Annotated in this window: 67 protein-coding genes and 1 tRNA gene (2 of these 68 running past the window's edge); 54 read left to right on the top strand and 14 right to left on the bottom strand. The window is 43.8% G+C overall.

Annotated elements, in window-relative coordinates; all coding sequences use genetic code 11:
- From NF859_RS07135 to NF859_RS07090, 10 genes are all read left to right on the top strand, one after another.
- Nucleotides 1–509: the 3' portion of a RuvC family protein gene (locus NF859_RS07135; RefSeq protein ID WP_020953776.1), read on the top strand. 265 nt of this gene lie to the left of the window's left edge; only the last 509 of its 774 coding nucleotides appear in the window; its start codon lies off the left edge, out of view; the stop codon is at nt 507–509.
- Nucleotides 506–3016, top strand: coding sequence for a CDC48 family AAA ATPase (locus NF859_RS07130; protein WP_252743631.1), 2511 nt, complete (start codon nt 506–508; stop codon nt 3014–3016). The genes NF859_RS07135 and NF859_RS07130 overlap by 4 nt, the downstream gene beginning before the upstream one ends.
- 73 nt (nt 3017–3089) lie before the next feature.
- The gene (locus tag NF859_RS07125) at nt 3090–3395 is read left to right on the top strand and encodes a PRC-barrel domain-containing protein (protein ID WP_252743630.1); all 306 of its coding nucleotides are present in this window, start codon (nt 3090–3092) and stop codon (nt 3393–3395) included.
- 43 nt (nt 3396–3438) lie between these two features.
- Nucleotides 3439–3819: a hypothetical protein gene (locus tag NF859_RS07120; protein ID WP_252743629.1), complete on the top strand. Its 381-nt coding sequence runs from the start codon at nt 3439–3441 to the stop codon at nt 3817–3819.
- Between the two features lie 106 nt (nt 3820–3925).
- A complete protein-coding gene (locus tag NF859_RS07115; protein ID WP_252743628.1) occupies nt 3926–4306 on the top strand; it encodes a DUF2178 domain-containing protein in 381 nt (126 codons plus the stop codon).
- Nucleotides 4307–4597: a hypothetical protein gene (locus NF859_RS07110; protein WP_252743627.1), complete on the top strand. Its 291-nt coding sequence runs from the start codon at nt 4307–4309 to the stop codon at nt 4595–4597.
- A complete protein-coding gene (locus tag NF859_RS07105) occupies nt 4598–4897 on the top strand; it encodes a DUF2178 domain-containing protein (RefSeq protein ID WP_252743626.1) in 300 nt (99 codons plus the stop codon).
- 2 nt (nt 4898–4899) lie between these two features.
- Nucleotides 4900–5097, top strand: a complete 198-nt coding sequence (locus NF859_RS07100; RefSeq protein ID WP_087037506.1) for a helix-turn-helix transcriptional regulator — start codon at nt 4900–4902, stop codon at nt 5095–5097.
- A gap of 20 nt (nt 5098–5117) precedes the next feature.
- Nucleotides 5118–5858, top strand: a complete 741-nt coding sequence (locus tag NF859_RS07095; protein WP_252743625.1) for an ABC transporter ATP-binding protein — start codon at nt 5118–5120, stop codon at nt 5856–5858.
- Entirely contained in the window at nt 5859–7133 is a 1275-nt protein-coding gene (locus NF859_RS07090; protein WP_252743624.1) for an ABC transporter permease, read from the top strand. It begins immediately after the preceding gene.
- 10 nt (nt 7134–7143) lie between these two features.
- On the opposite strand, the gene NF859_RS07085 is transcribed toward NF859_RS07090, so the two are convergent.
- The gene (locus tag NF859_RS07085) at nt 7144–8106 is read right to left on the bottom strand and encodes an inorganic phosphate transporter (RefSeq protein WP_252743623.1); all 963 of its coding nucleotides are present in this window, start codon (nt 8104–8106) and stop codon (nt 7144–7146) included.
- A 254-nt stretch (nt 8107–8360) separates the two neighbouring features.
- Between NF859_RS07085 and NF859_RS07080 the strand changes: the two genes are divergently transcribed.
- From NF859_RS07080 to NF859_RS07040, 9 genes are all read left to right on the top strand, one after another.
- A complete protein-coding gene (locus NF859_RS07080) occupies nt 8361–8918 on the top strand; it encodes a pyruvate/ketoisovalerate ferredoxin oxidoreductase subunit gamma (protein ID WP_252743622.1) in 558 nt (185 codons plus the stop codon).
- 39 nt (nt 8919–8957) lie between these two features.
- On the top strand, nt 8958–9275 hold the full coding sequence (locus NF859_RS07075) for a 3-methyl-2-oxobutanoate dehydrogenase subunit delta (protein WP_004067085.1): 318 nt from the start codon (nt 8958–8960) through the stop codon (nt 9273–9275).
- Between the two features lie 9 nt (nt 9276–9284).
- Entirely contained in the window at nt 9285–10466 is a 1182-nt protein-coding gene (gene porA / locus NF859_RS07070) for a pyruvate ferredoxin oxidoreductase (RefSeq protein WP_252743621.1), read from the top strand.
- 5 nt (nt 10467–10471) lie between these two features.
- Nucleotides 10472–11407 carry a 3-methyl-2-oxobutanoate dehydrogenase subunit beta gene (locus NF859_RS07065; protein WP_252743620.1) on the top strand — a complete coding sequence of 312 codons (936 nt, stop codon included), beginning with the start codon at nt 10472–10474 and terminating at the stop codon, nt 11405–11407.
- A gap of 62 nt (nt 11408–11469) precedes the next feature.
- Nucleotides 11470–11787: a pyruvate synthase subunit PorD gene (gene porD / locus NF859_RS07060; RefSeq protein ID WP_252743619.1), complete on the top strand. Its 318-nt coding sequence runs from the start codon at nt 11470–11472 to the stop codon at nt 11785–11787.
- 10 nt (nt 11788–11797) lie between these two features.
- A complete protein-coding gene (gene porA, locus NF859_RS07055; protein WP_252743618.1) occupies nt 11798–12982 on the top strand; it encodes a pyruvate synthase subunit PorA in 1185 nt (394 codons plus the stop codon).
- A 10-nt stretch (nt 12983–12992) separates the two neighbouring features.
- Nucleotides 12993–13940 carry a pyruvate synthase subunit PorB gene (gene porB, locus NF859_RS07050; protein WP_252743617.1) on the top strand — a complete coding sequence of 316 codons (948 nt, stop codon included), beginning with the start codon at nt 12993–12995 and terminating at the stop codon, nt 13938–13940.
- A gap of 101 nt (nt 13941–14041) precedes the next feature.
- Complete coding sequence (locus NF859_RS07045) at nt 14042–14923, top strand: Mrp/NBP35 family ATP-binding protein (RefSeq protein ID WP_252743616.1); 882 nt, start codon at nt 14042–14044, stop codon at nt 14921–14923.
- A 111-nt stretch (nt 14924–15034) separates the two neighbouring features.
- Nucleotides 15035–16372, top strand: a complete 1338-nt coding sequence (locus NF859_RS07040) for a hypothetical protein (RefSeq protein WP_252743615.1) — start codon at nt 15035–15037, stop codon at nt 16370–16372.
- Here the strand turns inward: NF859_RS07040 and NF859_RS07035 are convergent.
- The 3 genes from NF859_RS07035 to NF859_RS07025 all read right to left on the bottom strand — a co-directional run bounded on the left by NF859_RS07035 (nt 16356) and on the right by NF859_RS07025 (nt 18063).
- Nucleotides 16356–17087 (bottom strand): DUF2110 family protein, encoded by a 732-nt coding sequence (locus NF859_RS07035; protein ID WP_252743614.1) that lies wholly within the window; start codon nt 17085–17087, stop codon nt 16356–16358. The two genes, NF859_RS07040 and NF859_RS07035, sit on opposite strands and share 17 nt — an antisense overlap.
- Before the next feature lie 33 nt (nt 17088–17120).
- Nucleotides 17121–17651: a transcription factor E gene (gene tfe, locus NF859_RS07030; RefSeq protein ID WP_289846445.1), complete on the bottom strand. Its 531-nt coding sequence runs from the start codon at nt 17649–17651 to the stop codon at nt 17121–17123.
- Between the two features lie 130 nt (nt 17652–17781).
- Nucleotides 17782–18063 carry a hypothetical protein gene (locus NF859_RS07025; RefSeq protein ID WP_004067064.1) on the bottom strand — a complete coding sequence of 94 codons (282 nt, stop codon included), beginning with the start codon at nt 18061–18063 and terminating at the stop codon, nt 17782–17784.
- Between the two features lie 147 nt (nt 18064–18210).
- On the opposite strand from NF859_RS07025, the gene NF859_RS07020 reads away from it, so the two are divergent.
- The 3 genes from NF859_RS07020 to NF859_RS07010 are packed head-to-tail and all read left to right on the top strand — an operon-like array spanning nt 18211 to nt 20787.
- Entirely contained in the window at nt 18211–19179 is a 969-nt protein-coding gene (locus NF859_RS07020) for an ABC transporter ATP-binding protein (protein ID WP_252743612.1), read from the top strand.
- On the top strand, nt 19176–19979 hold the full coding sequence (locus NF859_RS07015; protein WP_289846444.1) for an ABC transporter permease: 804 nt from the start codon (nt 19176–19178) through the stop codon (nt 19977–19979). The genes NF859_RS07020 and NF859_RS07015 overlap by 4 nt, the downstream gene beginning before the upstream one ends.
- Nucleotides 19966–20787 (top strand): ABC transporter permease, encoded by an 822-nt coding sequence (locus NF859_RS07010; protein ID WP_252743611.1) that lies wholly within the window; start codon nt 19966–19968, stop codon nt 20785–20787. The genes NF859_RS07015 and NF859_RS07010 overlap by 14 nt, the downstream gene beginning before the upstream one ends.
- Here the strand turns inward: NF859_RS07010 and NF859_RS07005 are convergent.
- A complete protein-coding gene (locus tag NF859_RS07005) occupies nt 20784–21662 on the bottom strand; it encodes an ADP-dependent ribose-1-phosphate kinase (protein WP_252743610.1) in 879 nt (292 codons plus the stop codon). The genes NF859_RS07010 and NF859_RS07005 overlap by 4 nt on opposite strands.
- A 152-nt stretch (nt 21663–21814) precedes the next feature.
- Between NF859_RS07005 and NF859_RS07000 the strand changes: the two genes are divergently transcribed.
- Genes NF859_RS07000 through NF859_RS06990 form a run of 3 tightly spaced genes read left to right on the top strand, consistent with a single transcriptional unit; the run spans nt 21815 to nt 25626 of the window.
- Nucleotides 21815–23185 carry a TldD/PmbA family protein gene (locus tag NF859_RS07000; RefSeq protein WP_252743609.1) on the top strand — a complete coding sequence of 457 codons (1371 nt, stop codon included), beginning with the start codon at nt 21815–21817 and terminating at the stop codon, nt 23183–23185.
- A 5-nt stretch (nt 23186–23190) separates the two neighbouring features.
- Nucleotides 23191–24510: a TldD/PmbA family protein gene (locus tag NF859_RS06995; protein ID WP_252743608.1), complete on the top strand. Its 1320-nt coding sequence runs from the start codon at nt 23191–23193 to the stop codon at nt 24508–24510.
- Between the two features lie 51 nt (nt 24511–24561).
- The gene (locus NF859_RS06990) at nt 24562–25626 is read left to right on the top strand and encodes a DUF512 domain-containing protein (protein WP_252743607.1); all 1065 of its coding nucleotides are present in this window, start codon (nt 24562–24564) and stop codon (nt 25624–25626) included.
- Here NF859_RS06990 and NF859_RS06985 read toward each other — a convergent pair.
- A complete protein-coding gene (locus tag NF859_RS06985) occupies nt 25621–26598 on the bottom strand; it encodes a ferritin family protein (RefSeq protein WP_252743606.1) in 978 nt (325 codons plus the stop codon). The two genes, NF859_RS06990 and NF859_RS06985, sit on opposite strands and share 6 nt — an antisense overlap.
- 59 nt (nt 26599–26657) lie before the next feature.
- Between NF859_RS06985 and NF859_RS06980 the strand changes: the two genes are divergently transcribed.
- Nucleotides 26658–27713 (top strand): NOG1 family protein, encoded by a 1056-nt coding sequence (locus tag NF859_RS06980; protein WP_252743605.1) that lies wholly within the window; start codon nt 26658–26660, stop codon nt 27711–27713.
- On the opposite strand, the gene NF859_RS06975 is transcribed toward NF859_RS06980, so the two are convergent.
- Both NF859_RS06975 and NF859_RS06970 read right to left on the bottom strand, forming a co-directional pair.
- Entirely contained in the window at nt 27676–28569 is an 894-nt protein-coding gene (locus NF859_RS06975; RefSeq protein WP_252743604.1) for a zinc ribbon domain-containing protein, read from the bottom strand. The genes NF859_RS06980 and NF859_RS06975 overlap by 38 nt on opposite strands.
- A gap of 63 nt (nt 28570–28632) precedes the next feature.
- Entirely contained in the window at nt 28633–29025 is a 393-nt protein-coding gene (locus NF859_RS06970) for a 30S ribosomal protein S8e (RefSeq protein ID WP_004067041.1), read from the bottom strand.
- A 107-nt stretch (nt 29026–29132) separates the two neighbouring features.
- Between NF859_RS06970 and NF859_RS06965 the strand changes: the two genes are divergently transcribed.
- Nucleotides 29133–30017 (top strand): hypothetical protein, encoded by an 885-nt coding sequence (locus NF859_RS06965; RefSeq protein WP_252743603.1) that lies wholly within the window; start codon nt 29133–29135, stop codon nt 30015–30017.
- Here NF859_RS06965 and pyrG read toward each other — a convergent pair.
- From pyrG to NF859_RS06950, 3 genes are all read right to left on the bottom strand, one after another.
- Nucleotides 30014–31609: a glutamine hydrolyzing CTP synthase gene (gene pyrG / locus NF859_RS06960; protein ID WP_252743602.1), complete on the bottom strand. Its 1596-nt coding sequence runs from the start codon at nt 31607–31609 to the stop codon at nt 30014–30016. The two genes, NF859_RS06965 and pyrG, sit on opposite strands and share 4 nt — an antisense overlap.
- A gap of 128 nt (nt 31610–31737) precedes the next feature.
- Nucleotides 31738–32130: a DUF555 domain-containing protein gene (locus tag NF859_RS06955; RefSeq protein WP_252743601.1), complete on the bottom strand. Its 393-nt coding sequence runs from the start codon at nt 32128–32130 to the stop codon at nt 31738–31740.
- 5 nt (nt 32131–32135) lie between these two features.
- Nucleotides 32136–32423: a DUF357 domain-containing protein gene (locus tag NF859_RS06950; RefSeq protein ID WP_004066878.1), complete on the bottom strand. Its 288-nt coding sequence runs from the start codon at nt 32421–32423 to the stop codon at nt 32136–32138.
- A gap of 70 nt (nt 32424–32493) precedes the next feature.
- Here NF859_RS06950 and NF859_RS06945 point away from each other — a divergent pair, with 70 nt between their 5' ends.
- Together NF859_RS06945 and NF859_RS06940 are read left to right on the top strand one after the other, a co-directional pair.
- The gene (locus NF859_RS06945; RefSeq protein WP_252743600.1) at nt 32494–33438 is read left to right on the top strand and encodes a DNA cytosine methyltransferase; all 945 of its coding nucleotides are present in this window, start codon (nt 32494–32496) and stop codon (nt 33436–33438) included.
- A 42-nt stretch (nt 33439–33480) separates the two neighbouring features.
- Nucleotides 33481–33558 (top strand) — tRNA-Val (locus tag NF859_RS06940).
- Nucleotides 33559–34352: 794 nt separating this feature from the next.
- On the opposite strand, the gene NF859_RS06935 is transcribed toward NF859_RS06940, so the two are convergent.
- Entirely contained in the window at nt 34353–35507 is a 1155-nt protein-coding gene (locus tag NF859_RS06935; protein WP_252743599.1) for a DUF763 domain-containing protein, read from the bottom strand.
- 70 nt (nt 35508–35577) lie between these two features.
- On the opposite strand from NF859_RS06935, the gene NF859_RS06930 reads away from it, so the two are divergent.
- From NF859_RS06930 to NF859_RS06810, 25 genes are all read left to right on the top strand, one after another.
- Complete coding sequence (locus NF859_RS06930; protein ID WP_252743598.1) at nt 35578–35940, top strand: ribonuclease P protein component 2; 363 nt, start codon at nt 35578–35580, stop codon at nt 35938–35940.
- Nucleotides 35941–36050: 110 nt separating this feature from the next.
- Complete coding sequence (psmA, locus tag NF859_RS06925) at nt 36051–36833, top strand: archaeal proteasome endopeptidase complex subunit alpha (RefSeq protein ID WP_252743597.1); 783 nt, start codon at nt 36051–36053, stop codon at nt 36831–36833.
- 10 nt (nt 36834–36843) lie between these two features.
- Complete coding sequence (locus NF859_RS06920; RefSeq protein WP_252743596.1) at nt 36844–37554, top strand: ribosome assembly factor SBDS; 711 nt, start codon at nt 36844–36846, stop codon at nt 37552–37554.
- Nucleotides 37551–38306 carry an exosome complex RNA-binding protein Rrp4 gene (gene rrp4, locus NF859_RS06915; RefSeq protein WP_252743595.1) on the top strand — a complete coding sequence of 252 codons (756 nt, stop codon included), beginning with the start codon at nt 37551–37553 and terminating at the stop codon, nt 38304–38306. Before NF859_RS06920 ends, rrp4 begins: the two co-directional genes overlap by 4 nt.
- On the top strand, nt 38303–39046 hold the full coding sequence (gene rrp41 / locus NF859_RS06910; protein ID WP_004066574.1) for an exosome complex exonuclease Rrp41: 744 nt from the start codon (nt 38303–38305) through the stop codon (nt 39044–39046). The genes rrp4 and rrp41 overlap by 4 nt, the downstream gene beginning before the upstream one ends.
- A gap of 1 nt (nt 39047) precedes the next feature.
- Complete coding sequence (gene rrp42, locus NF859_RS06905) at nt 39048–39857, top strand: exosome complex protein Rrp42 (RefSeq protein WP_252743594.1); 810 nt, start codon at nt 39048–39050, stop codon at nt 39855–39857.
- Nucleotides 39858–40002: 145 nt separating this feature from the next.
- Nucleotides 40003–40260 carry a 50S ribosomal protein L37ae gene (locus NF859_RS06900; protein WP_004066570.1) on the top strand — a complete coding sequence of 86 codons (258 nt, stop codon included), beginning with the start codon at nt 40003–40005 and terminating at the stop codon, nt 40258–40260.
- Between the two features lie 29 nt (nt 40261–40289).
- The gene (locus NF859_RS06895; protein ID WP_004066568.1) at nt 40290–40439 is read left to right on the top strand and encodes a DNA-directed RNA polymerase subunit P; all 150 of its coding nucleotides are present in this window, start codon (nt 40290–40292) and stop codon (nt 40437–40439) included.
- Between the two features lie 65 nt (nt 40440–40504).
- On the top strand, nt 40505–41134 hold the full coding sequence (locus NF859_RS06890; RefSeq protein ID WP_004066565.1) for a ribosomal biogenesis protein: 630 nt from the start codon (nt 40505–40507) through the stop codon (nt 41132–41134).
- Nucleotides 41131–41367: a KEOPS complex subunit Pcc1 gene (pcc1, locus tag NF859_RS06885; protein ID WP_252743593.1), complete on the top strand. Its 237-nt coding sequence runs from the start codon at nt 41131–41133 to the stop codon at nt 41365–41367. Before NF859_RS06890 ends, pcc1 begins: the two co-directional genes overlap by 4 nt.
- A 56-nt stretch (nt 41368–41423) precedes the next feature.
- Complete coding sequence (locus NF859_RS06880) at nt 41424–41774, top strand: prefoldin subunit beta (RefSeq protein ID WP_087037569.1); 351 nt, start codon at nt 41424–41426, stop codon at nt 41772–41774.
- Nucleotides 41775–41806: 32 nt separating this feature from the next.
- A complete protein-coding gene (locus NF859_RS06875) occupies nt 41807–42130 on the top strand; it encodes a DUF3194 domain-containing protein (RefSeq protein WP_175059632.1) in 324 nt (107 codons plus the stop codon).
- Nucleotides 42093–43073 (top strand): DHH family phosphoesterase, encoded by a 981-nt coding sequence (locus NF859_RS06870; protein ID WP_252743592.1) that lies wholly within the window; start codon nt 42093–42095, stop codon nt 43071–43073. Before NF859_RS06875 ends, NF859_RS06870 begins: the two co-directional genes overlap by 38 nt.
- Before the next feature lie 4 nt (nt 43074–43077).
- Complete coding sequence (locus tag NF859_RS06865; protein ID WP_004066549.1) at nt 43078–43410, top strand: hypothetical protein; 333 nt, start codon at nt 43078–43080, stop codon at nt 43408–43410.
- A 5-nt stretch (nt 43411–43415) separates the two neighbouring features.
- Complete coding sequence (locus NF859_RS06860; RefSeq protein ID WP_252743591.1) at nt 43416–44486, top strand: hypothetical protein; 1071 nt, start codon at nt 43416–43418, stop codon at nt 44484–44486.
- Complete coding sequence (locus NF859_RS06855; protein WP_252743590.1) at nt 44470–45195, top strand: tRNA-binding protein; 726 nt, start codon at nt 44470–44472, stop codon at nt 45193–45195. Before NF859_RS06860 ends, NF859_RS06855 begins: the two co-directional genes overlap by 17 nt.
- Nucleotides 45196–45448: 253 nt before the next feature.
- Entirely contained in the window at nt 45449–47293 is a 1845-nt protein-coding gene (locus NF859_RS06850; protein ID WP_252743589.1) for a hypothetical protein, read from the top strand.
- The gene (locus NF859_RS06845) at nt 47290–48627 is read left to right on the top strand and encodes a hypothetical protein (RefSeq protein WP_252743588.1); all 1338 of its coding nucleotides are present in this window, start codon (nt 47290–47292) and stop codon (nt 48625–48627) included. Before NF859_RS06850 ends, NF859_RS06845 begins: the two co-directional genes overlap by 4 nt.
- 146 nt (nt 48628–48773) lie before the next feature.
- Nucleotides 48774–49223 carry a hypothetical protein gene (locus NF859_RS06840; protein ID WP_252743587.1) on the top strand — a complete coding sequence of 150 codons (450 nt, stop codon included), beginning with the start codon at nt 48774–48776 and terminating at the stop codon, nt 49221–49223.
- A 20-nt stretch (nt 49224–49243) separates the two neighbouring features.
- Nucleotides 49244–49633, top strand: a complete 390-nt coding sequence (locus tag NF859_RS06835) for a hypothetical protein (protein ID WP_252743586.1) — start codon at nt 49244–49246, stop codon at nt 49631–49633.
- Between the two features lie 9 nt (nt 49634–49642).
- A complete protein-coding gene (locus NF859_RS06830; protein WP_252743585.1) occupies nt 49643–50353 on the top strand; it encodes a hypothetical protein in 711 nt (236 codons plus the stop codon).
- A gap of 123 nt (nt 50354–50476) precedes the next feature.
- Nucleotides 50477–51619, top strand: coding sequence for an RNA ligase (locus NF859_RS06825; RefSeq protein WP_252743753.1), 1143 nt, complete (start codon nt 50477–50479; stop codon nt 51617–51619).
- Between the two features lie 48 nt (nt 51620–51667).
- On the top strand, nt 51668–52267 hold the full coding sequence (locus tag NF859_RS06820; protein ID WP_252743584.1) for a DUF4443 domain-containing protein: 600 nt from the start codon (nt 51668–51670) through the stop codon (nt 52265–52267).
- 11 nt (nt 52268–52278) lie between these two features.
- Nucleotides 52279–52791 carry an RNA-binding protein gene (locus tag NF859_RS06815; protein ID WP_087037583.1) on the top strand — a complete coding sequence of 171 codons (513 nt, stop codon included), beginning with the start codon at nt 52279–52281 and terminating at the stop codon, nt 52789–52791.
- The gene (locus NF859_RS06810; protein WP_087037585.1) at nt 52788–53234 is read left to right on the top strand and encodes an FAD synthase family protein; all 447 of its coding nucleotides are present in this window, start codon (nt 52788–52790) and stop codon (nt 53232–53234) included. Before NF859_RS06815 ends, NF859_RS06810 begins: the two co-directional genes overlap by 4 nt.
- A 51-nt stretch (nt 53235–53285) precedes the next feature.
- On the opposite strand, the gene ftsZ is transcribed toward NF859_RS06810, so the two are convergent.
- The gene (ftsZ, locus tag NF859_RS06805) at nt 53286–54533 is read right to left on the bottom strand and encodes a cell division protein FtsZ (protein WP_252743583.1); all 1248 of its coding nucleotides are present in this window, start codon (nt 54531–54533) and stop codon (nt 53286–53288) included.
- Nucleotides 54534–54553: 20 nt separating this feature from the next.
- Nucleotides 54554–54608: the 3' portion of a ribbon-helix-helix domain-containing protein gene (locus NF859_RS06800; RefSeq protein WP_058946861.1), read on the bottom strand. 137 nt of this gene lie beyond the right edge of the window; the window shows 55 of its 192 coding nt (coding positions 138–192); its start codon lies off the right edge, out of view; its stop codon occupies nt 54554–54556.

Genomic DNA, 54608 nt, shown 5'->3' with positions numbered 1-54608 from the left:
CCGGAGAGAGGCCGGGAGTGGCCGTTGTTGCAGACAACCGGGTAATTGAGGTCTATCATCTCAAAAATCCTAAGGACGTTGGCACGATCTTAGAGCTTTTGGAGAAGTATCCCAAGGCAAAGATTAAGATAGGACATGGGGCAAAAAGACATCGAATATTAATGCTTAAAAGCCTTGCTTCAGTGCTTGGTGAGGATTTTCCCATTATCCTCGTGAATGAGAGGGGCACAACCCCAAAGGTTGGTGGGATAGAAATCTCTCAGGTGCAGGATATAGTTGCCTCGATAAACATAGCTTTAAGAGATGGAAGAGAGGTTAAATTGGGAGAGCTTATCCATGCTGGTGAACCTACAAAGGGTGAAATCGAGTACATAAAAACTCGGAGCCGAGAATTGAGTAATGGTAAAATAACAATCTCGTCGAAGCTTGCGAGAGAAGTGGCTAAGGGAAATTTGACCCTGGAAGAAGCGATTGAAATTCATAAAAAGAAAAAGGGTGATAAAAAATGATTTTTGGGAAGGAGGAAACCAAAGAAGAAATAAAATTGAGGGTTGCTGAAGCGTTAAAGCGAGATGTTGGTAGGGGGATAGTTAGGTTTGATAGAAAGTATCAAAAGCAGCTTGGCGTTGAACCTGGAGATATAGTGGAGCTGGAAGGAGAGAGGAAAACCGCAGCAATAGTTGAAAATGCTCATCCCGACGATAGAGGCCTTGACATAATAAGAATGGACGGCTATATTAGGAGAAATGCAGGAGTTAGCATAGGGGATTACGTCACGGTAAGAAAAGCGGAGGTTCAAGAAGCAAAGAGGGTCGTTTTGGCACCGGCACAAAAGGGGGTCTATCTCCAGATTCCAGGTGAGCTCGTTAAAAGAAACCTCCTCGGAAGACCGGTGGTCAAAGGAGACCTAATCGTGGCAAGTGGAAGGGAGACAGAATTCTATACCGGCTCCCCATTTGATGAGCTGTTTAGGGGCTTCTTTGAGAGCCTTCCTTTGGGATTTGGCGAGCTTAAGTTCATCGTTGTGAACACTAATCCAAAAGGGATCGTTCAGATAACCTACAACACCGAAATAGAGGTTCTTCCACAGGCGGTAGAGGTTAAAGAAGAAAAGGTTCCTGAAGTTACCTATGAGGACATTGGAGGCCTTAAAGAAGCCATCCAAAAGATTAGAGAGATGGTAGAGCTTCCTCTTAAGCATCCGGAGCTGTTTGAGAGACTTGGCATTGAGCCGCCTAAGGGTGTTTTGCTTTATGGTCCTCCTGGTACTGGTAAGACTTTGTTGGCTAAGGCTGTTGCCAATGAGGCTAATGCTCACTTCATAGCAATTAACGGTCCAGAAATCATGAGCAAATACTACGGAGAAAGCGAAGAGAGGCTAAGGGAGATCTTTAAGGAGGCGGAAGAAAATGCTCCGAGCATAATCTTCATTGACGAGATTGACGCAATAGCTCCAAAGAGAGAAGAAGTTACAGGTGAAGTTGAGAAGAGAGTTGTTTCTCAGCTTTTAACCTTGATGGACGGCTTGAAGAGCAGAGGCAAGGTAATAGTAATAGCTGCCACTAACAGACCCGATGCTCTAGATCCTGCCCTTAGAAGGCCTGGTAGGTTTGATAGGGAGATTGAGGTTGGCGTTCCAGACAAGCAGGGAAGAAAGGAAATACTCCAAATCCACACAAGAGGAATGCCCCTTGAGCCAGATTATGATAAGAAGAGCGTCTTGAGGGTGTTAAATGAGCTGAAAAGGAAATCCTCCTTCGAGAAGGCAAAGCTCGATGAAATTATTAAGAAAGTTGAGGGAGCAAAGGACGAAAACGAGATTAAGGAGATTTTAAAAGAGGACGGCGAGATATACAAAGAAGTTAGGCATCGTTTGATTGACCTTCTCCTTGAGGAGCTTGCTGAGAAGACTCACGGGTTCGTTGGTGCTGACTTGGCAGCATTAGCGAGAGAAGCCGCAATGGTTGTCCTGAGGAGGCTAATAACAGAAGGGAAGATAAACCCCGAGGAAGAAAGGATCCCACCAGAGGTGCTTCAGGAGCTTAAGGTCACAAAGAATGATTTCTATGAGGCATTGAAGATGATTGAACCTTCGGCTTTAAGGGAAGTCCTCATAGAGGTCCCCAACGTTAGGTGGGAAGATATTGGAGGCCTTGAGAACGTTAAGCAAGAACTGAGGGAAGCAGTGGAGTGGCCTCTCAAGTATCCTAAGGCTTTCCAGAGGCTTGGAATTACTCCACCGAAGGGAATCCTCCTCTATGGTCCTCCGGGAACTGGTAAGACTTTATTAGCTAAAGCCGTCGCTAACGAAAGTGAGGCCAACTTCATTGGCATCAGAGGGCCAGAAGTGCTTAGCAAATGGGTTGGAGAGAGCGAAAAAAGGGTTAGAGAAATTTTTAGAAAGGCAAGACAGGCTGCTCCTACGGTGGTGTTCATTGACGAGATTGACGCAATAGCCCCAATGAGGGGAAGCGACATCAACAGGGTTACTGATAGGCTTATTAACCAGCTGCTCACAGAAATGGACGGGATTGAAGAGAACAGTGGTGTTGTGGTCATTGCTGCTACAAACAGGCCTGATATCCTCGATCCGGCGTTACTTAGGCCGGGAAGATTCGATAGGCTCATCTTAGTTCCAGCTCCGGATGAGAAGGCAAGACTTGAGATTCTCAAGGTTCACACGAGGAGGGTTCCTCTTGCAAGTGATGTTAGCTTGGAGGAGCTAGCAAAGAAAACCGAAGGCTACAGCGGTGCAGATTTAGCTGCATTGGTTAGAGAAGCAGCCTTGATTGCCCTTAGAAGAGCTGTTTCCAGAACTCCTAAGGAGCTAATAGAAGAACAAGCTGAAGAGTTCCTTGAAAAGCTTCGCGTTTCAAAGAGGGACTTTGAAGAGGCGATGAAAAAAGTCAGGCCAAGTATAACAAGGTATATGCTCGATTATTACAAACAATTTGAGGAGAGCAGGAAAGCTACTGGGGGAGGGGAACGTAAGGAGGTTGATTACTTCACCCTTTGATCTTTCATTTTCAGAAAAGATTTTATAGAAAAAAGGCGATTTTTTATGTAGGCAAAAATTGGAGGGGACTAAGATGGTGAAAATTAAGGCATCAAAGCTTAGGGATATGGAGCTTATAACTGACACTGGAATAAGACTCGGATGGCTTTACGATCTGAGTTTTGATGAGGAAACCGGAGAAATTTTGGTGATTGTTGCTGAGCCCGACGAAGACCTAGACACTAGTGAGTTTGTTACCGATCATGAAGGCCTTCTCCTCATACCGATGAAGGCCGTTAAGAGCATCGGAGAGTTTATTGTTATTGATCACAGCAAACTCGCTGTAAAGTCCAAGCTAAGAAGGATTTCAACGATAAAGGAGAAACTTCAAAGACCTTGACCTTTTCTACTTCCTCTAATTTTAGGAATCACCCGGTGATTGCATGGAGATTAAGCGCTGGGGTGTTTGGATATCTGCTTTTGTCTTCATGATTTTATTTGTAATTCTCACAAACCACTTTATAAAATCTAAAAATCCTGATAAAGCTGCGATATCTGTAATTCTGGCTTTTTGTTCCATATATTTGGGAATGAAACTTGCAGGAATTGAAAAGAGCAAAGAGGAGAAAATTAGGGAAATGAGAGTTTTAACTTTGACTTTTGAGATTTCTGCTCCGATAATAGCGGCATTCTCCGTATGGAAGTTAGCGAGCAGTTATGGGACAAAGGAGTTTGAAATCCTCAGTAGATACTTTTTTGTTGTAGTACAGCTCCTTGTGTATTCTTCTTTGGTCGCAATGCTTTACTATTGGCTCAAAAAGTAGAAAGGATTTTTGGAGTGTTTAATTGAGGGTAGTGAGGGTTTTAGCATAAAGGTTATAAGGATGTAAAGGAAACTTTACGTAAAGGAAACTTTACATGGTGAGAAGGATGAGCAAGCTTGTCCATCTTCCACCACTAGTTGGTGTTATGACAGTGGGATGGATAATGGGTTGGGCACTCCCAGAGGGAAAAGTTGAAGTATCCGTGGCGGTTTTTGTCTTAGGAGCGTTTTTCATTCACACCTATTACTTAATCTTTGAAAATAGGGGTCATGTCTTCGAGGACGAGCGTACAAAAAGGATAAGTGAAATTGCCGCAGTAAGAACCATTCAAATTGTAGAAGTAGCTTTGGCTATCGCTATGATAGCTCTCACAGGAAAGCTGAGTGATCCAAAGTTTGCGGGGGCTTTTGCTGCCATAGGACTCACACTTGCTGGAATGCTTTTCCTACATTTCATTCTAAGGCATTATTACGCGAGGGTGATGTGAATGAACCCATTGGCGGTTTACTATCTAATTGTCCTCTCAATCGCTCTCATTTCGGCTTGTTTAAATTATATGAGACGCAAAGCTTTGGGGGAAAAGCTAGACGAGAGGGGAGAGAATATCAGCAGACTAGCAGCGAAGAAGACCCTTCAAGCGTTGCAAGTGTTCGTTGGTTTAATGTTGTTTTATGAGGCCTTCTGGGGGAGGGAGCGCTGTATTGTATTAGTGATCGTTGCTCTTATCAGCTTTTTCCTTCCAACGATTCTTGAAATTCACTATTCCAGGGTGATGTGAATGAACGAATTGCTCATCGTTGCAGTTATCTCCCTTATTGGTGGAGCTCTTCTTGGAACTTTGATGACGAGAATTATGCTTCGAGAAATAGGGCTTCCCGCCGATGAGAGAGCGAGGGAAATAGATAAAAGGACTGCACTTAAAACTTTGGAGCTCGTTATGATTGTCGACATCATTTTATTATTTTATCATTGGTTTGTTACAAAAAACAGCGATGCTAGGGACACAGCTTTGATAATCTTCATGGCGATATTCTTTAGCATCTGGATCTTTAGAGCATACTACGCTAGGAGGATGTGAGCATGAAGAACCGTCTCCGCGAGCTCAGAGAAGAGAGAGGACTAACGCAAGAGGAGCTTGCCAAAGCCCTTGGCGTCACGAGGCAGACGATAATAGCGATAGAGAAAGGCAAATACGACCCATCTCTAAGGTTAGCCTTTAAGATAGCAAGGTTTTTTAACACGAAAATTGAGGATATATTCATATACGAAGAAGAGTAATCCTGTAGGAGGGTGAGAAGTTGCCCGCTGTAAAAGTTGAAAACCTTGAGAAGGACTACGGAAAAGTCAAGGCTCTCAAAGGAATAAGTTTTGAGATTAAGGAGGGAGAAATCTTCGGCTTAATTGGTCCTAACGGCGCTGGAAAGAGCACAACGCTCAAGATTCTAGCAACTTTGTTAACTCCAACGGGGGGAAAGGCTGAAGTTTTTGGCCACGATATAGTTAAAGAGGGAGATGAAGTAAGGAAGCTCATAAGCTACCTTCCGGAGGAAGCTGGGGCTTATAAGAACCTCAAGGGAATTGAGTACCTCCAGTTCATGGCAAAGCTTTATGCTAAAACGGGAAAGAGCTATGAAGAGATGCTTAAGCTTGGTATAAAGCTTAGTGGCCTTGGGGATAGGCTGAACGACAAAATTTCCACGTACTCAAAGGGTATGACGAGAAAGCTTTTGCTTGCGAGGGCTTTGATGGTTGAGCCTAAGCTTGCCATTCTGGATGAGCCGGCAAGCGGGCTGGACATAATAAATGCGTACTCCATAAGGCAGACGATAAAGAGCTTTGCAAGAGAGAAGGGGATAACATTTCTAGTTTCGAGCCACAACATGCTTGAGGTAGAGTTTCTCTGTGATAGGGTTGCTCTGATAAACCGTGGTGTGATAGTTGAGATCGGAACCCCAAAAGAGCTGAAGGAAAAATACGAAGCGGAAAACCTCGAAGAGGTCTTTATGTCCATAATCCAAACGGGCGGTGGAGGTGTTTGAATGAGCGACTTCTGGATACTCGTAATGAAAGAACTCAAAGACCTTCTGAGAGACAAGGGGCTCATCTTTGGCATAATAATAGTACCTCTAATCATATATCCCGCCTTGGGACAGATGATGCAGGTAGGTTTTGAACAGGCTCAAGAGGAAACTAAAGTTGTATTGGTGAACCTTGATGAAGGTCAATACGGCGATCTGCTGATCAAAGCTTTAGAAACTGCCCCTAATGTGACTCTAACCAAGATAGATGCCTTGAGCATTGATGAAGCTATCAGGAAAGCTCAAGAGAAAAACTACAACATGATTGTAATAATTCCACAGAACTTTTCAAAGGCTATAGAAAACAACCAAAAAGCTCAGGTGGAGGTGTATGGCATAATCAAGGGGATAAGTGGAGGCATGAGGGAAGCGGTAAGTGAAGGTAGAATAAACGCTGTGCTGACGGTTCTCAACGAGTATCTCGCGAAGCTAAAGATACAGCAGAACATAGAAGGTGACCCGGAGGCTATTCTAAGACCAATAGACGCAAAAAGCTTCACCGTAATTAAGGGGCGCATTGTTGCCGTTCCACCTTCGTTGGTAGCGAACATCATAGCATCTCAGTCTTTTTCTATGCCTATCGTAATATTCATAATGATAATATTGGTTGCCCAAATGTCAGCCGGGAGCATGGCTATGGAAAAGGAGAACAAAACTCTCGAAACCCTCCTCACTCTGCCCGTGAAAAGGATAACTATTGTGGCTGGAAAAATGGTAGGAACGGCTGTAATAGGCATAATAGCAGCAATAGCCTATATGATAGGTATGAGAAACTATCTCGGGAGCTTGACTTCTTCAGCCCAAGTTGGAATTTCCCTTGAAGACCTTGGACTGGCAGTTACTCCACAAGGGGCGGCACTTTTTGTTCTTATAATGTTCCTAGCGATGATATTCGCTTTGAGCTTCGCTATGCTGCTTGCTGTTTTTGCAGAGGACACAAAGAGCGCAAACACCGTAGTAAGTGCGGGAATAATGCCGCTGGCATTTCCTACGTTCATACTCATGTTTGCAGACATAGAAACTTTGCCTTTGGCAATCAAGTATTTTTTGCTAGCAATCCCCTTCAGCCACCCGATATTGGCTTCTAGGGCAATGCTTATGGGAGAATATTCCACAATGTACGCCAGTGCAATCTATTTAGGAGCTATATCAGTACTGACGCTCTTTGTAACCGCAAGGTTTTTCACAACAGAAAAAATCCTCACGGCAAAGCTGAGATTTAGGAGAAGAGGGTAATTTTTCTTTTTTAAATTAATCCCGAGAATTGGAAAAGCTTGAAGATTCCGAGGGCTAAGGCTATGCTAACTGTTGGTGTAGCGATCCATCCAAACGCTATCTCCCATATAACTTTCTTCTCTACTCCCCTTCCTGCCGCAAGTCCTACTCCAACAACTCCTCCCACTATAGCCTGGCTTGAGCTAACTGGGAGCCCAAACATGTTCGCCAAGCTAACCGCTATAGCTGAGCCGAATTGGGCTGAAAAAGCCGAGATGGGGCCGAGGGATGTAATCTTTTTACCCACCGTGTACATTACGGCGTAGCTGAACGTTAAAGAACCCAAGGCTAAACTTAACGCCCCAAACATTCCAGCAGTTTTTGGACTAAAGAAGCCTGCCCCAACGAGAAGACCCGTTGCATTTGCCACCTCATTTGCCCCAAAGTTAAATGCCATGTATGATCCTCCGAGAACAGCAAGCCACTTGTAAAGAAACTCAATTCTCCCCAAGCTTTTAATGCTGTTTATTATTTTTCCATAAAACCTAAAGAGTATCAGGGCGAATAAACCCGCTAAAATAGGGGAAAACACCCAGGCTCCAGCTATTTTCAATAGAGTCTCCCATTTTATCGGAGCATTTATCGCTATTCCAACTCCCACAACTCCTCCAACTATGGCTTGGGTGGTGGACACGGGGAGCCCCTTTATAGTTGCTATAGTGACCCAAATACCAGCCGCAAGGAGGGCTATTATGGCAATTTTGAGTGTGAGGTACTCTGGAGGAACAATTCCTTTGCCTATTGTTTTCATAACCTTGTAGCCCTTCAGGTAAGCCCCAAGCATGACGAATATTGCTATGGTTAATGTTGCCTGATGGAAGCTTAGCAGTCCAGCCCCTACTGCAGTTCCCATTGCATTTGCGCTATCGTTGGCTCCTATGTTCCATGCTATGTAGAATGTAATTGCAATTGCCGCTATTACTATTGCCTCCATTGTCTTCACCATCTATATAGTCTATATAGTGGAGGAGAGCTTAAAAAAATTAACTCTTGTGCTTTCCTGTTTTTTCATGTTTTACAAACGTAAAGGCATTTTTTGTGTCTGCTGGTGTATCATATTATCCATTGAACATACTATTTGTTCACTTTTACTCAAAGACAGATGCCGAAAGAGGTTTCTTGCCATACCGAAAACTAAATAAATGCACTAGGTGAAATAATACCGACAAAACTTGGGAGGAAGAGACGATGATAGAGATTCGTTTTCACGGTAGAGGTGGACAAGGTGCAGTTACAGCCGCAAACATTCTAGCCGAGGCAGCTTTCTTAGAGGGCAAGTACGTCCAAGCGTTCCCGTTCTTTGGTGTTGAAAGAAGAGGTGCTCCAGTTACAGCTTTCACAAGAATTGACGACAAGCCAATTAGAATCAAGACCCAGATTTATGAGCCAGATGTTGTAGTTGTCCTTGATCCCTCTCTCTTGGATACGGTTGACGTTACGGCCGGTCTTAAAGAGGGAGGAATGGTAATTGTAAACACCGAGAAAACCAAGGAGGAAGTCCTCGAGAAGCTCAAGAAGAAGCCAGCCAAACTAGCACTCGTTGACGCTACAACAATAGCCCTTGAAATTCTCGGCTTGCCGATTACAAATACCTCAATTCTTGGTGCTGTTGCAAAAGCAACTGGGATAGTTAAGATAGAAAGCGTGGAAGAGGCCATCAAGGATACTTTCTCCGGAGAGCTCGGCGAAAAGAACGCTAAAGCCGCAAAGGAAGCCTTTGAGAAGACTGTTGTTTACGAGCTTTGATTTTTCCTTCCTTTAAAATCCATTTAGGGGTGAAACGTCTTGAATACTTTATTCGGGGAGAAGAAGGCAAAAGCTGAAAAAATGGTATTTAAGTCCGTTGATGAGTATCCAGAGGCCCCAATAACACTAGGGACGACACTATCAAACTTCACAGGCGATTGGAGAACTTTCATGCCAGTTATCGATGAGAGCAAGTGTATAAAGTGTTACATCTGCTGGAAGTTCTGTCCGGAGCCAGCAATATACATCAAGGAGGATGGCTACACTGCGGTAGATTATGACTACTGCAAGGGTTGTGGAATCTGTGCAAACGAATGCCCAACAAAGGCAATAAGCATGGTAAGAGAAGAGAAGTGAGGTGGTAAAATGCCAAAGAAAGTTGTAAGTGGTAATTACGCTGCAGCTTACGCTGCTAAACATGCTAGAGTTGAGGTTGTAGCCGCTTATCCTATCACACCTCAAACCTCAATTATTGAGAAAATAGCCGAGTTCATTGCTAATGGAGAAGTTGAAAACCTTCAATATGTGCCCGTTGAGAGCGAGCACTCTGCAATGGCTGCCTGTATAGGTGCTTCAGCAACAGGTGCTAGGGCTTTTACTGCTACCTCCGCTCAAGGTCTTGCCCTAATGCACGAGATGCTCCACTGGGCGGCTGGAGCAAGGCTCCCAATTGTTATGGTTGATGTTAACAGAGCTATGGCTCCTCCGTGGAGTGTTTGGGATGATCAAACTGACTCCCTAGCGCAAAGAGACACAGGATGGCTTCAATTCTACGCCGAAAACAACCAAGAGGTTTATGACGGAGTATTGATGGCATTCAAGATTGCAGAGCATGAGAAGGTTAACCTTCCTGTAATGGTAGTTGAAAGTGCCTTCATCCTCAGTCACACTTACGATGTAGTTGACATGCCGGAGCAGGAAGAGATAGATGAATTCCTCCCACCGAGGAAGCCATTATACACACTTACTGACTTTGAAAACCCATTCTCAGTTGGTGCCTTAGGAACTCCAGCTGACTATTATGAGTTTAGATACAAGATAGCCAAGGCAATGGAAGAGGCAAAGAAGGTCATCAAAGAGGTTGGAAAGGAATACGGCGAGAGATTTGGAAGGGATTACAGTCAGATGATAGAGCTCTACAAGACTGATGATGCTGAGATAGTCTTCATGGGGATGGGCTCTCTTATGGGAACCGTAAAAGAGGCAGTTGACATGCTCAGAAGTGAGGGCTATAAGGTCGGAGCGGCTAAGGTTAGATGGTTCAGACCGTTCCCGAAGGAAGAGCTCTACGAATTGGCAAAGAACGTTGAAGGAATAGCGGTTCTCGATAGGAACTTCTCCTTTGGGCAAGAGGGAATCCTCTTCAACGAGGCTAAGGGTGTCCTCTACAACACTGACGCAAAGCCAATAATGAAGAACTACATCGTTGGACTTGGTGGAAGAGACCTTACAGTGAACGATGTGAAGACAATAGCCAAGAACATGAGAGAGATAATCCAAAAAGGCAAGCTCGATAGGGAAATTGAATGGTACCACTTGAAGAGGTGAGAAAAATGGAGCTTCCTGCTGATGTTAAGAAAAGATTAACCCTTCCCTTTGAAGAGCACTTTTATGCTGGGCACACTGCTTGCCAAGGTTGTGGTGCAGCCTTGGGTTTGAGATACGTCCTTAAAGCCTATGGAGGAAAAGCAATATTCACAATTCCAGCATGCTGTTCTACAATCATAGCCGGCCCATGGCCCTACACTGCTTTAAATGCTCCCCTCTTCCACACTGCATTTGAGACAACGGGTGCGGTAATTAGTGGTATTGAGGCGGCATTAAAGGCAAAGGGATACAAGGTAAAGGGCGAAGATGGAATAATGGTCGTTGGATGGGCCGGAGATGGTGGTACAGCTGACATCGGTCTTCAGGCCTTGAGCGGTTTCCTTGAGAGGGGACACGATGCCCTTTACATCATGTACGACAACGAGGCTTACATGAATACCGGTATCCAGAGGAGTTCCTCAACCCCATATGGAGCATGGACAACCAATACTCCGGGTGGAAAGAAGCACTTCCTTGAGCAGAGGCCAAAGAAGAAGGTTATCGATATTGTTATAGCCCACAAGCCGGCTTATGCAGCAACTGCGAGCGTTGCCTATCCAGAGGACTTCATGAGAAAGCTCAAAAAGGCTCAAACAATTAAGGGACCCTCTTTCATTCAGCTCTTTGCACCATGCCCAACTGGGTGGAGAAGCCCAACAGACAAGAGCATAGAAATCGCCCGTTTAGCGGTTCAGACTGCATACTTCCCGCTCTTTGAATACGAGAATGGAAAATACAAGATAAACATGCCTTCACCAAACAAAGAACCAAAGCCCCTTGAGGAGTACCTCAAGCTCCAGGGAAGATTTAAGTACATGACAAAGGAGGATATAGAGATACTCCAAGAATGGGTGCTCAAGGAATGGGAAGAGCTCAAGAAGAAGGCTGAGCTCTTCGGTTGATTTTTATTTCTTTTTGCGAAAAGTTTAAAGAAAAGTGTGATAACTCACTCGGGGTGGTATGTATGGCGGAAAGTCCTTTCAAGGCCGATATTGAGAGAGTCCAAAAGGAGTATAGCGAAAAAATGACACCAGGTGCAATAGTCTACATTCCCGGAAGCAGCGTTGTTAACAAGACCGGCGGTTGGAGAGTTTTCATGCCAAAGTTTAACAAAGATAAGTGCGTCAGATGTTTCTTGTGCTACACCTTCTGTCCAGAGCCCGCAATTTATCTGGACGAGGAAAGTTATCCAGTGTTTGATTACGACTATTGTAAGGGTTGTGGAATCTGTGCAAACGAATGCCCAACCAAAGCAATTGAGATGGTTAGAGAAGTCAAGTGAGGTGGTATAAATGCCTATGAGGAAAGTTATGAAGGGTAATGAAGCTGCTGCTTGGGCAGCTAAGCTTGCAAAGCCAAAAGTTGTTGCTGCATTCCCAATTACACCGTCAACTCTCGTTCCCGAAAAGATTAGTGAATTTGTCGCCGATGGAGAAATGGATGCCGAGTTCATAAAAGTTGAGAGCGAGCACTCAGCAATTTCTGCATGTGTTGGTGCCTCTGCTGCAGGAGTTAGAACCTTTACAGCAACTGCTTCCCAAGGTTTGGCTTTGATGCATGAGGTTCTCTTCATAGCTGCAGGAATGAGGCTCCCAATTGTTATGGCAATTGGTAATAGAGCCCTCTCAGCCCCAATTAACATCTGGAACGACTGGCAGGACACGATAAGTGAGAGAGATACTGGATGGATGCAGTTCTATGCGGAGAACAACCAAGAGGCACTTGACTTGATATTAATCGCCTTTAAGGTTGCAGAAGATGAACGCGTTTTGCTCCCAGCAATGGTTGGATTCGATGCGTTCATATTGACCCACACAGTAGAGCCAGTTGAGATCCCAGATCAAGAGGTAGTTGACGAGTTCCTTGGGGAGTACGTTCCAAAGCACGCTTACCTTGATCCGGCTAGGCCTATTACTCAGGGCGCCCTTGGGTTCCCAGCTCACTACATGGAGGCAAGATACACAGTTTGGGAGGCTATGGAAAACGCGAGAAAAGTTATCAAGGAAGTATTTGACGAGTTCGAGAAGAAGTTCGGTAGAAGGTATCACATGATTGAGGAATACAAGACAGATGATGCTGAGATAATTCTCCTCACTATGGGCTCACTTGCTGGAACACTCAAAGAGTTCGTGGATAAAAAGAGGGAAGAAGGAGTGAAGATCGGAGCAGCAAAGATGACGGTTTACAGACCATTCCCAATTGAGGAAATTAGGGCCCTCGCTAAGAAGGCAAAGGTTCTTGCAATTCTCGAAAAGGACATCAGCTTTGGAATTGGCGGTGCGGTTTTTGCAGACACCAGCAGAGCACTCATAAATGAGAAAGAGAAGCCAATAGTCCTAGACTTCATACTCGGCCTTGGTGGAAGAGACGTCACATTTGAGAACCTTGAGGAAATCGTTGAAATATCAAAGAAAGCCCTTGAAGGAGAGAAAGTTGAGGAAGTCAACTGGATAGGATTGAGGAAGGAGATTTTGTGAGGTGATTATGATGGCTGTTAGAAAGCCCCCTATCACAACTCGCGAATACTGGGCACCTGGTCACGCTGCATGTGCCGGTTGTGGACCGGCTATAGTCATGAAGCTTGCCACAAAGGCATTTAGTGAGGCTATGGAAGAGAAGTACGGTGATCCAAACGCTTTTGCAATAGCTCACGCCACAGGATGTATGGAAGTTGTCTCTGCTGTTTTCCCATACACAGCTTGGAAAGCTCCATGGGTTCACGTAGCTTTTGAAAACGCTGCTGCTGCAGCCAGCGGTGTTGAAGCTGCATGGAAGAAGCTCGGCAGAAAAGGAAAGATACTTGCTATTGGTGGAGATGGTGGTACAGCTGACATTGGTCTCCAAGCACTCTCCGGAATGCTTGAGAGAAGGCACAACGTGGTCTACCTCATGTACGATAACGAGGCCTACATGAATACCGGTATCCAGAGGAGTTCCTCAACCCCATATGGAGCATGGACAACCACCTCACCTCCAGGGAAGTACTCAATTGGTGAGGACAAGCCAAAGAAGTGGGTGGCATTAATAGCTGCAGCCCACCAAATCCCATACGTTGCAACGGCTAGCATTGGGGATCCATATGATTTCTACAGGAAGATGAAGAAGGCAGCTAGTGTTGATGGGCCAGCGTTTGTTCAGGTTTTGGCGCCATGTGTCCCTGGATGGAGGATTCCACCGGAGAAGACAATTGAAGTAGCCAAGCTAGCGATTGAAACAGGTCTTTGGCCACTATTTGAGATTGAGAACGGAGACTTCCACAACATAAAGTTCCAGAGGTTCCCCAAGGATGGAAAGTTCAAGAAGCCAATTGAAGACTATCTTAGGTTGCAAGGAAGATTTAAGCACCTCTTCAAGAGACCCGAGGCGATACAAGAGCTCAAGAACCAGATAAAGGAGCTATGGAGAATTCTCGGTAAAGAAGTCGAACTTCCGTGAATTTTCCTCTTTTTTTGTTACCCATTTTTGTGTAATATTGTGTATTTTGTGAGCAAAACTTATAAGCATTTTTAGACTAGCCTAAACCAGAGGTGATGGTAATGACAATAAAAACTCCGCCTAGTTTTAACGTACCCGGATTGGGTGTTGATCCTCTCACCCAGAGGATAAAGGAAAAAGAGAAGCAGTGGAAATACAAAGTAGCGGTCTTAAGTGGAAAAGGAGGCGTTGGAAAATCTACAGTCGCAGTAAACCTAGCGACGGCCCTTGCAAAGCAGGGCTATTTCGTGGGCATTTTGGATGCAGATGTGCACGGCCCAAACGTGGCAAAAATGCTTGGTGTTGAAAATGCTGAAGTTCTTGCAGAGAAGTTTGAGGATGGACATTTCGAGATGATACCTCCAATGAACGACTTTCTGGGTCAAACAACTCCAATTAAGGTCATGAGTATGGGACTCATGGTTCCTGAAGACCAGCCAATAATATGGAGGGGCTCTCTCGTCACAAAAGCCATTAAACAGCTTCTCGGTGATGTAAAGTGGGGAAGCTTGGACTTCATGATCGTGGACTTTCCTCCAGGAACGGGAGACCAAATCTTAACCGTTACTCAAACAATCCAGCTCGATGCGGCTATAATAGTCACCACCCCTCAAGAGGTGGCTTTGCTTGATACCGGTAAAGCGGTAAATATGATGAAGCAGATGAACGTTCCTTACATAGCGGTCATTGAGAACATGAGCTATCTAATATGCCCCCATTGTGGAAATAAAATTGATCTCTTTGGAGAGGGAGGCGGAGAAAAATTAGCAAAGAAGGAAGGAGTTGACTTCCTTGGAAAAGTTCCTATAGATTTGAAGGCTAGAGAGGCAAGCGACAACGGTATACCCATAGTCCTTTATGAAGACACTCCGGCGGCAAAAGCATTTATGGAAATAGCCCAAAAACTTGTTACAAAACTGGAAGAGCTAAAGAAAAAAGAGTAAAGCTTAAATCTCTTTTGAATTATTACCTATCGATGCGCGGCTGAGATCGGCATGGGCCGAAACCATGATGCCGCGCTGGACCTGGCTACATAATTTTATTCGGTGGAGGAAATGAAGAAATTTTTAGTCATGATGCTCCTCTTTATGCTTCCCCTGGCTTCTGCGTCTCAGTTAGAGTTCTATCCCAATGAAAATGCCTTTGAAGAGTTTTTATCTGATGGGAAGACATATTATGTGATCACCGGAGAGAGCGACTATTCTAAAGCATGGGGATGGTACGTTGATGAGAAGCTTTCTCGGTTTAAAGCGAGAGGAGATGAAGTTCTGGTTCTTGTTGGGAATGTGTACGACAACCCAGAGATGAAAAAGCTCTGGAATTTAACGGGATTACCTCCAGAGGCTTCTTTGAAACCATCCGTTATAGTTCTCAACAACCTCGTGTTCCTCACGGGAGATGAGAATAACATATATCTCATAGAAAAGGCATTTTCACAGCATTACAGATTCAGAAACAGAGAGGAATATGCTCTCTTATTCGCAGGTATTCTCTTATCGCTTTTCTTTGCGTTTTTGTTCTCCAGGCATGGAACATATACTCACTTTTTCTACCTTCTCGTGATGTCTCTCTTTGCACTCTGGATTTCAAACTCGATGCCCTTTACTATCGGCGAAGACTTCCTTAAGAATACCTTTCAAAGTGCCTTGCTGGGGGATAAAGGCTCGCTTCTATCTTTTGCTCTCAATTCCTATTTCCAAGTCTATTCTCCGACGGAAGAAGCCCTCCTTGTTCTTCATTTATTTATCCTCTTCTTCACGTCCACTCTGATATTTTTTACAGCTCCAAAGCCATATAGGGAGCTCGGCTTTCTAGTTTTTGGACTTACGTTTGCGTCTCCCTCTTTCAGGGGCTCTATTACAGATCTTTCCACGAGTATCAGCGTGTTTCTCTTAGTCCTTGTTGCAGCGCTTACACTAAATGCAAAATTCACGGAAGAAAGCCCTAAGGTAATAGGGCACGTCTTTCTCCTCTCACTTATAGTTGCGGCGTGCAGTTTGGTGTGGCCTTATCTGATTGTTTTTCCATTTTTCACGTTTTTTGTCTTTCCAACAAAGTCTATAAGAAATTCCATTTACGTTGGTCTGAGCATTACCTTCTTTATTTTGGGAATAAATGTTTTTTCAATTCCAACTATTTCCCTATCTTTTGATCCTAGCTCTCTTCTCGTCTTTTTGAGGGAGGGAATTCTTCAACTGATTTTAATATCTTATCTGTTGTTTAACTTCAGAAGATCAGTATTAAATATGAGAGGGGGAAAGGCATTGTTCTTCTGGCTTCTAGTTGTCTTTATTCCGTTATTGGCTTACTCTTCTCAGCTCTTCCCAATGGTTCAGTACATCTCTTCAGCTCTTGCAGTTAGACTGATATGTGAGCTCACTCTTCAAACTTAATTGCCCCAAACACCGCGGCTTTTAGATGAGGTCCTATCTCCTTAATAATTCCAGGGGCCTGTGTGCCCTTTTTAAGAACCAAAAGAGTTTCCATAAGTCCAAGCTCTTCGAGTCTTTTTACATCTCTTGAATGTCCTGTTTTTATTAGTGCTTCTTCGACCTTTTCACTTATTGTGCCAGCGACGAATATCTTGTCATATCCATCGGTTGTCCACTTTTCTATTTGTTTTAGCTGCCTTTCGCTGAATTTTCCTTCCATCTCTCTAGCCCCAAACTCCACTTTTGTGATTTCTAATTCTACTGGCAAATGATCTACCCAGCCAAACTCTCTTATGAACTGTCTAGCCGGCTTGTCTCCAAAGGTGGACTTGAGATAATAAAGGGGGATCAAAACATCCTTTGGGGTCGGCGAGAATACTCCAATGTCAACGTAGACTCCATAACCTACTTTTCCAAGGTCAATAAACCTTCCCCTGTATGTTTCCCCTTCCTTTACCTTGCTTAACTTATATGGAACTTCCCCAAACTCCTCCCGTATGAGATTTGCAGAAATTTCTTCGTCTTCTCCTTCGAGGGATATTTTAGCCCATTGTTTTTGAGTGATCCCTATCTTCCACGAAACTTCCAGATCTCCAATAAGGGATTTAAGCTTTTTATTGAGCTTTTCAAAGCCACTCCTATCGCCATATATCTTCTCAAGAATAACAATCTCCATCTTATCATCCCCGCAGTTCATTAAAGTTAAAAATCACGCCTTTATTCCCAGTTCCTTTTCAAGCTTCTTGATTTTTTCTTGGAGCTCTTTAACTATTTCGCTGTTGTCGTACTGCATAAGCATTTCACCGCACAGAGGGCATCTGAACTCATATTCCATTGCCTCATCAAAAGTCAGTCTTGGATGACCGGGAGTTCCGCAGTGGTAGTAGACTTCTTTAGTTTCCTCCTCAAGCATCTCTTTTAATCTTTTGAGCTCCTGCATTTTTCTTGCTCTTATGATTTCCGGTAATCTCCTTGTTTCGAGGCGCCAGTAATAGTAGTACCATCCTGTATCTTTGTCCCTAACCCTTCTGAATTCTGCAAGCTGATTGTCGTAGAGGGCGTATAAGATTTTTCTGACGGTATTTACCCTAATTCCAGTCATCTCCGCTATCTCTTCATCGGTTGCCTCTTTTTTCTTTTCGAGAGCCTTGATTACCTCAATCGCCTCTTCTCCGCCTATCTCCTCTGCGAATTTCAGGAGTTCTTTGTTTTTTCTTCTGGCCATAAGTAAGACCTCCAAGTCTTTGGATTTTATCTTAAAAATTGATTTTGTGAACGCTGTATGAACCCACTAATTATATATTTGGGCTCCGTAGTATATATAGGTTTTTGTCGAAAAAAGAAGCTTAATGTACAAAAAAGGACTTCAGCTATTCGCTAAAATACTCATCAACAAGCTCCTTTGCAGAGGGCTTATAGAGCTCAAGAATTTGAATATCTTCTATAACATTCCCCTCTCTAAGCTTTAGCTTAACTTTACCACCATAAACCTGAAGATCAAGAAGCCCGTATATTGCATCTTCAGCCTCTAGAGGGGTTTTAAACTTCATTATATACTCGCCACTCTCATCTATGAGCTTTACCCAGTATTCGTTTTTCCTCTTAAAAGGCCGGGTAACTTTCGGCTTGAATTTCTCAATTGTTATTTCCAATGAAGCCACCTCCATGATACAGTTGCCCTTTAAGCCTTTTGCAGTCTTTTTTATGGTTTATCTTTGTTACCATTTTTAAGCCTTTGCATGTTAAAAACCACTATCTTTATGTATTCTGATCAGCATGAGTATCTTAGGGGAACAGTTATGTATGCAGTTGAGGTCTTTGATTTGAAGAAGAGGTATCCTAAAAAGATTCCTCTCCCGTTAAGAAAGGTAGAATGGGTTGAGGCGGTTAAGGGCATCAGCTTTAAGGTTAAAAAGGGCGAACTTTTTGGCCTTCTTGGGCCCAATGGGGCTGGAAAGACCACTACAATAAAAATGCTAACCACTCTGCTTGAGCCTACTGAAGGAGAAGCGAAAATCTTGGGATATGATATAAGGAAAGATGCAAGGGAAATTAGAAAGAGAATAAACCTTGTGGCAGAGGGAGAGAGAACTCTTTACTGGCGTTTGAGTGCGTACGAAAACCTGAAATATTTTGCGAGGATTTATTATGTCCCCAAGAGAGAGGAAAAAGAAAGAATTGAAGAACTCCTCAGATTGGTTGGACTGTGGGAGAGGAAAGATGATTTGGTTATGAACTACTCGAGGGGGATGAAGCAGAGGCTGGCTATAGCAAAGGCTTTGATAAACGACCCGGAAGTTCTGTTTTTGGATGAACCTACCCTAGGCTTAGATGTGCAGAGCTCCATATTCGTTAGGGAATTTATAAGGAAGCTTGTTGATGAGAAAGGAAAAACCGTCCTCCTAACGACTCACTACATGATCGAGGCGGAGCAGCTCTGTGATAGGATAGCCATAATAGACCATGGTAGGATTATAGCCCTCGATACTCCGGATGGGCTTAAAAAACTTGTTAAAGACGAAGATGCCGTGGAAATACGCCTCAAATGGGAGGGTACTTTTGATAGCTTACCTTGGAGAATGGCGGTTGTAGATGAGGATTCCGAAAGGGGAATTATAACCTTAAGAGGCCAGATGGATGAGGAAGAGCTTCCCAAGCTAGTCGAGTGGCTTGTAAAGAAGGGAGCGAAAATAATAAGCGTAGAACAGAAAGAGCCAACTCTTGAGGACGTTTTTATAAAGCTCACCGGAAGGGGGTTAAGGGATTGATATTGCCTGCTGTAATAGAGAAGGAATTTAGGATGTTTTTCAGGTATCCTTTGAGGGTAATAAGCTCTATTCTCGTTGGGTTAGTTTTCCTTCTTCAGTTTGTCTTCTTTGGGCAGGCTGTCCTTGGAGGGAGGTATTCACAGCTTTTGGCGAGCTCTACGGGCATGGGGGATTATCCAACGTACGCTTTGATTGGCTACGTTTTGTGGTGGGTTTCAGTTTCGCCGATGGAAGCTTATGTATGGGGAGTAAGGAGAGAGCTCCAAAGGGGAACCTTTGAGATGAATGTTCTTTCTCCAGCGAGGATTTTAGAGCTCCTCTCCGGATTGGCTGTTAGCTGGCTTTTAATGGATTCTGCTCTCATGGGAATCGTCTTTGTAATTGGTGCCTTGATATTTGATATTCCTCTCACGTTTGCAATAATTCTGAAGTCTATTCCAATTATTCTGGCATCACTATTGGCTTTTTTGGGATTTGGGTTCATCTTTGCTGGGCTTGTGATGCTTCTAAAGAACATAGGGCCTTTTGCTCAGATATTTGAGTTTGGAATGCTCTTTTTCTCCGGCGTCTTCTTCCCCCTTAGTGTAATGCCCAAATGGCTGGTTGCTTTTTCAAAGGTGTTTCCACTTACCCATGCTGCCTCCGCTGTTAGGGCAATCTTTGTTGGAAAAACCTACGCAGAAATACAAGGGGAGATAGTGTGGCTTCTCTTTTTAGTTCCTCTCTACTGGATGATTGGGTATCTAATTTTCAAATGGGCTGAAAAGATAACCCGGGTGGTTGGTTATGGAGGTTACTAACGAACTCAGAGCGCTTTACGGTGTTGCAGTTAAGAGCTGGAGAATCTTCTTGAGTTATAGGGTGTGGTTTATCAGCGATGTCATGTTGGGGTTTTTCTTTGTTGGCCAGGCTCTGCTGATAGGAATAGGCCTCACCGGAGAGAGAAATTCCCCCGCACTTCAACAGCTTACTGGATACTCAGACTACGTGACTTTTGCAGTCTTGGGATTTATGGTATTGGGCTTTGGCTTGACTTTTCTAAGCGGCTTTGTGTGGAGCGTTGTTGATGAACTCTATGCTGGCACCCTCGAGTACTCCTTTGCAGCCCCAATAAGGAGACTGACGTTTTTCATGGGCAACGTTCTTACCAGAATTTTCTTGTCACTAATCTACATGGCAATTTACATTCCCCTTTTTGTCGTGATATTTGACATTAGCTTTAACTTCTTCAATTTTATCAAAGCCCTCCCAGTGTTGCTTGTGGGTACGGTGGGAATGATAGGGATGGGAATGGCCGCCGCTGGCATCGTTCTTTATTTAAAAGACCCGGGTCCGTTTATAACGATTCTTGAAATGCTGGTCTTTGCTTTAAGCGGTGCGATGTATCCAATTTCAATCTTGCCTAAGGGATTGCAGATAATGGCGAAAATCCTTCCCTATGCCCCAACTAGTGAAGCCGTAAGAAAAGTTGTTGCCTATGGCTATGAAAAATCTGTTGGAGAGATTTCCTATCTTATAGTTCTTTCTCTGCTCTATGCCCTTTTGGGATACTTGGGATACAAGTGGAGCGAAAAGCAAGCAAAAACCGTTGGCTTAAAGAGCTACTAAAAGGGAAGTCCTAAGTTCAGCTCTTCTGCTATTTTTTTAATCTCCTCCAGTGGAATAATTGCGCTTCTGGCACCAACTTTCTGTACCGTTAGATATGCTAGTAGAGTTCCAAGTTTTGCCGCATCCCTCAGCTCCCATCCTTTAAGAATCCCATAAATAAATCCAGCATCAAAGGCATCTCCGGCTCCGGTGGAATCTACTACTTCAGCACTCAGCCCTCTAATCTCAAAAACTTTTCCTTTATCATCTCTAACCATCGCTCCACCACCGTTTAATGTTATGATGACGTTTTTAGCTTTAACATCATGGATTTTCTCCAGGCTTCCATACTTTCGCTTGAACTCATCTTCGTTCATCAGCAGGTAGGTTATTTTGTCTTCAACAGACTTTGGCACCTCAGCCTCACCTATATCCAAGGAAACGGAAATTCCATTCTCAAAGGCAAAGTTAGCAGTCTTTTCAATGAGCTCTTTTGGGTTTGATGACATGTGGATGTGCCTAGCTTTGGAAAGGTACTCAAAATCAACGTCTCTGTATGCGTTAGCACCGAGGTGCTTTACTATCCTCTTGTCCTCTCCTTTTATCAGGGAGATAGCTATTCCCGAGTGCTCGTTAACAACTTTAATGCCCCCCACATCAACGCCAATCTTCTTAAAATAGTTTATGTGTGCCTCGCCAATCTCATCGTTACCGACTGCTCCAATAAATCCCACCTTAACTCCCATATGGGCTAACCAAGAAGCGGTATTGCCTGCAGCACCCCCCAATCCGAAGTGGGCTCTCTTGGCAATTACCTTCTCATGAAACTCGGGAAATCTCTCCACGAGGAGGGTTATATCATAGTTGAGGTTTCCTATTGCAATTACATCAAACATTCTCTCACCCCTAACATCTTCCCCGCTTGACCGATTTATATTTTTCTCCTCTAAACGTTCTTTTGTATACATCTTTGCTCGAGATAACGCTTTTATAGTCCTGGGTGTTAATTTAAATGATTATCTAAACCTTTAGATTGTGGGTGATATGCATGGAAGATAGATTAGAAAAAGCCCTTAACTGGGCTCTCGAAAACTTCAAAGCGGACTACATAGAAATCCGCTATGAAAACATCAGCAAGAACACTCTGGAGCTCAAGGATGGAACTTTCACGACTTTTGCAGGCAAGGGACAAATGGGAGTTGCTATTAGGGTTCTAGCAGATGGAGCTTGGGGATTTGCCTCAACAAACAGACTTGAAAACCTTGAAAAAGCCATAGAAAGCGCATACAGACTTGCAAAAGCAACGGCAAAAGCCAAAAAGGAGAAAATTCAGCTTGCAGAGATAAAGACTCACGAGGATGTAGTGAAGAGCAAGATGAAAATAAAGCCCAGAGAAGTCCCAATAGAGGAAAAAGTTGAGAGGCTAATGGACTTGGAGGCTCTTCTCAAAGAAGACGGAGCCATAAAATCAACGTGGCTTCGCTATGAAGACGCAAGCGGGGAAAAGATCCTCATAACAAACGAGGGTACAAAGATAAAGTGGGATTTGAACTACGTATGGCAGTATGTCTGGGCAACTGGCAAGGAAGGGGAAAGGCTTGCCGCTGCAAGAGATGAGGTCGGAGCGGTAGACTACGGCTGGGAGCTTTTCAAAGAAAAAGAGCCCAACGAAGAAGTCGCCAAGAGGGTCATTAGAAAAGTTCATGCACAGTTAGAGGGCGTTGCACCAAAGCGGGGAGAATTCCCAATAGTTGCCGGGCCGATAGTGGTGGGCATTATAGCCCACGAAGCTCTTGGACACCTTGCAGAGGCGGATTTGACAATAAACTCTCCGTTTAAAGATTTGATTGGAAAGCAGATTGCTCCGGAATACGTTACAATGAGCGAGCGCATAGTTGAAGGGGGCTTTGGAAACGACCGCTATGACGATGAGGGCGTTCCGGTCAAAGACATTCACATAATTGAAAACGGAATTTTGAAGGAGATAATGCTCAACAGAGAATATGCCCACAAGTGGAATATGGAGCCAAACGGCCACGCGAGGGCTGAAAACTACACCTATCCCCCGATAATAAGAATGCGTAACACAATTTTTGAGCCGGGAGACTGGAAGTTTGAGGAGATGATAGAGGACATCAAGTTCGGCTATTATGTAGTTGATTTCAGAGGAGGCCAGGCACAGCTCAACTCAGCCTTCCAAGTAGGAGTTCAAGAGGGCTACATGATTGAGAACGGCGAGATAACAAAGCCCATAAGGGACACTTCAATAAGCGGAATTGCCATCGAAGCATTAAAGAAGATAAGTGCCGTAGGAAATGACTTTGGTCTCGAAATGGGGAGATGTGGAAAAGGACAGACGGCTTTTGTAAGTTCTGGTGGGCCACATATGCGCTTTGATGGGGGAATAATAATAGGGTGATAAAGATGGAAGAGCTAATTCGTTTTGGAGAAAGATTCTTTGATGAGCTTGAGATTGCCATGTACAAGAGCAGGGAGGCAGGTGTTCAAATTGAGCTCAATGAGGTCTCCACTTCAGCCTTAAGGGAGAGAGTTGTTACCGTTGTTAGGGGTGTTAAAGACAAAAGGCTTGGAGTTGCCATCGTTGACAGCGGAGATAAAGAGAAAATCAAAGAGGCTGTAGAGAGAGCATATAAAATGGCAAAGCTCAACAAGCCCGATGAAAAGTGGGTTTCATTCCCAGAGCCTGGAAAGTACAGAGAGCCAAGAAAAGTTGATAAAGAACTTAAAGAAGTTTCTCCAGACTACTTCGTGGAGCTCGCGAAAGAAGGCATTGGAATGGCGTCGGAAGAAGGGATAGTTGTTGCAGGTGGCGGTGGCGGAACAGAATGGGGAGAAAGCCTGATAATGAATTCCCACGGTGTTAACGTATCTCAAGAAGGCGGAGGGGCTTTCTTTTACATTGAACTCGTTGGGATGAGGGAAGGAAAAGTGACCCCCGGCATTTTTGACTTCGATGCTAAGCTTTCCCTCAAGCTTGATATAGAAAGCGTCGTTAAAAACGCTTTGCAAAAAGTTAAATGGGCATTTAAAACCGAAAAAAGCAAGACAGAGGAAGCAAAAGTAGTAGTAGAACCATGGGCAGTTTCGAGCCTTTTATCCTATGCACTATTCCCGGCATTCAGTGGAGAGAGGCTTGTCAAGGGCACAACTCCGTTAGCTAATAAAATAGGTGAAAGTGTTTCAAACGAGCTCCTCACAATCTATGACGATCCGCTTCACGAGCTCAGCATAAACCCGGTTATAGCGGACGATGAGGGCGTTCCAACGAAGAGAAATGTAATAGTGGAGAAAGGAGTTTTCAAAGGCTTTATATGGGACAACTACTGGGCAAAGATTCACGGAACTGAAAGCACTGGAAATGGAAAGAGGAACCTGTCTACCGGAGGAATAAGCATAGGGTTCCACAACGTCGTGATTGAGAACGGCAAGAGAAGCCTCGAAGAGATTATCGAGGAGATAGAGCATGGCTATCTTGTAGATGGCTTCCAGGGAGCTCATTCAAGCAACCCAGACAATGGAAACTTTGCCGTTGTAGCTAATCCAGCATTTCTAATTGAGAATGGGGAGGTAAAGGGCGCTACAGTGTTCATGATGAGCGGCAACGTTTATGAGCTGTTGCCAAACCTCTACGCGGTAAGCAAAGAGCAAAAAGTACTGCCCTTCGGAGGAAGCATGGTTGTGCCTTCAATGGCCTTCGAGAACGTTAGAATAGCGGGAAAGTAGGATAATTTATCCATCCAATTCTTTTTAAACCCTCATTTTAATTTTTCCCACATGTATGAGCTAACAGAGGATTACAAGCTCAGGAAGATTACCAAATATGAGCTTGACATGGTAGATGAGAGGGAAGACCTGCTGATAATTCCTCCGTCCTCTAAGGCGGGCTCATGTGGTAACGATTGCGTTTTTTGTTACCTTATGCAAAATCCTCCCCAGATGATATACAGAGTTTCCAAACATGATACTCTCAACGATCCGGAGCTTGAGGACAGAATAGCCTATGCAAGGAAGCACTACGATTTGTGGATAAGGGTTACAGATACAAGTGCAAACGTCCGCTTTGACGAAAAGAGGATTGAAAGCCTTTACTCAGCTGGGCTTGATGAAATCCAGATATCCCTCCACACAACAAAGAAAGACGTTAGGATTAAGCTTATGAAGAACAGAAACGCCGGAAAAGTCATTGACCTTTTACCAAAGGTCGTGGAGAACTTTAGGGTCATAGCGGACATAATCTTAACTCCCGGCTACAACGTCTCCGATATAGGTGAGATTCTGGATGATTTGGATAGATTTGGTGTCCATGAAGTTAGGCTCTTCCCAATTGGGGTTACGAAGTACTCAAGGACTAGAGCTTTAACACGGGAGGAGCTTCTTTTTGTTAAAAACGTCGCCCTTGAGAAGCAGAAAGAGCTGAGCCTAAAGATAGTCATCTCACCAATTTTTGAGGCTCTTCTTGGTGAGTTCAAAGTTCCCTTGGAGCCCTTTGACATCGAGCCATCTTTACCAACTTACATTCTCACCGGGGAGCTCGCTTATCCAGAAATCAAGCGCCTCTTCCCAAAAATAAACGTTGTCATGGTCAAGAACGACTTCTTCGGAGGAAACATAGGTACTGCTGGATTACTAACGGCTCATGACGTCCTTAGAGAAGTTGAAAAACTGCCAGAGGTGGATTTGGGAGTAATTTTCCTCCCAGAGGTCATGTTTTATGGAGATTTCACTTTAGACGGCTGGAAAAGAGAAGGACTTTTCAACAAAATCTTAGTGGAAAAGGGCTACATTGTGGAGACAGCCTTAGAGCCTCAAGAGATTCCAAAAATGCTTGAGAGGCTATGAGACATGCTTGAACTCCGATTCCAGTATAGCCCATTCTTTATCTTCAAATGCCCTTTTGTTTCCGCATAAAATAACGTAGCACTTCTTTGCTGTCGCCTCGTCCTTAAGCTTTGATATGTTTGTGTAGAACTCTTCAAAGCTATCTGCTGCTATTCTAAGCGTCTCTATATTCTCTATCAAGATCACGAGATTTTCCTCTTTGGGAATGTCTTCTAAAGACTCCAGCAGTTTTCTGGGAGTTATGCATCGCTGGCACGTTTTGGAGGTTATCCAAAAAGAGATTATCTCTCTTTTTATCCATCTTTTGATTCCCTCTGGAGAGTCCCTTGAGAATACAACACCCTTACGACCCTCCAAGATTTCCAAAAATAAATATCGAGCTTTTATTTTGTCACTAAAAAGATAACCCATGGAAGAAAGACCTGTTAAGTCAATACTCCCCTGTTTAACGGCTGTAAAGAGCTCATAAGCCTTCTTGATTCTCTTGTAATGATCTTCTTCAAAGAGTGCCAGCTGTAGGGCTAAGGCTTTGACATCCTCATCTTCGGCTTTTTGAGCGAGCAGTTCGTAAGCCTTCTTTGCGAAGAGCTCACTTTCCATGCAGTACTCGAGAGCTTTCAGGTAATCATCTACAGTTTCAAATTTCGGGTAGAATGGAAGAACTTCAATAGGAGGAGCCTCTACTTTAACTGGCTCCTCACCGGGATAAAGTTTTTTGAAAAGGGTGTAAAGCCTGTTTCTGTGTTCTTCACTCTCTTCGCTCATCTGGATGAACAGAAGTTTAATGCTCTCTCTTTTAGCTTTTTTAGAAAGTTCGGCATAGTATTTAGCCTCTTCCTCTTCATTAAAAATAGCATAGCTTAGAATCTCCTTTGGGGACTTTTTCTCAAGTGAGCTCACGACTTTTTCAAGGTAGTTATCAAGAACAATTTCTTCCTGCATTTTCTCCCTCTTAAGAAATTTGATCAACATCTTTAAAAACCTATTGAGAGAGTCACTAACGGCGAGAAAAATAGGAAAGGTGAGAGATCATGAAAAATCCATTTGAAAAGATGCCAACAATACTTCTTGCGGATGAGATCATTGACAAGGCTTTTAGGCGAGCTGAGAAAGCTGCCTCTGCCTTTAATCCAAGGGGAAGTGTAGTTAGTAAAGCTAGGCAGAGGGAGGAGCTTAGAATAAGAACCGTCTCAAACGTTATTAGGGACAACCTAAGGAAAGTCCTTGACAGGACTCCTGGGGTTTCAACGCTACCTCCTTTTTATCAGGAGCTTCTTGACACGCTGGTTGATAAGAGAACCTTCCATAAGGCTCTTGCTTCAATAAACTGGGCGATAAAGACCATAAGGACACTTGAAGAGAGATACGTAGAAAAGATTAGGTATTCCAGGGATCCAAAGGAGATTGCACAGCTGAGAAGGGAATTTTACGGCAGGGTTGCAAGCGTTATAAAGGACATAGCCGAAAACCTCGAATACCTAAACAAAGCCAGGGACGTTCTCAAAGATATGCCCGTAATTGACCTCAGCCTTCCCACTATAGTGATAGCCGGCCACCCAAACGTTGGAAAATCCACACTGCTTAGAAAACTCACAAACGCCAAGCCTGAAGTGGCGAGTTATCCTTTCACGACGAAGGGTATAAACGTTGGGCAGTTCGAGGAGCACTGGATGAAGTATCAGGTTATAGACACTCCCGGTCTCTTGGACAGACCATTGAGCGAGAGAAATGAAATAGAGAAGCAGGCGATTTTGGCGTTAAAGCATCTCGGTAAGCTGATAATTTACATCTTTGATCCGAGTGAGTACTGTGGTTTCCCAATAGAGGAGCAAATGCACCTTTTTGAGGAAATCTACGAAGAATTTGGGGAGTTCCCGTTTATAGTGGTCCTCAACAAGATAGACATTGCAGATGAGGAAAAGATAAAAAAGATCGAGGAATTCCTCAGAGCTAAGGGAATCAAACCCCTGAGGATTTCTGCTGAAAAGGGAATTGGAATAGAAGAGCTAAAGGAAAGGGTAATAAAAATACTAAAACCAGAAATGGAAGCTATTGCCCACAGTATGGGCAAAATTGAAGGTGAATAGGCTTTAGGGCTCCACAGTGCTCGCACTTTTCTTTTAGTTTTGCTCCACAGTTAGGGCAGTAAAGATAATCGTCCTTTATAGGAAAGCCGCAGTTGTAGCACTTATTTTGGGCGATTCTCCTTTTATACACCCTTTCAGGCTTGAAGTACTCCTTTCTCAAGTAATAGAGCGCTAAAAGCGTTGCAAATGCTCCAAAGAGACTTAAGCCTATAAGCTGGACTGTACTCCATATTGCAGAGAGGAGGAGATAGATAAGCAACAGCGAAGAATACGCTATCAAAGATGAAGTGTAGATGTTTTTGTACCTCCGAAGGAGTAAAAGCGATGCTATGAAAATCGGAACGGCAAATAAAAGTTTTAAAATTAGAGCTTTAAGCCTGTAGGCGTTGTAAGCTCTTCTATATTCCTCATTTGCCTTCTGCATGAGCTCTTGGATTTTTGAGTTAAGCTCTTCCAGTTTTTCATGCGTTTGTTCGTATGCACTTTTTGCCCCAAGGTATTGGAAGTAGGCTCTCTCGTATTCTTCTTTGGCTTTTAGGTATTCTGTCTTTAGTTCCTCTGTTGTGTTCCCGCTCTCGAGTGCAACTCTATATTCTTCTCTTTTGAAGAGGTAAACTCTCTCAGCTTCGGTTAGGTTGCCCTCTGCCTTTTGATATACCTCAAATAGCTGTCTGTCAAGTTCCATTAAGCGGCTTTGGTTTTCGAGAAGAGCCTTTATCCCATACTTCTCTTGATAATATTCATAATTTGGTCTTTGGGGAATGTTCTCAAGCTCTCTGAGAAAGTTTATGCTCGCCAGAAGAAGAAAAACGACAAACAAACTCGCGAGTATCTTTTCAATGCGCGAGTATTCCATTACTCACACCGGAATAAATAGGGGTTCAGAATATATAAAAGGTTCGCAGAAAAAGAGAAGAACTCATGCGTTTTCTTCCTTAATGAGAACTGCGTTTACAACACCATCTTGGCCTGGTCTTGAGGTAACGATTGCCTTTCCAATCTCTGTCTGGATTATTGCACCCTTTGTGATGATGTTTCTTCTTACGTACTGCCTGTTGGCTGGGTTCTCAACTACGCTGATTATCTTTACCTTCTTACCCTTTCCGTTTTCGAAAACGTTTGCATAGAGTGCCTTTACGAGTCTGACCTTTCTGTTGCCGCCGTATGTTCTGATTATCTTCCTCTCTTCTTTGTCTTCAACTACCCTTGTAAAGGCTGGTTCTCTTCCGAGTTCCCTCTTTCTCTTCTTTCTTGCGAGTATAATCCTTCCACCTGAAGGCTTTTTGAGTGATCTTCCCTGCCAGATAGCCATAACTCTCACCTCATGATGATCTTAACCCTATGGGCATTTTAGGGATTTGCTTATAAATCTTTTCCCTTTCCAAAATCCTTAAAACCATGACCCCTCTATCTCGCTTGGTGGTGGGAATGGGAGCTGTAAATGCTTTCGCCAGAACCATTGTAGTTATTACAAAAAATCCCAAGCTCTTGCTAATTCCGCTGATTATCTCAATCATCCTAAGCCCGGTTTCAGCTTACCTTGTCAAGGAGATGCCGATGTTTGGAAGCTTTTCTGAATTTCAAGAAGGTGGCAATGAGAGCGTTATCTTTGAGGAGCATGGCGCGTTTTCTGAAGAGATGCTTGCCGAGTTTGCAAACTTTTTCAAGTTTTTACTGATTTTCATGGTTATCTCCCTTCTCCTCCAGGCGTTGAGTGAGTATGCCATGATAAAAGGGGCTTTAATGGCAGAGGAAGGAAAGGAATACTCCCTCGTTGATCTAATATACGAGGGAATAATGCACGTCTTTCAGGTGTTTTTGACGATTTTAGTCGTTGGAATTATAAGCTTTGCAATACTCTCAATCCCCCTCTTCGTCTTCGGAGTTTTGCTCTTCATCTCTGGAGGAAATCCGGCATTAGTCTTTCTCCTATTCTTAGTTGAAATCCCACTCGTTTTATTTGTGATAGGGGCAAGCTCGATGGCAGTGCCTATCTATGTTATGAGCAATTCCATCAGCGCCTCCTTAGCCTGTTTTTCACTAGCGTTTAGGAATAAACTCTCTTCCATGACTTTTGGAGCGTTGCTTGCTGTATCAATCTTTTTCCTTTTAGCGGTTCCGGCATCTTTCATTGGTGTGCTGTTTTTTGGTAGAACAGACTTTATGGCGAATTTAATAGCTAACCTTTTACAAGCTCCATTCCAGGCGATAATTCAAGCTTTAATGGCCATTGGAGGTTTGATGTTCTACCTTGAGCTCTCGGAGAAGGAAAAAGAAGAAAAAGTATTGGAGTTTGAATTTTAGCCTTTCATTTCTTTTGCCGCTTTTACCAATCCTCTAAACACAGGTGCAGGTTTCATAGGTCTTGACTTAAACTCTGGATGGAACTGGGTCGCTATGAAATAACGCTTATCCGGCAACTCAAGGATCTCCATCCTCCTTTCATCGTCTCCAGCTATGCCGCTGAAGACAAGACCAGCCTTTTCGAGCCGTTCGATGTACTCAGGATTTACCTCCCAGCGGTGCCTGTGGCGTTCGTATATAAGCTCCGTACCGTAGAGCCTGTGGGCAAGGGTGCCTTCCTTTATTTTGATTGGATATGCCCCAAGCCTCATCGTGCCGCCGAGCTTGTCAAGCCCCCTCTGCTCTGGCATGAGGTCAACAACTGGATACGGCGTTTGTGGATTTATTTCGGTTGAATTTGCTCCTTCAAGACCGAGAACGTGTCTTGCAAACTCCACCACGGTTAGCTGGAATCCAAAGCAGATGCCAAGGAAGGGGATATCATTTTCTCTCGCATACTGGATGGCCATAATCTTGCCCTCGCTACCCCTTGCACCAAATCCGCCGGGCACTATTATACCGTGAACCCCTTCAAGGAGCTTGAAGCCTTCTTTTTCTAAGTCCTCTGCCTCAATCCACCTTATCTTTACCTTAACATCGTTGGCAACACTTGAATGCTTCAATGCTTCCTTTATGCTGAGGTATGAATCAGCAAGCTTAACGTACTTTCCTACAATCGCTATCTCCACCTCATCTTTCAATCCCTTGTATCTCCTGACCATTTCTTCCCATGCCCTTAGCTCTGGCTCCCTCTCTTCTAGTCCAAGCCTTTTGGTCAAGTATTTGCCAAGCCCTTCCCTCTCAAGGAGGAGAGGAACTTCATAGGTGTCTTCAACGTCATAGGCACTTATTACTGCCTCTTCTGGCACGTTTGTGAAGAGACTTATCTTCTTTCTAGCCCCCTCTTCCAGTGGATCCTCACTTCTAGCTATTATTGCGTCAGGCTGAATTCCAAGGGAGCGCAGCTCCTTAACGCTGTGCTGTGTAGGCTTTGTTTTTTGCTCTCCAACAACTTTAAGCTTTGGAACGTAGGTTACATGAACAAAAGCAACATTTTCTCTCCCTTCTTCAAGCTGCATCTGACGGGTTGCCTCAAGGAAGGGCATGCTCTCTATGTCTCCAACTGTACCTCCTATTTCAACGACGACAACATCATACTCCTCGGCTATTCTTCTTATGCGCTCCTTAATCTCGTTGGTAATATGAGGAATAACTTGAACAGTTGCACCTAAATAGTCTCCTCTTCTCTCTTTTTCTATAACAGTGGAGTATACCTTTCCAGTTGTGATGTTGTGGTCAAATGTTAGGTTTGTGTCCAAAAAGCGCTCGTAGTTTCCAAGGTCGAGGTCAACCTCTCCTCCATCGTCGAGCACGAAGACCTCTCCATGTTGGTATGGACTCATTGTTCCGGCATCGTAGTTGATGTACGGGTCAATTTTGATGTTTGTAGTTCTGAATCCTCTAGATTTCATGAGCATGCCCAATGAGGCGCTAGTTATTCCCTTTCCAAGTCCACTCACGACCCCACCGGTTACAAAGATGAACTTTGCCATGTCAAAACCTCCAAAAGTTATGTTGTCCTTTGCAGCAAGGAAGCTTAAAAGCTTTGTTTAGAAAAAGCTAAAAACGATAAACTCCAAATTATAAATCCCAGCGAAAAATGAAAAAAAGGCTGTAAAACTCAAACGCCGTTGTTATCGTTTATCTCTATCCCCTCTTTTTCTTTTCCGTTGTGGAGCTCTTTAATCTCAAAAACTTTTAAAGGTACTTTTTTTAGGGCTTTTCCAACAACGGCTTTGGCTATCCTCTCCGCGTGCTCAAGGCTTTGAGCATTGAACACCTTAAGCGTTAGGTAAATTCCAACCAAGCCCACATTCCCGATAACAAACGCGCTCTCAAATGGTGACCCACAAACAGGGCATTGTGAATAGCCGATTTCAACCCTCACAAAGTCGAGTTTTTCCTTGTTTAGTGCCTTTGCCACCTTTGATACGGCAACGTTTATCGCATCTTCGGCACTTTCAACGTCTCTCACTATTATTGGAGCTTCAAGGACGACTATATAATCTCCCATCTTCCTCACCCGAATGCAAATAGTCTGTCATCTTCACCTTTAAACACTCCAAGCCTTACCCCTGCGTCAATAAAGCCATGTGCGTAGTTCAAAGCGGCAAATGCTGTGACGTAGTCCCCTTTCTTGTAGTAGTATTCAGCGTCGCTATAGTAGCTTTTTGCCATGGTTAAAAAGTCTTGCGCTACAGAGAAGAGGAGGCTTTTTTCATGGACTGCTATCTCAAGCTTTTCAAGGGCTTCTCTTGTGATTTCAAAATACTTTTTAAGCTTCTCTTCGGTGATCTCTCGCTCCACCGGTCTCGCCTCTCTTGAGTACTTTGAAAACCTTATAAAGCTTAGCTTTTATACCCTTTTCGGTGGATGGATGAAGGTAATAGATCTCTTCGCAGGTGCGGGGGGATTCAGCAGAGGATTTAGAGAAGAGGGATTTGAGATAGTCGCCGCTGTAGAGAACTTTCCTCCAAAAGCAAAGACCTATCAGATCAATTTTCCCGAAACGATTGTCTTTGTTGAGGACATCAAGAGGCTCGATGCGGAGAAGCTCAAAAGGGAGATTGGAGAAGTTGAAGTGATTATAGGCGGTCCTCCCTGTGAGCCCTTTACCGCAATAAACCTGAAGAGGAAGGAGAACCCCCTCGACAGGCTTTACAATGATCCAATTGGCAGATTGGTTCTCCATTTTATCAGATTTTTGAAGGCTTTTAAGCCAACAATTTTCGTTATGGAGGAAGTTCCTCAGGTTATGGAAGGCCCTCTGAGAGAAGCCCTCCAAAAGGAGTTCAAAAAAGCTGGTTATGAGGTTTATTTCAACATATTGGATGCCTATGATTATGGAACGCCCCAGATAAGGAAGAGGGTCTTCATATCCAACGTGCCTTTGAATCCTCCGAAGGTCAATGAGAAGCTCACGGTCTGGGATGCAATAGGCGATCTTCCCGATCCACGATTCTCTGAAGAAGAAATTCCAAACCACGAATACGTTCCGCTTTCGGCCAAGAAAAGAAGAGCAATTGCGAAGCTTGGATGGGGAGAGGCTTTGCACTCCTTTGGAGGTAGATTTAAGAACTGGATAAGATTACACCCTTATAAGCCCGCCCCAACGGTTAGGGGGACGAGCAGATTTATCCATCCCTTTGAGGACAGGCTTTTGACGGTTAGAGAGCAGGCGAGGCTTGTGGGTTATCCGGACTATCACATCTTCCTTGGGGGAAGAAACGTGCAGTATGACAGCGTTGGGGAGTCGGTTCCACCGACGGTTGCAAGGGCTATAGCGGAAGTTGTTAAAGAGATGCTCAAGAAAACTCCATGAGCGAAAGATTTATATTTAAACTTCAACTTTAATGGTTTGGGCGGGCCCGTGGTCTAGACTGGTTATGACGCCACCCTTACGAGGTGGAGGTCCGGGGTTCGAATCCCCGCGGGCCCACCATAACAGCCCTTACCTGCGTAAGCGCTGGCGGAATGTTAAGTGCTTTTCTAAGGATTTACAATAAATGAGTTGGGTTTCTTGTTTGCATGCTCTTTTATGAGGGTTTCACTCAGGAAAGCGTCCTGTGGACGCTAAAATTGGATTGAAACCTATCTGAAAGTGTGTATTTAGGAAGTAAACCCCTTTAAAAGTGCTTTTGAGTAGTGCACAACTGGTTTTTGCCTGTTAGTAAGAAGGGAACTCTTTTGGTCAAACTTTTTCCAAAAGTTTGCTTGCCTGCGCGAAGTTTGATCAAGGTTCGTGGTTCCTTTTATGTTGTCCTGTTACTAGGGATTTTCACTCTAAAAGGCTCTTTTGGGATGGAATTCCACAAATACTAGCTATCTTAGGAGAGTTTCTCTTACTTTGACGCCCTTCGGGCGTCTTTTTACAATGTAAACTCTTATAGGCTAGGTTCTCTAAAGTTTGAATTCACAATTAAACGAAACGTTTTCAAGAAAATCCTCCTCCAAACCACCCCTACGAAAAGGAACCACCAACTTTGATGAAACTTTGCGAGGTAACGTTTCAGCGCTGGCGGAAAATTAGTGCTATTTTAAAAGATAGGAAAGTCTTGATTGAATTATACATGGAAAAGAGGAGATAAACGAATCCGGAACAAAGATCAGAGTTGTTCCACTTTGGAAGTGGCTTCTCTATGGGGGGTGTGCAGCTGATAAGGTATATTGCACAAAGTCTGTAGAAAAACCGCACGAAAATCTAAAAAGTTCACATCGCCAAGAAAGTTCTCATTCTCAAGTAGCCCTCTTTTCCTCCTCGGGAAACCTCCACTTCTTGCTTATCTTCGTCACCTGTTTAACGAGCTCTCTTTCCTCCTTGCCCTTTTCGAGGAGCTTCTCAAGAAATGATATCAAGTCGTCATAAGTCCCTCTTTCAACGGGGAAGGGTACTTTATCCTTCCCACCGACAGCATAGGCGAACTTGAATGGATCAGGCGGGTGAGTTACCGGATCTTTCCATGAGGGATGAACGTCATAGATAAGCTCGAGAACCAAGGAGAGGGCTCTCAGAGTGCTCGGCCCTAAGCCTTTAATCAGCAAAAGTTCATCATAATTCTTCACACTCAGCTCCCTTGCCAGCTCCAATGCCCTCTTGTTGAGCTCAAGCTTTCCAAGGCTCTGGTACCTCTCTACCAGAGGCAGAACCTTTCTCTTTTCATAGGGCTTGTAAAACGGTACGTATCCCCTTGTTATGGCTTCCACGCTTTTGACTTCTCTTTCAATCTTTGCTGGACTTTCAGCTATTAGGTCAAGTAGAGTTTTCTGATATTCTTTTGCCTCTTTAGCTATTGTATTCAGAGCATATTCGCTTTTTATCCCGCTTATGCCCTTGTGAGGCTCAAGGGTAAAGGACTCCACCTTCTCGGAAAACCAGTGGTATCTTCTCGCGAGTTTGACCGAAGGGTTCATTCCCTGTTGCACAACTGCCCATCTCCCTTCTTCATCAACAAAGAAAACGTGATGGTAGAGCTGGTAGCCGTTTTGCAGGGCAACGGTGTCAACCTTCGCAACGAGCTTGGAGGTCTTTATGTAATCGTTGGGGTTTAGCTCGTAGATCTCGCTTATTTTCTTCAGCTCTTCTGGGGTTTGTCTGCTCTTTGCTCCTTTTCCACCAGCGGCTTTTATTCCGAGCTCTTCTCTTGAGAGAACTTCTTTTATAATTCCAGCTGTCACGGTGGTTGAGCCCGATGAATCCCAGTCCATGCCGATTAGATTGTTAAGCGCTTGAAACCACACTGGATCTGCTAGCCTTTCGAGAACCCCTTGAGTGCCGTATTCATCGACTAGAAGCTTTAAGACAAGCTCGGCTAACCTCTTCATTCTTAAAGCCAACCATCTCGGCACATGTCCGCCGTGAAGTGGGAGCTCCGCAATTCCTCTTCTCATCATAAATAATTGAGCTTCACTCATTAAAAGTTTTTGAGATAATTTAATAAATCAAAATGCGGAAGGCTCTCTCATGAGAGAGAAACCAAAAACCTTGCCCCCAACACTAAGGGATAAGCACCGCTACATAGCTTTTCAAATCATTGGGGAAAGGGAGTTTAAAAAGGATGAGATAAAAAAAGCCATATGGGATGCCTCTCTTAGAACTCTGGGCGAGCTCGGTACCGCGAGGGTAAAACCCTGGTTTATAAAATTTGATGAAAAAACCCAGACTGGGATTGTGAGATGCGATAGGAAATATGTTGAAGAGCTCCGATTTGCTCTCACTTTGGTTACCGAGATAAACGGTTCAAAAGCAATAATAAGAACACTTGGAGTGTCGGGAACTATAAGGAGGCTCAAGCTAAAATTCTTAAGGGAGTTTGGATGGAAATAGGATAGAAAAATTTAATTATCAACCCGATAACTTACACATCGGAGAGTATATAAAGGGAATTGAGGAATTCCTAATATAGCCGATTACGATAACTTTAGAGGTGATGAAAAATGGCGTTTGTACCACCGCAAGCTGGATATGATAGGGCAATAACGGTTTTCAGCCCTGATGGAAGACTTTTCCAGGTACAGTATGCTAGGGAGGCAGTTAAGAGGGGAGCAACTGCCGTTGGGGTAAAGTGTAAAGACGGTGTTGTTCTGGCTGTAGAAAAGAGAGTAACGAGCAAGCTCATAGAGCCCGAAAGCTATGAGAAGATTTTCCAGATTGATGACCATATAGCCGCAGCTTCAAGCGGAATAATAGCCGATGCAAGAGTTCTTGTTGATAGAGCACGTTTGGAGGCTCAGATTTATCGCCTTACTTATGGAGAACCCGTTCCGCTCACCGTTTTAGTGAAAAAGATTTGCGACCTAAAGCAGATGCACACGCAATACGGTGGAGTTAGACCTTTTGGTGCTGCCCTTTTAATGGCGGGCGTAAACGAAAAGCCCGAACTGTTTGAAACTGACCCGAGTGGGGCTTACTTTGAATGGAAAGCCGTTGCAATAGGAAGCGGAAGAAACACGGCAATGGCAATATTTGAGGAAAAGTACAAGGATGACATGACACTCGAAGATGCCATAAAGCTTGCAGTGCTCGCTCTTGCAAAGACAATGGAAGAGCCATCTCCAGAGAGCATTGAAGTGGCAGTAATCACAGTGAAGGAGAAGAAGTTCAAGAAGATCAGCAAAGAAGAAGTTGCCAAATGTCTTGAGGAGGCATTGAAAGAGGCTGAAGCGGAGGAGGTTCCAGAGAAGGAAGAGGACTACAGCGAGCTAGACAGCAACTACTGAGGTGATCAGCATGCCCATAAGCGTCGATAAGGCAGTGATTGCTCGATTGAAGACACATGGTGAAGTTTTTGAAATACTAGTGGATCCATATTTAGCCAGAGACTTCAAAGAGGGCAAAGATGTTCCGATTGAAGAAATCCTTGCCACCCCTTATGTTTTTAAAGACGCCCATAAGGGAGATAAAGCCAGTGAACATGAAATGCAGAAGATTTTTGGGACAAGTGATCCCTATGAAGTGGCAAAGATAATCCTCAAGAAGGGAGAAGTACAGCTTACCGCACAGCAGAGAAGAGAAATGCTGGAAGAGAAGAAAAAGCAGATAGCGATGATAATTCACAGGCATGCTGTAGACCCGAGAACTGGCTATCCTCATCCTCCGGAGAGAATTTTGAAGGCAATGGAAGAAGTTGGGGTTAGGGTAGATATATTCAAAGATGCCGAAGCTCAGGTTCCAGATGTTATAAAGGCTTTGAGAGGAGCTCTACCGCTTAAAATAGAAACAAAGGTCATAGCAGTGAAGATACCCTCTGAATACAGTGGAAAAGCCTACGGTGAAGTTAGAAAGTTTGGAAATATAAAGAGAGAAGAATGGGGAAGCGATGGCTCATGGATGTTTTTAATAGAAATTCCTGGAGGAGTTGAGGAAGAATTTTATGAGAAATTAAACGCCCTCACAAAGGGCACTGCAATAACTAAACTTATAGAGAGGAAGGGACTATGAAGAAGATTTTTGTAAAAAATAGGGAATTAGTGGTTCCAGGAACGCTTTTGGCTCAGGGACCGTTCAAAAATGGAAGAGGAACTTTTAAAGAGGGAAACAGAATTTACTCAACTGTAGTTGGATTGGTTAGGATTTCAAACGATACAGTGTCAGTAGTTCCGCTAGAAGGCCCGTATATTCCGGAAGTGGGAGATAGCGTAATAGGGAAGATAGTTGACGTAAAGTTTTCAAACTGGGTGGTCGATATAGGTGCTCCCTATCAAGCCACGCTGAGGGTTCAGGATGCTGTTGAAGGGAAAATAGACATTTTAAAGACAGATTTGAGAAAGATATTCGATATAGGTGACATAATCTACGCAAAAGTAAAGGCATTTAATGAAATCAATCAAATAGACCTGATAACAAAAGGAATGCCTTTCAATGGAGGACCTCTAAAGGGAGGACAGCTTGTAAAGATAACACCTTCTAAAGTGCCTCGCCTGATAGGCAAGGGAGGCTCAATGATAAACATGATCAAGAACCTTACGAACACTAGGATAATAGTAGGACAAAATGGATGGGTATGGGTTAGTGGAAGAAACGAGGAGCTGGAAAAGCTGGCTATAGAGGCTATTCTAAAAGTAGACAGAGAAAGCCACACTCAGGGATTAACTGACAGGGTTAGAGAGATGCTGATTAAGAGATTGCATGAGCTTAAAGAACAGGGGATTATTGAAGAAGTTCCCCAAATTGAAGAGGGTGAAAAGAAATGATGGGAAGGCCTGAGGGACTCAAGCTTATTGATGAGAATGGCAAGAGGCTTGATGGAAGGAAGAAGTACGAGCTGAGACCGATTAAAATGGAAGTTGGAGTTTTGAAGAGTGCAGACGGTTCTGCATACGTAGAATGGGGGAAGAATAAAATTTTAGCGGCAGTTTATGGGCCTAGAGAGATTCATCCAAAGCACCTTCAGAAGCCTGACAGGGCGATTTTGAGAGTTAGGTACAATATGGCGCCCTTTAGCGTTGAGGAGAGGAAGAAGCCTGGACCGGACAGGAGAAGCGTAGAAATAAGCAAAGTTATTAGAGGAGCCCTTGAACCAGCTGTTATCCTTGAACTATTTCCAAGAACTTCCATAGACGTGTTCATAGAGGTACTTCAAGCAGATGCAGGTACAAGGGTAGCTGGAATTACTGCGGCTTCCCTTGCTTTGGCAGATGCTGGGATTCCTATGAGAGACCTAGTTGCAGCATGTGCCGCTGGGAAGATAGATGGAGAGATTGTCCTTGACCTAAACAAAGAGGAGGACAACTATGGGGAAGCCGATGTTCCAGTTGCGATAATGCCCATTAAGAACGACATAACTCTTCTCCAGATGGACGGATACCTCACCAAGGAAGAATTCCTTGAAGCAGTAAGGCTTGCAATAAAAGGAGCTAAGGCAGTGTATCAAAAGCAGAGAGAGGCTTTGAAGGAGAAGTATCTCAAGATAGCGGAAGAGGTAGGTGAGTAAAATGGAAGTAATGGCATCAATAATGAGAGACCACATCCTCAACCTTTTGAAAGAGGGTAAAAGAATCGATGGAAGAGGGCCGGAAGATTTAAGGCCTCTAACCATAGAAACTAACGTCATAGAAAAGGCTGAAGGGTCTGCTCTTGTAAAACTAGGTAACACTCAAGTTCTCGTTGGAATAAAAGTTGATTTTGGAGAGCCGTTTCCAGATTTGCCGGAAATGGGTGTCATGACAACCAACGTCGAATTCGTCCCGTTAGCATCTCCGACCTTTGAACCAGGACCGCCAGATGAGAGGGCAATAGAACTGGCTAGAGTTGTAGATAGGGGAATAAGAGAAAGCCAGGCTGTAGATTTGAGCAAGCTTGTAATAGTGCCTGGAAAGCTTGTAAGGGTGATCTTCATAGACGTACACGTTCTCGACCACGACGGGAATCTATTAGATGCTTCTGGAATCGGTGCAATTGCGGCATTGTTGAGCACAAAGATACCAAAAGTTGAATACGATGAGGAAAGCGGAGAAGTAAAGCTTCTGGATGAATACGAGCCCTTGCCAGTAACAAAAGTCCCAATTCCAGTGAGCTTTGCCAAAATAGGCAACGCCTTGATAGTAGATCCAAACTTTGAAGAGGAACAGGTAATGGATGGCAAGCTAACGATAACAACCGATGAAAATGGATACATCTCAGCGGTGCAGAAAAGCGAGGGAGGAAGCTTCAAGCTTGAAGAAGTTGTTTATGCTGTGGATTTAGCTTATAAAAAGGCTGAAGAGATAAGAAAAGTGGTTCTTGAAAGCATCAAGAAAGAATGACCTTTTTTGTTTTCTTCTTTTTAAACTCATTAGCAAAAGTTTATAAAGGGAGTAGCTTCAGTATTTGCTGGCTTAACTCGAAGGAAAAGGCTTTTAAATGACTTCCTAAAATTCATCTCAGTCATAATCATTAGAGGTGATGATCATGCCAAGAACAAAGAAAGTTGGATCCGCTGGAAGGTTTGGACCAAGATATGGTCTTAAGATCAGAAGAAGAGTTGCAGCAGTAGAGGAAAAGATGAGACAAAAGCATACTTGCCCAGTATGTGGAAGGAAAGCCGTTAAGAGAATAAGCACCGGAATATGGCAGTGCCAGAAGTGTGGCGCAACCTTTGCAGGAGGCGCTTACTTGCCCGCAACTCCAGCTGGAAGGATTGCTAAGAGGGGTGTAACAACTCAATAAACCCCTTAAAACATTTTTTGGTGATCGTTATGGTAGAGGCATTGTATAAATGTGCAAAATGTGGAAAAGAGTTTAAAATGGATCTTGCTATTACGAGAGAAATACGCTGTCCATACTGTGGAGCAAAGATAATCTACAAGCCTAGGCCCAAAGTTGCCAGAAGGATTAAGGCAATTTGAGCCCTATCTCTTCTCTATTGAAAAGATTTATAACCCCCTTCTCTAAAATCCCCAAGTGATCAGAGATGATGCTGATAACAACATCCCACAGACCCACAAGGAGGACTAGAAGCTTTGGACACGACCTAGAGAGGGTTTTTCCTAACTCAACTTATTTAACTAGGGGAAAGAAAACCATTCAAGACCTTCTTATGGAGGCTTACGATAGAGGTTACGAGAGGCTTCTGATAATCAATGTGTGGAAGGGAAATCCACTCAAGATGACTTTCATAAAGGTTTCTCCAGAGGATTGGGGGTATATGGGTTATCTTTACCTTCATGGAATCAAGCTTCAGAGAGAAATGGGGTTTAGAAACCTTCGCCCGATTAGGGAAGAAATGCCCTTTATAGTTACAACCGCCAAAAGGGTTGGACTTGATCACATCGTTTTTGGTCAGGTTTTTGCTGAGCTCACCAATGGGAAATTCGTCCCGAGAGGGGAAAAGAGCCTTCAGTACATAGCAGATAAATATAATACAGACGTTTTGGGCGTAATTGAACGCCACCCAAGGGGAATGGCCGTAAACTTCTACCGCTTTGATGTCTCACGGGAGAAACCGGTGGGGCCTTTGATAAGCGTTAAAATATGGATAATGGAAGACGGAAGAAGATGGGACTATAAAGAAAAGCTCGGCATTAAAAGGGATGAGAAATGATAAGAGGCACAATCGAGATTGAATTCTCCAACAATGAGACAGCAAGAGTTGTTTATGAGAGTGTTCTTTTTGAGCATAAAACGGTTCCCTACCGGAGAAGCAGGATGAACTTTTCTCTAAAGGAAAACAAGGTCATAATGGAGTTCATTGCAAAGGACAACTCCGCCTTAAGAGGAACCCTTAATTCTTACCTTCGATGGATTAAAGTTGCACTCGATGTAGTCGAGCTTTAGTTAACTATTTAAATCTTCTCTGAGAGTATAGCCTCGGACTAAAAGGAGGTGTTGTCATGCAGAACATTCCACCTCAGGTGCAGGCTTTGTTGGGACAGCTCGAGAACTATCAACAGCAGCTCCAGCTTGTAATCCAGCAGAAACAGAGGATTCAAGTGGAGCTTAACGATGCTAAAAAAGCCCTTGAGGAGATTGAAAAAGTCGAGGAAGAGACTCCAATATACAAGACAGTTGGCACTCTAATAATCAAAGCTACAAAGGCAAAGGCATTAGAGGAGCTTAAAGAGAAAGTAGAAACTCTAGAGGTTCGTCTAAGGGCATTAGAGAGGCAGGAACAGAAGCTTAACGAAAAAATTAAAGAGCTCACACAACAAATACAGAGCTCTCTGAGAGGAGTCGCTGGGTGAGTTCTTTTTTCAACATTTTATGAGGGGTGTAGATGAAGAGGGTATTTCACATAGGGCTTCCAGAGCTGGGTGAAGAAGAGCTAATATCTCTCGGGGAGTTAGCCCAGGAGGAGATTATAGAGTATATCTTTGAGCACTTAACGAGAAGTGAAGTGAAAGACATAGAAGTGACAACGAGGATAAACCGGGAGGATACCTTGGATTTGGAGATAGAGGTCTATCTTGAGGTGCCAATATTTGTGAAAGTGGACGTGGAAAAGCTGATTGATGAGGCGCTTGAGAAGGCTTATGAAAAAGTTGAAAAAAGGTTGAGGAAAATTGCGGGGCAAAATAAAGCTCAAAAACTTTCTGAATAATGCAAAGGAGAAAGATTATTCTTTTTTATTGCTGTGCCATCATAACGCCGATCCGGACTCTTTGGGTAGCGCTATAGCTTTCTCTAGGTACCTTACAAGTCTAGGCTTAAAAAACCGAATAGGTGTTGCCCAAAGCGTCTCATCTTATGCAAAACGCCTTCTCAACTTCGCTCAGGTAGAAAAGAATCCAGCCGTTTTAGAGGACGTGGTTGTAATTTTTGATACTTCGTCCCTTGAACAGCTGGAGCCTGTTAAAATTCCGGATGATAAGTATGTAATCATTATCGATCATCACATCGAAAAGGAGAACCCAATAAGGGCTGACATAAAAATCGTTGACTCCTCAAGGACTTCCACTGCAGAGATTGTGTGGGAGCTTTTGGAGTACTTTGACTTCTACGATGAAGTTTCTGCAAAAGTCCTTTTAGCAGGAATAGTCACAGACACTGCCAATTTTAGATATGCAAACTCGAAAACCTTCAAAACGGTGTCCAAAATCTTGGAGAGGTTTGATATCCAGATGGGGGAGATATACAATTTAGTTGCTCCAGTGAGTGATGAGAACATAGACCAGGCAAAGAGAATGGCCATATTAAAGGCCTGCCAGAGAATGGAAATCAAAAAAGTCGGCAGTTACATAATAGCTATTTCAAAGGTTTCTGCCTATGAATCTTTAGCCTGTAAGATTTTCCTTCAGCTTGGGGCTGATGTTGCGATTGTTGGGAGCGATAAGAAGGGGGTTAGGATTTCTGCAAGGGCAAAAGAAAACCTTGTCAAGAAGGGTCTTCATTTAGGAAAGCTCATGGAGAAAGTTGGTCCGATTATAGACGGTTCTGGCGGAGGTCACTCTGGAGCGGCAGGTGCTAACGGGAAGAGAAATCTTGAGGAAGCCGTTAAGTTTTTAGTGAAAGAAATCGAAATGTTTCTAAAGAAGTTGGGGTGATTTAATGTCCAGATGCCCCATATGCGGGAAAACCATTAAATGGGAGGATTTAATAGAACAGATGCTCATCCTCGATAACTTTCAGGAGCTGCTTAAAGATAAGGGTGCATTCTTATCGGCTTTGGAGGATTTTACCTTCAAATGCCCCGAATGTGGCGAGGAATTTTATGGGAGAAATCTGAATCTTAGGGAGGCTGAAAAAGTTTTTGAGCTTATAAATGAGTTTAGTGGCTCGATAGACTACAGCAACAACAAGGTTAGGCTTAAGCTTACTAATCTTCTGGCGTTGGATTTAATGCTTGAAGAATGGGATAAGAGAGTTAAAGGCGCTCGGTGATATTTATGATGGAAGATATTTCCGACCTTCTCCAGAGAGGAAATTTTTCAAGTGCACTGGAACTTGCCCTTCGGATTGAGGATCCCTTTTCAAGGCTTGAAGCCCTTTCATACATATATCAATACGTGGAGGAAAGTGAGTACAGGGAAGCTGTGCTGGGAAGAATGCTTGAGATCGTTGACTCATTTGAGGGACTTTTAGAAAAAGCTAGGGCATTGGCATTAATTGGGTACACTCTTACTGTCACTGGAGACAAAAAGGGCGAGTACTTCTTTAAAAAGGTCCATCAAGCTATTAAGGCAATTGACTACTCTCTTTGGAAGGCCGAGGGTTACGGCTATCTTGCATATTATATGGCACTTGCAGGAAAGTATGATGATGCCTTTTATTATTACAATATAGCATACGAAACTGCTCAAAAATCTCCTGAGCCCTATTCAAAAGTCCTGTCATTTCTGTACCGATTAGCCCAGCAGATCCTGGAAAGCGCTGAGAAGATACATTCCCCTGAAGCTAAGGAATTCTACGAACTTGCCGCAGAGATTTATGAAGACATAAAGAGGCACTTAAGTGCACAGGAGCTGAAGAAAAAGGCATCTTTAATAGAAATGGCGCTTGAAAAGGGCAGTAGACTTGTTTCTGAGTTCCTCGAGAGGAGAGATGTAGACAACGCGGTGTTTGTTATCAAATATCTACCAGATGAAGAAAAGGTCTTGGCGCTCTTGGAAATAGCTTACTGGCTCTTCCTCCATGACAAAAAGGGCCTTGCAAAGAGTATTGTTGAAGATGCATTTAGGATGGCTACAGAAAGAAAAATAAAGCCAAACGACGAAAAGCTTGAGGAAATTGCATTAAAGTTCTTGAAAATAGGCAGGATTGAGGAAGCTTTGACGGTAGGAGCAATCATCTCTGACGATAGGATAGCATCCAGAGTTTTTGAAAAAATTGCTTTAACTTATGCAAAGAGAGGTGAAAAGCTCAAGGCAATCACGGTTGCAGAGGCGATTTCCGACGAAAATATTAAGAGAGATGTTTTAAAAGCGATCGAGGGTGAGGAAAATGTGGGACACGAGTAAGGATTATCGGTTGCTGGTTGCTGAAAAGGCAGTTGAGCTGTTTTTGAAAACCATTGAAGGGGCTAAATTCAAGGGAAAGTGGGACAAAAAGAGGGCAGTAAAATTGGCGAAAGAAATGATTCCCGAGCTCCAGGCGTTGCGCTACTCATATCTAGAGCCGCAGGAGTTAATTGATACTCCCCAGATGAAAGAACTAAAGGAAAAAGCCTTGGGAATAATTGAAGCCTTAGGTGGTGAAGACTGGTACACCAAGTTTCTCGAGCTGGCTGATAGAAGTGAGAGGGAGAAAGTTGAAGAGAGCATCGCAAAGGTTCGCTTTTTCCTAAACACAATTCTTAACCTTGATAAGAGGCTGGCACTTGGTAAGATAAACGATCCCGTCATTGCCGTAGACATAAAGGTCGGGGAAGTCATGAGTGCCGGTAAGCATCCAAATGCAGATAAGCTTCTCGTATGCAATGTCAACATAGGGGATAGGGCGGTTACTGTGGTCACAAACGATTTAACCGTGAAGGAAGGTCACAGAGTTGCTGTGGCACTTTTACCCCCCGCAAACTTCAGAGGAATAACGAGCGAAGGAATGTTCTTGGGAGCTGGAGAAGGAGTTTTAAAGGATGTAAAGGGTGAGATTGGCGGTCTACCAAAGGGAATTTCATTAGATGCCCTAAAAGAAACAAGGAATTTAGTTGAGGCGTTTTTAAAGGATTGAACTGGTTTTTTGCTTTTTAAAGTTTATTTGGTTTTCTATTGCCAGTAACATTGGACAATTGGGCATTTTGTGCTATCGGATTTGATATAATTCACTATCAATCGAAGAATTTTTGGTTAATCTTTACAATTTTTGACCAAAACTTTATTAAGATCAAAAGTGAAATATGAAAAATTAAAGCTGGTCTATGCCTATCTCGCTTTTCTTTTCTGCGAGAAAAGCTGAGCTACGGTAAAGGTGATGTGGTGATAAGATGAAGAAGAAAGTCTGGTTTATTATTCTTATAGGGCTGATGCTTCTTCAATTATCGCAGATATTAGCAGAAGTAGACTTTGACAGGTATTTCCCTACAAACAGCGAGTTTGAAGGTATGAATCTCTATAACGTAAAGATGTACGATAGCCACAACTTCAAGAATCTCAGAGTGTATAAATCCTATTCTGGAAAGTACAATGCTCCGGATACTCCTCCTGTAGCAGTGAAAATAACTATTACAAGGTTTACACAAGGGCCAACAATTAACAGCGTAATTAAATCTTACAGCGGAGAAGGATACCAGTGCTCTGCTGTTAACGAAAGAACTCTTGAATGTATAAAAGTTGAAAAAGACAATTCCGCAGAGTGGAATCCCAATGTCTATCAGTATCACTCTTATTATAGGGGCGAAAGGGTCATAGGAGAAGTTGAAGTGTGTGCAGATGATCCTTCAATGTTCTGTTCTGAAACGGGTGCTATAAGTGTTGAGGTTTTTATTATCGCTAAGTATAACATAACAAATCCTCTCCCGGCTCTTGGAAGGAGCGTCATGAATCTAGTCTCTTCGAAGATTTCAGGGGAATATAAAGGGACAGCCCCTCAAGTTCAGATCCTTTCACCAAAAGACGGTGAGACTTTATATTTCGAACCCGGAAAGCCTTTGACATTTACCATTAAAGTAGCAGTCAAGGATGACGATTTGACATATGCGGGGGCACACTATGAGAGCGGAACACCAAAAACCATAATGGTGGGTGGGGAACTTGAGCCCAAGCTCGGTTCAAGCGGAGGAACAGGGTCTAAGGTTGTAACTCTCCAACCGGATGAGATTGCAGAAGGGGAGGGAAAGATAAAAGCTTACGCCCGAGATTCTACCGGGAATGAAGTCGAAAAAACTATAACCGTCTACCTTCGGAAGAAACCTATCTCCACGAGCTCTGCAGTCTCATCCACTAGCTCTACCACTCCCAGCGTTTCTTCCATTACAAGCACACCACCATCAAGCAGAGCTCCAATAGAGGGGAAACAGGAAGCTGGAGACCCATCGAAGTTCAATAATCCCTTCAAAGGAATAAGGGTGGAGGGGATGCTCAGCGAAGGGGCTAAAGCTCGGATGGAGATAACCCTCGACAAGCTCAAGGGCATAGGAAGTACTGAGGGCCTTGAAACTGTTGAAGTAAAAACTCCTTACGGAAAGGACGTCAAGGTTCTCCAGAAAGACGAGAAAGTTGAAGCAAAAAAGGGCTCTTCCCTCTGGTTTAAGCTCAAATATTACACCGGCAAGGCGCTTGACAAGGTCATTGATTCTGCCTCAGGTGCCCTTGACAATCTGGTGAAAAAGTTCATGCCCTCCCCAGTTGGTCTCTTCAAAGACTATGTCAAGGCCGAGAAGGATACTCAGCTCTTCCAGGGGGAGGAGGCAACTAAAAAGACCATGCAGGATCTGCACGTGAGCAAGGAAGGGGCTGAAAGCTACAATGAGATGAGCGGAATTGAAGATAGACAGCTCGCGTCATCACCCTACAAGAACCTCGCCCCATCGAATCCGCTGACCAAGCCATTCGAGTTCACTTTTGGTGCACTGGAAAAGGGGTTCAAGCGACACCTAGCAAATGACTACAAATGGGAGTTTGAAAAAACAGCAAAGACGGCAATGTACTACAAAAAAGCCGGCATGAAATATGAGGATATTGTTGACTTAACGATAAGGGACGTTGAGGAGGAGACGAGCTTTTCCCGCCAAACTCAAACGCTCAACGCCCAGTCCAAGGGGAAGTACCAGAGCCAGGCGGAGAGAATAAAGTTCTACCTCAAAAAACTCCGCGAGGAGGGTAAGATATGAAGGGAAAAGTCATTTTTCTATTGATCATCCTGATAGGGGGTTACCTCTACATAAGCGGCTACATAAAGATTCCAGATAACTTAGGTCCCGACAACAACCCCTACCCCCCTGATGGAGGTTCAAATTCGGGAAGTTTCAGTACTGGAGAAGTTGCCAAGGGTCTTAGACAAACAGTGATAGATATGGGCGCTTCAGATGCTTATGTCTCCCTCTCAAGTGAAAGAACGCTCGTCCAGTTCGAGGCCCCTGCTGTGGACGAGGCCCTTATGGGCATGACCTATGAGGTGGCAAAGAAAGCCTACGAAGCCAACCCTACAAAGGAAGTCAGGGTGGAGGCGTATTACCTTGGCGAGCCCATTTTGGGGCTCACCGTGAACAATGGTGACTTTGATAACCCCGAATTCGAGGACATAAGGAGACCGGAATTCAAGGTGGAGTCTGATTTGTGGCTCTTCGATGTGCTTGTTCACAACGTCACGGTTACCAACGAAACGGCCAGCGTCACGCTTGAGTACCTCGCCGACGAGGAGAGCTTCTGGAAGGACTACTTCGCAATGAGCTTTCTTATCCTTGAGGATGCCCCGTGGGTTAGGGAAATCTCTATAACCTACCTCGCTGACAACGGAAGCTTAACGATTTCCACCTCAAGCGACGACCTCTTGAGGCTCCATTCGGGAGAAATCACAGCGGAAGAGCTTCCCAACATAGTCCACATAAGCGCCCAGAATGCCGGCGGGAACAGCGAGTCCACATGTGCTCCAAACAAGGAAGAAGCATATAGACTCTTCGTCCAGGCCTACAACAACGTCACCTCCCTCCAATCCTCGGGAGCTAGCAACGAAGAGATTCAGGAAGCCTACGCCAAATACCAGAAGGCTAGAGCCTGCTACGAGTCTTTTCTAACCACTACAACTTCCGTGAGTTCCAATGGAGAAATGGGAGAAATTAAAAGCGTGACTCTCGATACCGAGGGGGCGATGGGGGTAAAGTTTTCCACAGGTGGGCTAAGGAGCTCCGATCAATCTTTGACGTGGGATAACATCGACATTATGCTTGAGCCATGGTGCGTCGAGTATCCTGCACTGCTTGGGCACTACATAGACCTCGGTGAGGGGAGCCTCAATAGCTTGGATCCTAGCACGGTGCCGACCTCCGGCTACCCAACGGAGGAAGTGAGCGGCGAGATAAAAGCGGGCCACGTCTATGTGAACCTCAACTACGATGGAAGCCTAACCGCCTTCGAGCTCGTCTCCCACGAGAAAACTGGAGACTGCTCCCACAGAATAACAATAAAGTATGCAAACCTTGGAGGGGGGCTGAAACGGAACCTTTAACGGGATTCCACGTCCTCGGCCCGCTTCTGGGCCTTTTCTTGATTTTGATAGCGTTAGCTCTCCTTGTTTTGTTTGTGAAGCTCGCTCTAATGCTCATTAGGAGGCTTGTTTGATGAGATTGGAAAGAAAACTGGAAGGTGTTTGATATGGAGAATGTAGTTTACGTAATACCCAACTTGGAATATCACAAGGGCTTCCTCAAGAGCGCCCTTGTAAATCTGGTCGTGACCGACCGGAGGATAATCGTTGCCCATGTGAAGAAGGAGATGATCCAGAAGGCTAGAGAAGAGGCAAAGGCGAGAGGAGACGGTTTCTTCAAGAGGGTTTCTTCCGGCTGGACGATGCACGAACGCTACTATGACATGTCCCCCGAAGAGATTCTTAAAGGGGCCCCGGAGAACTTCTCAATTCCCCTGGATGGGATAAAGGAAGTCAAGCTCAAGAGCGGCAACATTGACGAGGGCAAAAAGGAGGAGATGGAGATAAAGTGGAAAGAGAAGAGCAAGTTCTCCGGGAACATGAACCAGCGGGAGATAAAGAAGAAACTCTCTGATCTCGGCGTTAAGGTCAAGGGAGGAGGTCTCTTCGGGTTTTAGAGGTAATGGAGGTGAGAAATATGGGATTCTTTAAGAAACTGATCCTGGGGTTTTTCATTCTGCTCGTGCTTGGGATAATTGGAGCATTTGGCATGCAGTACTACTACGAGACCTTCTACGAGAAGGTTCCCGTAGAAGTGAAGAGCGATACTGTGAGTGGAGAGGTCTTCTACCTTTCACACACCCTTGAGCCGGGTACGTATAAGATCGAGGCAGGGGGAACGGGCATCGTCAAGGCCATCAAGATACTAGATCCTGACACTAAGGAAATCATTTCAACTTATGAGGATAGCACTAAACTAATCTACGGCTCAGCAAAGCCATTTGTAGTAAGAATTGATTATGCACCGCCGAATCCCGACGAGAGTTACACTGCTACAGTTGGTATATATCTATTGGTAAAAGAGTGAGGTGAGAAAATGAAGAAAGTTTACATGCTCTCGGCTCTGCTGCTCGTGCTAGTAATGCTTGCGAGCGGTTGTGAAAGTCCGGAGGTGAATATTGAGGCAGAAAAAACGCTTACCTTGAACGGGATAACCGTGCACTATTCAGGTGATGTTAGTGCCTCAGAAGCAAAGGCACTTATAAATTTCATAAAGGACACTCTAAATCCCGATGAGATGAGCGTCTATGTGAAAAAAGATAACGGCTATACTGTAGGGTTAGTGACCACTTATACCTCCCCTGAAGAGATAGAAGATTTGCTCAAATTTTATCTCCCCATGATAGCCTCGGAGATGTCACAGGAGGTCTTTGAAGGATCCCATGTGACGCTTCAACTCCTTGATGATCAGAAAAACGTTCTCTTTTCCACGGAGAGCAAATATCACTACGTCACATCCAACAGGATATACGTGTGGTATTCTGGAGTAGGCGAGGACAAAGCAAACACAGTCTTAAACTATGCCCTCTCTCTTGTGGGAGAAGGACCTTGGGACATCATCCTTGAAAAAAGCGGAGATACATATCATGTAAGGGCAATGAGCGGCTTCACAAGCAGGGAAGAAGTAAGTTCTGTGGAGAGTGAATACAAGAAAATGCTCTCTGATCTTGAGAAAGAACTCAACGGAAATGTAGTTCTCCACGTTCTTGATTCAGAGGGGAATGAGATAGCAGTTTTTAACGGCTAATGTGCTTTTGATTTATTTTTCTTTTCTTCTAAGCTTTTGTAGGGATTGAACATTTGGCAGGTCTTGGAAGTAACGTCCAAAAACCTATAAACCTCAAACCAGAAAATAATAATGGTGCTGAGGATGGTGAGTTCCCATTTCAAAAGTCTTCTTCTTGAGCTTGGTATCAGTAGGGAGCGTATTGAGATACTGGAAAGTAAAGGGGGCATAGTGGAGGATGAGTTCGAGGGAATAAGGTACCTTAGGTTTAAGGATTCTACCGGAAGCTTAAGAAGGGGGACTGTCGTTTTTGATTCTCACAACATCATACTTGGCTTTCCCCACATAAAGAGGGTAGTTCATCTGGAAAATGGAATAAAGAGGGTATTCAAGAGGAAGCCCTTCTACGTGGAAGAAAAGGTCGATGGGTACAATATAAGGGTTGCTCAAATTGAGGGAAGAGTTTTTGCCTTTACTAGGGGTGGTTTCGTATGTCCATTCACTACTGAGAGAATTGAAGATTTTGTTAATATGGAGTTTTTTAAAGATTATCCGAATTTGGTTCTCTGTGGAGAAATGGCAGGGCCAGAAAGCCCGTATCTTGTTGAAGGACCACCCTATGTGAAAGAAGACATAGAATTCTTTCTTTTTGACATCCAAGAAAAGAAAACCGGGAAGTCTCTTACTGTGGAAGAGAGGCTTAAAATAGCTGAAGAATATGGGATTCCAAGTGTTGAGGTTTTTGGAGTATATGACATATCAAAAATTGATGAGCTTAAGGAACTCATAGAGCAGCTAAGCAGGGAAAAGAGAGAAGGAATAGTCATGAAAAGCCCCGATATGAAGAAAATCGTAAAGTACGTCACCCCTTACGCTAATGTCAATGATATTAAAATTGGAGCAAGAATTTTCTTTGATCTTCCACATGGATACTTTATGCAGAGAATAAAGCGACTTGCTTTTTATTTGGCCGAAAAGAGAGTGCAAGATGAAGAATTCGAAAAGTATGCAAGAGCTTTGGGGAGAGCACTTCTGGAACCCTTTGTGGAAAGCATATGGGACGTTAGCGCTGGAGAAGAAATAGCAGAAGTTTTTACTGTAAGAGTAAAGCACATAGAAACGGCCTATAAGATGGTATCCCACTTTGAACGTTTGGGCTTAAAGATTCACATAGAGGACATAGAAGAAATGCCCCAAGGTTACTGGAGGATTACGTTTAAGAGAGTTTACCCGGATGCTACAAGGGAAATTAGGGAGCTTTGGAGCGGACATGCTTTTGTTGACTAGCCTAAAGTTTTTATATTTTGCCATTAAATCGAAAACAGAGGTGAAAAGATGGATTGGAAGCGAGGTGCATATCCGGAGTTTAAAATTGAGGATGCTATTGCCGTGCTTTTCTTATTAAAAACACCCAAAGGGCGAAAACAGATTTCTGAAGAGTTGAATCTTGGAGAAGGGACTGTTAGAACGCTTTTAAAGAAGCTTTCCTCAATTGGTCTTGTTGAATCTCAGCAAAAGGGACATTCACTGAGTGAGAAGGGTGTTAAAATCATCCAGGAAATTTCAGAGCTGTTCTCAGAGCCCTTGGAGGTAACTCCCCTCGAAGGTTTTGTGACATATGCACTCGTCGTGAGAAACCCTCCGGAGTTTAAGAGTATAGAACTTAGAGACGAGGCAATTCGTTTTTTCGCTAAGGGCGCCATGATTTTAACAGTACAGAACGGTGAGATAGTTTTTCCAGAGGATGGAAGGCCTCTAAGGGAAACCCTCCCTGAACTTTCCGAGGATCTTAAAAAGCTCCCTATTGAAAATGGTGATCTTGTAATTGTTACGTGGGCTGAAAATAAAGCAGATGCTTTGAAAAGTTTAATTCATGTCGCATTGAGCCTGAAAGGGGAATTATTGCCAGAAGAAATCAAAAAGCTTGTTGAGTGAGGTGTTCTGAGATGAAAATAAAACATCCATTGAGCAAGAAAGAAGTCAAGAAGATAATGGAAGAGATGGCTAGAATCTTCGGAGAAGAAGTGGCCGAGAAGTTAATATCAAAAAATGATCAAGTTCTGGTGGGTGAGTTTGATAAGACTACCCAGATTTTGTTTGTTAACGGAAAGCCTCGCTTTATACGGAGGGAGAAGCTTATATTTCCACTGGTGATAACTCTGTACGAGATTTCCGACAAGGAAGATTTAAGAAAATGGAAGCGTAGAGTCGTTGTCGATCAGGGTGCTGTTCCATACATATTGAATGGCGCCGATGTGATGGCTCCGGGTATAGTTGACGCAGATGAGGGAATAAAAGAGGGCGATTTTGTGTTTGTAGTGGAGGAGGAATATGGGAGGCCGTTGGCAATTGGGATCGCATTGATGGATGGAAAAACTATGAAGGAGAAAACGAAGGGGAAGGCTGTGAAAGTGATACACCACGCAAAAGATAAAATTTGGGAGTTGACTGCGGTATGAGTGAAAAGAAAAAGATAAGAGTTGTTGTTGGAGGTGTTTTCGATATTCTCCATGTGGGACATATCCACTTTCTGAAAAAGGCGAAAGAGCTGGGAGATGAGCTTATAGTAATAGTAGCTCACGATGAAACGGTAAAAGAAAGAAAAGGCAGACCACCGATAAACTCTATGTACGAAAGGGCTGAGCTCTTAAAGGCGCTCAAGATGGTGGATGGAGTTGTAATTGGGGAACCGGAGCACATAAGTTTCGAACTTGTTAAAAAGCTTAATCCAGATGTTATTGCCTTAGGTCCAGATCAGAACTTCGACTTGTGTGCCCTAAAAGAAGAACTCAGAAAGCATGGCATCGAGGCAGAAGTTATTAGAATACCCTACGCATACAAGACGGATGTCGCTAAGACAAGCAAAATAATTCAAAAAATAGTAGAAATATTTTGCGAGTGATTTTAGCAACTTCTGATTTTACCCCTTTTATGATTATAAAGGGTAAAGGATTTAACTTAAGTCGTAATCTACGGCTCCCTTTACAATCCTCTCAATTTCGGGGTTAACAACTACGTTGGCCTTTTTCTTTCCTGAAACTTCGTCAAATAGGTTTTCAAGCTCTGAGTCCTTGTTTATCTTCCTGGTTATTGGATTTGAGATTATCACGTTGTCCTCTGTTGTTAATGCATTAACATCGCTGCTGAGGATGTGAGGGGATCTTACTCCCGTCATTATTACCATTGCCCTAACAACCTTTCCAAGCTCTTTGTCAATTCTCGCTCCCCATTTTATTTCTGACTTTGCTCCGAGCTTTTCATATACAATCTGCATGGCGTCGTTTATCTCTCCAAGGCTGACGTCTGGACCAACTGTAAAGTGCACTAATGCGGCTTCCCCACTTCCAAACTCCACTTCAAGCATTTTGTTGCTCAAGGCGTTATTTACGGCATCGACGGCTCTCTTGTTTGAGTCGCTCTCGCCTATTCCAATTAACGCAGCACCACCGTTTTTCATGACGCTGTACACATCCGCAAAGTCTATGTTTACCATGGAGGGGAGCATTATTGTTTCTGTTATACCCTTAACCATTCTCGCTATTATTTCATCGGCAAATCTAAATGCGGCTGAAATTGGGAGCTTTGGCACCAATTCAAGAAGTTTGTCGTTTTCTATTATCACAACAGTGTCTGAATACTTTAGAAGGGCTTGTATACCTGCTTTTGCTTTTTCAATTCTCCTTGTCCCTTCGTTTTTGAAGGGGTATGTCACAACACTCACAACAAGCGGCTCTTGGATTCTTCCAGAGTTTCTTGCCTCCTCTTTTATAACTCTAGCAACAACAGGTGCCGCTCCTGTTCCTGTTCCATTACCCATACCAGCGGTTATGAACACAAGATCAACATCTCTAACTGCCTCTGCTATTTCATCTCTACTGGCCTCTGCAGCCAAATATCCAATTCTTGGGTTTCCACCCGAGCCCTTTCCATGAGTGATGTTCTTTCCGAGGAGGATTCTTTTATGGGCCTTTGTTCTTGAAAGATGCTGGGCATCGGTGTTCATGGCTATTAATTCTGCTCCTTCAACCCCCAGTTCATACAGTCTTGTTATTGTATTGTTTCCAGAACCGCCAACACCTATAATTGCTATCTTAATGAAAGATCTAGAAGTTTCCAGATCACTGAGGGCTTCTTGTGTTTTGCTACCGTTGTTATCCATATCCAAATCAATACCAGCTTGTTCTAGCAGTTTAAACACCATCTTAATTCCCCCCAATATTCTTATTCAACCACGTATTCTGGAAGTTCCTTTTCTCCTGCCTCTGTTGTGTACAAT

This window comes from Thermococcus alcaliphilus, assembly GCF_024054535.1.
Classification (GTDB): Archaea; Methanobacteriota_B; Thermococci; order Thermococcales; family Thermococcaceae; genus Thermococcus_A; species Thermococcus_A alcaliphilus.
This window is presented reverse-complemented; position numbering and strand designations above follow the sequence as displayed.

Excerpts from the sequence above, each read along its gene's own strand:
- NF859_RS07130 (WP_252743631.1), top strand. The coding sequence starts at position 506 with ATGATTTTTGGGAAGGAGGAAACCAAAGAAGAAATAAAATTGAGGGTT.
- NF859_RS07125 (WP_252743630.1), top strand. The coding sequence starts at position 3,090 with ATGGTGAAAATTAAGGCATCAAAGCTTAGGGATATGGAGCTTATAACT.
- NF859_RS07120 (WP_252743629.1), top strand. The coding sequence starts at position 3,439 with ATGGAGATTAAGCGCTGGGGTGTTTGGATATCTGCTTTTGTCTTCATG.
- NF859_RS07115 (WP_252743628.1), top strand. The coding sequence starts at position 3,926 with ATGAGCAAGCTTGTCCATCTTCCACCACTAGTTGGTGTTATGACAGTG.
- NF859_RS07110 (WP_252743627.1), top strand. The coding sequence starts at position 4,307 with ATGAACCCATTGGCGGTTTACTATCTAATTGTCCTCTCAATCGCTCTC.
- NF859_RS07105 (WP_252743626.1), top strand. The coding sequence starts at position 4,598 with ATGAACGAATTGCTCATCGTTGCAGTTATCTCCCTTATTGGTGGAGCT.
- NF859_RS07100 (WP_087037506.1), top strand. The coding sequence starts at position 4,900 with ATGAAGAACCGTCTCCGCGAGCTCAGAGAAGAGAGAGGACTAACGCAA.
- NF859_RS07090 (WP_252743624.1), top strand. The coding sequence starts at position 5,859 with ATGAGCGACTTCTGGATACTCGTAATGAAAGAACTCAAAGACCTTCTG.
- NF859_RS07085 (WP_252743623.1), bottom strand. The coding sequence starts at position 8,106 with ATGGAGGCAATAGTAATAGCGGCAATTGCAATTACATTCTACATAGCA.
- NF859_RS07080 (WP_252743622.1), top strand. The coding sequence starts at position 8,361 with ATGATAGAGATTCGTTTTCACGGTAGAGGTGGACAAGGTGCAGTTACA.
- porA (WP_252743621.1), top strand. The coding sequence starts at position 9,285 with ATGCCAAAGAAAGTTGTAAGTGGTAATTACGCTGCAGCTTACGCTGCT.
- NF859_RS07065 (WP_252743620.1), top strand. The coding sequence starts at position 10,472 with ATGGAGCTTCCTGCTGATGTTAAGAAAAGATTAACCCTTCCCTTTGAA.
- porD (WP_252743619.1), top strand. The coding sequence starts at position 11,470 with ATGGCGGAAAGTCCTTTCAAGGCCGATATTGAGAGAGTCCAAAAGGAG.
- porA (WP_252743618.1), top strand. The coding sequence starts at position 11,798 with ATGCCTATGAGGAAAGTTATGAAGGGTAATGAAGCTGCTGCTTGGGCA.
- porB (WP_252743617.1), top strand. The coding sequence starts at position 12,993 with ATGGCTGTTAGAAAGCCCCCTATCACAACTCGCGAATACTGGGCACCT.
- NF859_RS07045 (WP_252743616.1), top strand. The coding sequence starts at position 14,042 with ATGACAATAAAAACTCCGCCTAGTTTTAACGTACCCGGATTGGGTGTT.
- NF859_RS07040 (WP_252743615.1), top strand. The coding sequence starts at position 15,035 with ATGAAGAAATTTTTAGTCATGATGCTCCTCTTTATGCTTCCCCTGGCT.
- NF859_RS07035 (WP_252743614.1), bottom strand. The coding sequence starts at position 17,087 with ATGGAGATTGTTATTCTTGAGAAGATATATGGCGATAGGAGTGGCTTT.
- NF859_RS07020 (WP_252743612.1), top strand. The coding sequence starts at position 18,211 with ATGTATGCAGTTGAGGTCTTTGATTTGAAGAAGAGGTATCCTAAAAAG.
- NF859_RS07010 (WP_252743611.1), top strand. The coding sequence starts at position 19,966 with ATGGAGGTTACTAACGAACTCAGAGCGCTTTACGGTGTTGCAGTTAAG.
- NF859_RS07005 (WP_252743610.1), bottom strand. The coding sequence starts at position 21,662 with ATGTTTGATGTAATTGCAATAGGAAACCTCAACTATGATATAACCCTC.
- NF859_RS07000 (WP_252743609.1), top strand. The coding sequence starts at position 21,815 with ATGGAAGATAGATTAGAAAAAGCCCTTAACTGGGCTCTCGAAAACTTC.
- NF859_RS06995 (WP_252743608.1), top strand. The coding sequence starts at position 23,191 with ATGGAAGAGCTAATTCGTTTTGGAGAAAGATTCTTTGATGAGCTTGAG.
- NF859_RS06990 (WP_252743607.1), top strand. The coding sequence starts at position 24,562 with ATGTATGAGCTAACAGAGGATTACAAGCTCAGGAAGATTACCAAATAT.
- NF859_RS06985 (WP_252743606.1), bottom strand. The coding sequence starts at position 26,598 with ATGTTGATCAAATTTCTTAAGAGGGAGAAAATGCAGGAAGAAATTGTT.
- NF859_RS06980 (WP_252743605.1), top strand. The coding sequence starts at position 26,658 with ATGAAAAATCCATTTGAAAAGATGCCAACAATACTTCTTGCGGATGAG.
- NF859_RS06975 (WP_252743604.1), bottom strand. The coding sequence starts at position 28,569 with ATGGAATACTCGCGCATTGAAAAGATACTCGCGAGTTTGTTTGTCGTT.
- NF859_RS06970 (WP_004067041.1), bottom strand. The coding sequence starts at position 29,025 with ATGGCTATCTGGCAGGGAAGATCACTCAAAAAGCCTTCAGGTGGAAGG.
- pyrG (WP_252743602.1), bottom strand. The coding sequence starts at position 31,609 with ATGGCAAAGTTCATCTTTGTAACCGGTGGGGTCGTGAGTGGACTTGGA.
- NF859_RS06955 (WP_252743601.1), bottom strand. The coding sequence starts at position 32,130 with ATGGGAGATTATATAGTCGTCCTTGAAGCTCCAATAATAGTGAGAGAC.
- NF859_RS06945 (WP_252743600.1), top strand. The coding sequence starts at position 32,494 with ATGAAGGTAATAGATCTCTTCGCAGGTGCGGGGGGATTCAGCAGAGGA.
- NF859_RS06935 (WP_252743599.1), bottom strand. The coding sequence starts at position 35,507 with ATGATGAGAAGAGGAATTGCGGAGCTCCCACTTCACGGCGGACATGTG.
- NF859_RS06930 (WP_252743598.1), top strand. The coding sequence starts at position 35,578 with ATGAGAGAGAAACCAAAAACCTTGCCCCCAACACTAAGGGATAAGCAC.
- psmA (WP_252743597.1), top strand. The coding sequence starts at position 36,051 with ATGGCGTTTGTACCACCGCAAGCTGGATATGATAGGGCAATAACGGTT.
- NF859_RS06920 (WP_252743596.1), top strand. The coding sequence starts at position 36,844 with ATGCCCATAAGCGTCGATAAGGCAGTGATTGCTCGATTGAAGACACAT.
- rrp4 (WP_252743595.1), top strand. The coding sequence starts at position 37,551 with ATGAAGAAGATTTTTGTAAAAAATAGGGAATTAGTGGTTCCAGGAACG.
- rrp41 (WP_004066574.1), top strand. The coding sequence starts at position 38,303 with ATGATGGGAAGGCCTGAGGGACTCAAGCTTATTGATGAGAATGGCAAG.
- rrp42 (WP_252743594.1), top strand. The coding sequence starts at position 39,048 with ATGGAAGTAATGGCATCAATAATGAGAGACCACATCCTCAACCTTTTG.
- NF859_RS06900 (WP_004066570.1), top strand. The coding sequence starts at position 40,003 with ATGCCAAGAACAAAGAAAGTTGGATCCGCTGGAAGGTTTGGACCAAGA.
- NF859_RS06895 (WP_004066568.1), top strand. The coding sequence starts at position 40,290 with ATGGTAGAGGCATTGTATAAATGTGCAAAATGTGGAAAAGAGTTTAAA.
- NF859_RS06890 (WP_004066565.1), top strand. The coding sequence starts at position 40,505 with ATGATGCTGATAACAACATCCCACAGACCCACAAGGAGGACTAGAAGC.
- pcc1 (WP_252743593.1), top strand. The coding sequence starts at position 41,131 with ATGATAAGAGGCACAATCGAGATTGAATTCTCCAACAATGAGACAGCA.
- NF859_RS06880 (WP_087037569.1), top strand. The coding sequence starts at position 41,424 with ATGCAGAACATTCCACCTCAGGTGCAGGCTTTGTTGGGACAGCTCGAG.
- NF859_RS06875 (WP_175059632.1), top strand. The coding sequence starts at position 41,807 with ATGAAGAGGGTATTTCACATAGGGCTTCCAGAGCTGGGTGAAGAAGAG.
- NF859_RS06865 (WP_004066549.1), top strand. The coding sequence starts at position 43,078 with ATGTCCAGATGCCCCATATGCGGGAAAACCATTAAATGGGAGGATTTA.
- NF859_RS06860 (WP_252743591.1), top strand. The coding sequence starts at position 43,416 with ATGATGGAAGATATTTCCGACCTTCTCCAGAGAGGAAATTTTTCAAGT.
- NF859_RS06855 (WP_252743590.1), top strand. The coding sequence starts at position 44,470 with ATGTGGGACACGAGTAAGGATTATCGGTTGCTGGTTGCTGAAAAGGCA.
- NF859_RS06850 (WP_252743589.1), top strand. The coding sequence starts at position 45,449 with ATGAAGAAGAAAGTCTGGTTTATTATTCTTATAGGGCTGATGCTTCTT.
- NF859_RS06845 (WP_252743588.1), top strand. The coding sequence starts at position 47,290 with ATGAAGGGAAAAGTCATTTTTCTATTGATCATCCTGATAGGGGGTTAC.
- NF859_RS06840 (WP_252743587.1), top strand. The coding sequence starts at position 48,774 with ATGGAGAATGTAGTTTACGTAATACCCAACTTGGAATATCACAAGGGC.
- NF859_RS06835 (WP_252743586.1), top strand. The coding sequence starts at position 49,244 with ATGGGATTCTTTAAGAAACTGATCCTGGGGTTTTTCATTCTGCTCGTG.
- NF859_RS06830 (WP_252743585.1), top strand. The coding sequence starts at position 49,643 with ATGAAGAAAGTTTACATGCTCTCGGCTCTGCTGCTCGTGCTAGTAATG.
- NF859_RS06825 (WP_252743753.1), top strand. The coding sequence starts at position 50,477 with ATGGTGAGTTCCCATTTCAAAAGTCTTCTTCTTGAGCTTGGTATCAGT.
- NF859_RS06820 (WP_252743584.1), top strand. The coding sequence starts at position 51,668 with ATGGATTGGAAGCGAGGTGCATATCCGGAGTTTAAAATTGAGGATGCT.
- NF859_RS06815 (WP_087037583.1), top strand. The coding sequence starts at position 52,279 with ATGAAAATAAAACATCCATTGAGCAAGAAAGAAGTCAAGAAGATAATG.
- NF859_RS06810 (WP_087037585.1), top strand. The coding sequence starts at position 52,788 with ATGAGTGAAAAGAAAAAGATAAGAGTTGTTGTTGGAGGTGTTTTCGAT.
- ftsZ (WP_252743583.1), bottom strand. The coding sequence starts at position 54,533 with ATGGTGTTTAAACTGCTAGAACAAGCTGGTATTGATTTGGATATGGAT.